At 61.5% G+C, this 56,641-nt stretch carries 55 protein-coding genes and 1 pseudogene (2 of these 56 running past the window's edge); 37 read left to right on the top strand and 19 right to left on the bottom strand.

From position 1 onward, the window contains the following. Positions 1–246: the final stretch of a hypothetical protein gene (locus NA645_RS01665; RefSeq protein ID WP_256047206.1), read on the top strand. It extends 288 nt beyond the left edge of the window; only the last 246 of its 534 coding nucleotides appear in the window; the start codon falls outside the window, past its left edge; its stop codon occupies positions 244–246. Positions 247–252: 6 nt separating this feature from the next. Here NA645_RS01665 and NA645_RS01670 read toward each other — a convergent pair whose 3' ends face one another. Further along, complete coding sequence (locus NA645_RS01670; RefSeq protein ID WP_197445621.1) at positions 253–444, bottom strand: hypothetical protein; 192 nt, start codon at positions 442–444, stop codon at positions 253–255. A gap of 209 nt (positions 445–653) precedes the next feature. On the opposite strand from NA645_RS01670, the gene NA645_RS01675 reads away from it, so the two are divergent. Then, positions 654–1,529: a DUF6279 family lipoprotein gene (locus NA645_RS01675; RefSeq protein WP_256047207.1), complete on the top strand. Its 876-nt coding sequence runs from the start codon at positions 654–656 to the stop codon at positions 1,527–1,529. 12 nt (positions 1,530–1,541) lie between these two features. Here NA645_RS01675 and NA645_RS01680 read toward each other — a convergent pair whose 3' ends face one another. From NA645_RS01680 to NA645_RS01695, 4 genes are all read right to left on the bottom strand, one after another. Beyond that, entirely contained in the window at positions 1,542–2,513 is a 972-nt protein-coding gene (locus NA645_RS01680; RefSeq protein WP_256047208.1) for an SDR family oxidoreductase, read from the bottom strand. An 83-nt stretch (positions 2,514–2,596) separates the two neighbouring features. Continuing rightward, positions 2,597–3,421, bottom strand: a complete 825-nt coding sequence (locus tag NA645_RS01685; protein WP_256047209.1) for an aldo/keto reductase — start codon at positions 3,419–3,421, stop codon at positions 2,597–2,599. Then, positions 3,421–3,882, bottom strand: coding sequence for a VOC family protein (locus NA645_RS01690; protein WP_256047210.1), 462 nt, complete (start codon positions 3,880–3,882; stop codon positions 3,421–3,423). Before NA645_RS01690 ends, NA645_RS01685 begins: the two co-directional genes overlap by 1 nt. A 91-nt stretch (positions 3,883–3,973) precedes the next feature. After that, the gene (locus NA645_RS01695) at positions 3,974–4,609 is read right to left on the bottom strand and encodes a LysE family translocator (protein WP_256047211.1); all 636 of its coding nucleotides are present in this window, start codon (positions 4,607–4,609) and stop codon (positions 3,974–3,976) included. A 240-nt stretch (positions 4,610–4,849) separates the two neighbouring features. Between NA645_RS01695 and NA645_RS01700 the strand changes: the two genes are divergently transcribed. The 7 genes from NA645_RS01700 (at position 4,850) to NA645_RS01730 (ending at position 10,604) form a co-directional block, all read left to right on the top strand. Further along, a complete protein-coding gene (locus NA645_RS01700) occupies positions 4,850–5,500 on the top strand; it encodes a helix-turn-helix transcriptional regulator (protein WP_197445615.1) in 651 nt (216 codons plus the stop codon). Next, complete coding sequence (gene csgE, locus NA645_RS01705) at positions 5,497–5,880, top strand: curli production assembly/transport protein CsgE (RefSeq protein ID WP_197445614.1); 384 nt, start codon at positions 5,497–5,499, stop codon at positions 5,878–5,880. Before NA645_RS01700 ends, csgE begins: the two co-directional genes overlap by 4 nt. Continuing rightward, entirely contained in the window at positions 5,877–6,290 is a 414-nt protein-coding gene (locus NA645_RS01710; protein WP_197445613.1) for a curli assembly protein CsgF, read from the top strand. The genes csgE and NA645_RS01710 overlap by 4 nt, the downstream gene beginning before the upstream one ends. Before the next feature lie 18 nt (positions 6,291–6,308). Continuing rightward, positions 6,309–7,145, top strand: coding sequence for a CsgG/HfaB family protein (locus tag NA645_RS01715; protein WP_256047212.1), 837 nt, complete (start codon positions 6,309–6,311; stop codon positions 7,143–7,145). A 279-nt stretch (positions 7,146–7,424) separates the two neighbouring features. Continuing rightward, the gene (locus tag NA645_RS01720) at positions 7,425–7,901 is read left to right on the top strand and encodes a curli production assembly protein CsgB (protein WP_256047213.1); all 477 of its coding nucleotides are present in this window, start codon (positions 7,425–7,427) and stop codon (positions 7,899–7,901) included. Between the two features lie 66 nt (positions 7,902–7,967). Next, complete coding sequence (locus tag NA645_RS20105; RefSeq protein ID WP_272891924.1) at positions 7,968–9,242, top strand: hypothetical protein; 1,275 nt, start codon at positions 7,968–7,970, stop codon at positions 9,240–9,242. A 555-nt stretch (positions 9,243–9,797) separates the two neighbouring features. Continuing rightward, complete coding sequence (locus NA645_RS01730) at positions 9,798–10,604, top strand: outer membrane protein OmpK (RefSeq protein WP_256047215.1); 807 nt, start codon at positions 9,798–9,800, stop codon at positions 10,602–10,604. Positions 10,605–10,669: 65 nt separating this feature from the next. On the opposite strand, the gene NA645_RS20140 is transcribed toward NA645_RS01730, so the two are convergent. Beyond that, positions 10,670–13,030 (bottom strand): hybrid sensor histidine kinase/response regulator, encoded by a 2,361-nt coding sequence (locus NA645_RS20140; protein WP_256047216.1) that lies wholly within the window; start codon positions 13,028–13,030, stop codon positions 10,670–10,672. Between the two features lie 167 nt (positions 13,031–13,197). Further along, on the bottom strand, positions 13,198–14,142 hold the full coding sequence (locus NA645_RS01740) for a class I SAM-dependent methyltransferase (protein WP_256047217.1): 945 nt from the start codon (positions 14,140–14,142) through the stop codon (positions 13,198–13,200). 211 nt (positions 14,143–14,353) lie between these two features. Between NA645_RS01740 and NA645_RS01745 the strand changes: the two are divergent. From NA645_RS01745 to NA645_RS01770, 6 genes and pseudogenes are all read left to right on the top strand, one after another. Then, positions 14,354–16,104, top strand: a pseudogene (locus tag NA645_RS01745) (methyl-accepting chemotaxis protein). 332 nt (positions 16,105–16,436) lie between these two features. Next, complete coding sequence (locus NA645_RS01750; protein ID WP_256047218.1) at positions 16,437–17,960, top strand: ATPase domain-containing protein; 1,524 nt, start codon at positions 16,437–16,439, stop codon at positions 17,958–17,960. Positions 17,961–18,042: 82 nt separating this feature from the next. Beyond that, positions 18,043–19,644 carry a response regulator gene (locus tag NA645_RS01755; RefSeq protein WP_423836554.1) on the top strand — a complete coding sequence of 534 codons (1,602 nt, stop codon included), beginning with the start codon at positions 18,043–18,045 and terminating at the stop codon, positions 19,642–19,644. A gap of 137 nt (positions 19,645–19,781) precedes the next feature. Then, the gene (locus NA645_RS01760; protein ID WP_423836549.1) at positions 19,782–21,314 is read left to right on the top strand and encodes a sialate O-acetylesterase; all 1,533 of its coding nucleotides are present in this window, start codon (positions 19,782–19,784) and stop codon (positions 21,312–21,314) included. Positions 21,315–21,501: 187 nt separating this feature from the next. Beyond that, positions 21,502–22,239 (top strand): SDR family oxidoreductase, encoded by a 738-nt coding sequence (locus NA645_RS01765; protein WP_256047220.1) that lies wholly within the window; start codon positions 21,502–21,504, stop codon positions 22,237–22,239. A gap of 10 nt (positions 22,240–22,249) precedes the next feature. Beyond that, complete coding sequence (locus NA645_RS01770; protein WP_256047221.1) at positions 22,250–22,711, top strand: carboxymuconolactone decarboxylase family protein; 462 nt, start codon at positions 22,250–22,252, stop codon at positions 22,709–22,711. 3 nt (positions 22,712–22,714) lie between these two features. Here the strand turns inward: NA645_RS01770 and NA645_RS01775 are convergent, their stop codons facing one another. Together NA645_RS01775 and NA645_RS01780 are read right to left on the bottom strand one after the other, a co-directional pair. Beyond that, complete coding sequence (locus NA645_RS01775) at positions 22,715–23,635, bottom strand: AraC family transcriptional regulator (RefSeq protein ID WP_256047222.1); 921 nt, start codon at positions 23,633–23,635, stop codon at positions 22,715–22,717. Between the two features lie 121 nt (positions 23,636–23,756). Further along, positions 23,757–24,209, bottom strand: a complete 453-nt coding sequence (locus tag NA645_RS01780; protein WP_131650586.1) for a PA2169 family four-helix-bundle protein — start codon at positions 24,207–24,209, stop codon at positions 23,757–23,759. A gap of 273 nt (positions 24,210–24,482) precedes the next feature. Between NA645_RS01780 and NA645_RS01785 the strand changes: the two genes are divergently transcribed. Genes NA645_RS01785 through NA645_RS01795 form a run of 3 tightly spaced genes read left to right on the top strand, consistent with a single transcriptional unit; the run spans position 24,483 to position 28,629 of the window. Beyond that, positions 24,483–26,060 (top strand): MFS transporter, encoded by a 1,578-nt coding sequence (locus NA645_RS01785; RefSeq protein ID WP_256047223.1) that lies wholly within the window; start codon positions 24,483–24,485, stop codon positions 26,058–26,060. Continuing rightward, positions 26,057–27,241 carry an HlyD family secretion protein gene (locus tag NA645_RS01790; protein ID WP_423836550.1) on the top strand — a complete coding sequence of 395 codons (1,185 nt, stop codon included), beginning with the start codon at positions 26,057–26,059 and terminating at the stop codon, positions 27,239–27,241. The genes NA645_RS01785 and NA645_RS01790 overlap by 4 nt, the downstream gene beginning before the upstream one ends. Next, a complete protein-coding gene (locus NA645_RS01795) occupies positions 27,238–28,629 on the top strand; it encodes an efflux transporter outer membrane subunit (protein ID WP_256047224.1) in 1,392 nt (463 codons plus the stop codon). The genes NA645_RS01790 and NA645_RS01795 overlap by 4 nt, the downstream gene beginning before the upstream one ends. A gap of 4 nt (positions 28,630–28,633) precedes the next feature. On the opposite strand, the gene NA645_RS01800 is transcribed toward NA645_RS01795, so the two are convergent. From NA645_RS01800 to NA645_RS01820, 5 genes are all read right to left on the bottom strand, one after another. Beyond that, the gene (locus tag NA645_RS01800) at positions 28,634–30,025 is read right to left on the bottom strand and encodes a PepSY-associated TM helix domain-containing protein (RefSeq protein ID WP_256047225.1); all 1,392 of its coding nucleotides are present in this window, start codon (positions 30,023–30,025) and stop codon (positions 28,634–28,636) included. A 98-nt stretch (positions 30,026–30,123) separates the two neighbouring features. After that, positions 30,124–30,531, bottom strand: a complete 408-nt coding sequence (locus tag NA645_RS01805) for a DUF2946 domain-containing protein (RefSeq protein WP_256047226.1) — start codon at positions 30,529–30,531, stop codon at positions 30,124–30,126. 206 nt (positions 30,532–30,737) lie between these two features. Next, a complete protein-coding gene (locus tag NA645_RS01810; RefSeq protein ID WP_256047280.1) occupies positions 30,738–31,937 on the bottom strand; it encodes a sensor domain-containing phosphodiesterase in 1,200 nt (399 codons plus the stop codon). A 141-nt stretch (positions 31,938–32,078) separates the two neighbouring features. Then, positions 32,079–32,912 (bottom strand): exodeoxyribonuclease III, encoded by an 834-nt coding sequence (xth, locus tag NA645_RS01815; protein ID WP_256047227.1) that lies wholly within the window; start codon positions 32,910–32,912, stop codon positions 32,079–32,081. A 259-nt stretch (positions 32,913–33,171) separates the two neighbouring features. Further along, entirely contained in the window at positions 33,172–34,080 is a 909-nt protein-coding gene (locus tag NA645_RS01820) for a LysR substrate-binding domain-containing protein (RefSeq protein ID WP_256047228.1), read from the bottom strand. Between the two features lie 115 nt (positions 34,081–34,195). On the opposite strand from NA645_RS01820, the gene gcl reads away from it, so the two are divergent. From gcl to NA645_RS01850, 6 genes are all read left to right on the top strand, one after another. Beyond that, positions 34,196–35,977, top strand: coding sequence for a glyoxylate carboligase (gcl, locus tag NA645_RS01825; protein ID WP_256047229.1), 1,782 nt, complete (start codon positions 34,196–34,198; stop codon positions 35,975–35,977). A 163-nt stretch (positions 35,978–36,140) separates the two neighbouring features. Next, entirely contained in the window at positions 36,141–36,923 is a 783-nt protein-coding gene (gene hyi, locus NA645_RS01830) for a hydroxypyruvate isomerase (RefSeq protein ID WP_256047230.1), read from the top strand. Positions 36,924–36,960: 37 nt separating this feature from the next. Beyond that, positions 36,961–37,851, top strand: coding sequence for a 2-hydroxy-3-oxopropionate reductase (locus NA645_RS01835; protein WP_256047231.1), 891 nt, complete (start codon positions 36,961–36,963; stop codon positions 37,849–37,851). A 325-nt stretch (positions 37,852–38,176) separates the two neighbouring features. Further along, entirely contained in the window at positions 38,177–39,448 is a 1,272-nt protein-coding gene (locus NA645_RS01840; protein ID WP_256047232.1) for a glycerate kinase type-2 family protein, read from the top strand. A gap of 52 nt (positions 39,449–39,500) precedes the next feature. Further along, positions 39,501–40,916: a pyruvate kinase gene (gene pyk / locus NA645_RS01845; RefSeq protein WP_256047233.1), complete on the top strand. Its 1,416-nt coding sequence runs from the start codon at positions 39,501–39,503 to the stop codon at positions 40,914–40,916. 225 nt (positions 40,917–41,141) lie between these two features. Beyond that, positions 41,142–42,026, top strand: a complete 885-nt coding sequence (locus NA645_RS01850) for an urea transporter (RefSeq protein ID WP_256047234.1) — start codon at positions 41,142–41,144, stop codon at positions 42,024–42,026. Here NA645_RS01850 and NA645_RS01855 read toward each other — a convergent pair. After that, positions 42,023–42,247, bottom strand: coding sequence for a DUF2188 domain-containing protein (locus NA645_RS01855; protein WP_256047235.1), 225 nt, complete (start codon positions 42,245–42,247; stop codon positions 42,023–42,025). The two genes, NA645_RS01850 and NA645_RS01855, sit on opposite strands and share 4 nt — an antisense overlap. A 279-nt stretch (positions 42,248–42,526) precedes the next feature. Between NA645_RS01855 and hmpA the strand changes: the two genes are divergently transcribed. The 5 genes from hmpA to pncB all read left to right on the top strand — a co-directional run bounded on the left by hmpA (position 42,527) and on the right by pncB (position 46,284). Further along, a complete protein-coding gene (gene hmpA / locus NA645_RS01860; RefSeq protein WP_256047236.1) occupies positions 42,527–43,705 on the top strand; it encodes an NO-inducible flavohemoprotein in 1,179 nt (392 codons plus the stop codon). A 64-nt stretch (positions 43,706–43,769) separates the two neighbouring features. Then, positions 43,770–44,003 (top strand): hypothetical protein, encoded by a 234-nt coding sequence (locus tag NA645_RS01865; protein WP_272891925.1) that lies wholly within the window; start codon positions 43,770–43,772, stop codon positions 44,001–44,003. Between the two features lie 197 nt (positions 44,004–44,200). Next, the gene (locus tag NA645_RS01870) at positions 44,201–44,377 is read left to right on the top strand and encodes a general stress protein (protein WP_019342274.1); all 177 of its coding nucleotides are present in this window, start codon (positions 44,201–44,203) and stop codon (positions 44,375–44,377) included. Between the two features lie 160 nt (positions 44,378–44,537). Further along, the gene (locus tag NA645_RS01875) at positions 44,538–44,717 is read left to right on the top strand and encodes a hypothetical protein (protein WP_256047237.1); all 180 of its coding nucleotides are present in this window, start codon (positions 44,538–44,540) and stop codon (positions 44,715–44,717) included. 361 nt (positions 44,718–45,078) lie between these two features. Next, entirely contained in the window at positions 45,079–46,284 is a 1,206-nt protein-coding gene (gene pncB / locus NA645_RS01880) for a nicotinate phosphoribosyltransferase (RefSeq protein ID WP_256047238.1), read from the top strand. 145 nt (positions 46,285–46,429) lie between these two features. Here pncB and NA645_RS01885 read toward each other — a convergent pair whose 3' ends face one another. Continuing rightward, complete coding sequence (locus tag NA645_RS01885) at positions 46,430–47,356, bottom strand: ATPase (protein WP_256047239.1); 927 nt, start codon at positions 47,354–47,356, stop codon at positions 46,430–46,432. 375 nt (positions 47,357–47,731) lie between these two features. Here NA645_RS01885 and NA645_RS01890 point away from each other — a divergent pair, with 375 nt between their 5' ends. Continuing rightward, a complete protein-coding gene (locus NA645_RS01890; RefSeq protein ID WP_256047240.1) occupies positions 47,732–48,013 on the top strand; it encodes a hypothetical protein in 282 nt (93 codons plus the stop codon). A gap of 4 nt (positions 48,014–48,017) precedes the next feature. On the opposite strand, the gene NA645_RS01895 is transcribed toward NA645_RS01890, so the two are convergent. Continuing rightward, a complete protein-coding gene (locus NA645_RS01895) occupies positions 48,018–48,905 on the bottom strand; it encodes a LysR family transcriptional regulator ArgP (RefSeq protein WP_256047241.1) in 888 nt (295 codons plus the stop codon). A gap of 97 nt (positions 48,906–49,002) precedes the next feature. On the opposite strand from NA645_RS01895, the gene NA645_RS01900 reads away from it, so the two are divergent. The 3 genes from NA645_RS01900 (at position 49,003) to NA645_RS01910 (ending at position 51,411) form a co-directional block, all read left to right on the top strand. Beyond that, complete coding sequence (locus NA645_RS01900; protein ID WP_256047242.1) at positions 49,003–49,605, top strand: LysE/ArgO family amino acid transporter; 603 nt, start codon at positions 49,003–49,005, stop codon at positions 49,603–49,605. A gap of 362 nt (positions 49,606–49,967) precedes the next feature. After that, the gene (locus NA645_RS01905) at positions 49,968–50,549 is read left to right on the top strand and encodes a superoxide dismutase (protein WP_037023489.1); all 582 of its coding nucleotides are present in this window, start codon (positions 49,968–49,970) and stop codon (positions 50,547–50,549) included. 178 nt (positions 50,550–50,727) lie between these two features. Beyond that, entirely contained in the window at positions 50,728–51,411 is a 684-nt protein-coding gene (locus NA645_RS01910) for an SDR family oxidoreductase (protein ID WP_256047243.1), read from the top strand. Positions 51,412–51,513: 102 nt separating this feature from the next. Here the strand turns inward: NA645_RS01910 and dcd are convergent, their stop codons facing one another. After that, entirely contained in the window at positions 51,514–52,080 is a 567-nt protein-coding gene (dcd, locus tag NA645_RS01915) for a dCTP deaminase (protein WP_256047244.1), read from the bottom strand. 316 nt (positions 52,081–52,396) lie between these two features. Between dcd and NA645_RS01920 the strand changes: the two genes are divergently transcribed. Continuing rightward, on the top strand, positions 52,397–52,606 hold the full coding sequence (locus tag NA645_RS01920; RefSeq protein WP_003282211.1) for a cold-shock protein: 210 nt from the start codon (positions 52,397–52,399) through the stop codon (positions 52,604–52,606). Between the two features lie 112 nt (positions 52,607–52,718). Here the strand turns inward: NA645_RS01920 and apbC are convergent, their stop codons facing one another. Then, entirely contained in the window at positions 52,719–53,813 is a 1,095-nt protein-coding gene (apbC, locus tag NA645_RS01925) for an iron-sulfur cluster carrier protein ApbC (RefSeq protein WP_256047245.1), read from the bottom strand. A gap of 194 nt (positions 53,814–54,007) precedes the next feature. Here apbC and metG point away from each other — a divergent pair, with 194 nt between their 5' ends. The 3 genes from metG to NA645_RS01940 form a co-directional block, all read left to right on the top strand. After that, positions 54,008–56,050, top strand: coding sequence for a methionine--tRNA ligase (gene metG, locus NA645_RS01930; RefSeq protein WP_256047246.1), 2,043 nt, complete (start codon positions 54,008–54,010; stop codon positions 56,048–56,050). A 95-nt stretch (positions 56,051–56,145) separates the two neighbouring features. Then, positions 56,146–56,355, top strand: a complete 210-nt coding sequence (locus NA645_RS01935) for a cysteine-rich CWC family protein (RefSeq protein ID WP_256047247.1) — start codon at positions 56,146–56,148, stop codon at positions 56,353–56,355. After that, positions 56,355–56,641, top strand: partial view of a pseudouridine synthase gene (locus tag NA645_RS01940; RefSeq protein ID WP_256047248.1) — the 5' portion only. 406 nt of this gene lie beyond the right edge of the window; 287 of the gene's 693 nt are visible here — the first part of the coding sequence; it begins with the start codon at positions 56,355–56,357; its stop codon lies beyond the right edge, outside the window. The genes NA645_RS01935 and NA645_RS01940 overlap by 1 nt, the downstream gene beginning before the upstream one ends.

A 56,641-nucleotide genomic window follows, 5' to 3' on the forward strand; every position in this document is an offset into this window, starting at 1 on the left:
CAGTCGCGCGCCAAGGGCCACCCGCATGCGACGGCGCTGCTCTACAAAATGCACCAAGAGCCCTATCTGCTGGACGTACGCGACACCACCAAGGCCGATGAATATCGCCAGGCCTACGCCGAGCTTGATGTCGCGCGCAGCGGCTATCCATCCTTCGATAAAGCTCTGGAGCTGGTCTCCCAGCTCGTCGAGCCGCCGCCGCCAATACCCGAGCGGGTCGATCCCTGCCCCACTAAATGCCTGTGAACTGCCTCACCGGGGTGTAGGTGTCTGCGATACCTTGGGCTCCTGCTCCCCGTCCATCACGGCTTGCGCCTCTTCACGCGTGGCATAGGGGCCGGCAATCGTCTTGCCGTCCATTTCCACCACCCAACAAGTCACCCAGGTCGGGCGCCAACCCTGCGGTACCTGGTCTCCGGTCAGCTGTTTGATCGTCGTCTGCATGCCTACCTCCACATTGATACGTTGTTGCAGGCGTGCCGGCGACACACCCTCTTCAATAAAGGGACCACAAGTTCGACCGTTCTTCTCGCCGAAACAAACCGTTGCTGTTTTGGCTCGAACTGCCGGGACGTCCTGTCGTTCTATTAATAGGCGAGAAGGCCATTTCGTCCTTATCGAGAGATGCCCATATCAAGACGACGAGGGCTCCGATGCAGATCCGTCAGACACGTGGCTGCAAGACATTGCTGTTGTTGGTGGCGCTCACGCTTATCCTCGCCGGCTGCAGCCGCATCAACCTCGCGTACCGCAACCTGGACACGCTGATCCCGTGGTGGATCGATGACTATCTGGATTTGAATCGCGATCAGCAGAAGCGCTTCCGCTCGCAGCTGCGCGACCATCTTAGCTGGCACTGCCAAACGCAATTACCGGTCTATCTCGACATCCTCGGACAGCTGCAGCACCAGGTTCGGCGGGATGAAATCAACGAGGCCACGCTGCGCAATCACTATCAACATGCGAAACAGGCGATTCAGGCAATTACCGAAGAAATCACCCCGACCACCACGCAGCTTCTGCGTGATCTTGACGATGCACAGGTCAGAACGCTCAACGAGGCGCTCGAGAAAGACCGTCGCGAGCGGGCCGAGAAATACTTGCAGCCACCCCTGGACCGCCAGATCAGAGAGCGTGCCGAACGCATGGGCGAGCGGGTCGAGCATTGGCTGGGCACGATCAACGCGGCGCAACGGCAACGCATTCTCGTCTGGGCGCATACGCTCGGAGAGCATAACCGACTGTGGCTGGACAACCGGGTGCAATGGCAACACGCCCTAAGTGCCGCGGTCGCCCAGCGTCACGAAGCGGGATTCGATGATCGCATCGCACGGCTGCTACAAGGCGGCGAAGCCTTCTGGACTGCCGAGTACCGAGCGGCTTTCGACCGCATCGAACAGGCTGCCCTGGATTTGGCCAGCGATCTCTACGCGATGTCCGATGCCGACCAGCGAGGTCATCTCGACGGCCAATTAGAGAACCTGCGCAAGGATTTGGGCTCGCTGGCCTGTTTGCCGGAGTCGCGCTGACTGCGGGCTTCCTCAGCGTTTACGACAGCACAACAACAGTCCGACTACGCCTACCGCAACCCCTCCGGCCAGCATCAAGGTGCGCTGCGGGTGGCTGTCTTTACGCCATCCGCCATCTATTCGCCGCTGACCCAGTGCCGGATGGAACAGATTGCCGGAAGAAGGCGCCACTCGATCGGCACGCCGCAGCGCGGCACCGGTCAGCAGCCCCGATAACTGATTGAAACCAGGCGTCACGAAATGCGCGAAGCGCAGCAAGGTCGCCACCATCCCAACCGAGGTGGTATGCCGAGGATGCAACGCCAGGCTGATCATCGCCTCGGCCACCTGGCGGGGATCGCACAGCGGTGGCGGCGGTTGCAGCGAACGCCCGGCATAGTTGCCACCGTCGCGGAAACCAGGGGTATCGACCACCGATGGGTATACGTCGCATACATGTATTCCCGGCCATTGTGCCAACTCACCGCGCAGCGCCTGGGAAAAGCCGCGCAGGCCGAACTTGCTGGCCGAATAGGCCACGGCGAATGGCTGCGGCACCCAACTGCCGACGGAGAGCGTATTGATCAGAATGCCGGCGTTCTGCTGTTTGAAGTAAGGCAACACCACATGCGCGCCCCGCAGATAGCCGATCAGATCGGTCTGCACGACCTGCTCGTGAGCATCCAGCGGCGTCTCGTCGAATGTGCCAACCGCCCCGACACCGGCGTTGTTGATCCAGATGTCGATACGCCCCTGGCCGAACTCGGCGGCTGCAGTGGCCAGTTGTTCCACCGAGTCGCTGATGGTCGTGTCGGTTGGCACCACGAGCGCCTCGCCGCCGAGCGCCCGGCATTCTTCAGCCGCCTCCTGCAACGCCTCCTCGTCACGTGCAGCCAACACCACACGGGCACGCCGACGTGCAAATGCTTGCGCGGTGGCGCGCCCAATACCACTGGACGCACCGGTGATAACCACCACCGCGCCTTCGAGTCTGTTTTCAGTCATGCCCGATTCTCCGGTTTGCTGTCGTTAACAGCTGACAGCCGTGGCGAGGCAAACATTCCCCACCGTCTGGAGGATCGGCGGGGTCAAACCATCTGCAGCGCCTGCCGGCGAGACGGTGGCGGAAAGGCATCGTCGAGAATGCTCAGATCCTCTGCCGTCAGCTTCAGCTCCGAGGCTGAGGCGTTGGCGCGAAGATGAGTCGGGCTGGAGGATTTCGGAATCACCAGCACGCCGGGCTGGCGCAAGGCCCAGGCCAACGCTACCTGAGCAGGCTGCGCGCCGTGTCGGCGGGCAACGTTGACCACCACCGAATGCCGCAACAACGCACCGCCCTGCCCCAACGGACAATACGCCATGACCGGCATACCCTGAGCCTGGCTCCAGGGCAGCAGGTCGAATTCGATCCCCCGTTCGCTAGGGTTGTAGAGCACCTGGTTGGCTGCACAAGCGGGCGCATTCAGCTCACGCATGTCGTCCATATCGAGATTCGACACGCCCCAGCGACGGATCTTGCCCTGCTCCCTGAGCCGCTCGAAGGCTTCGACGGTTTCCGTCAGCGGATACTGGCCGCGCCAGTGCAGCAGATACAGATCGATGCAATCGGTACCGAGCCGGCGCAGGCTGCGCTCGCAGGCCTCCGGTACGCCTTTTTGGCTGGCGTTGTGCGGATAAACCTTACTGACCAGAAAGACCCGGTCGCGGCGACCGCGTATCGCTTCACCGACAACCTCTTCCGCACCGCCTTCGCCATACATTTCCGCGGTATCGATCAGCGTCATGCCCAGCTCTATTCCGAGCTGCAGTGCTGCGACCTCGTTGTTGCGTTCGGCCGGATTCTCACCCATGTGCCAGGTGCCCTGGCCGATCACAGGGACTTCGGCTCCATCTGTCAACGTCAGGGTGCGCATCAGCCGTTCCCCCGTACGTTCTGCTCGGCGACCGGCTCGGCCCAAGGATCGTAGGTGCCGAAATTCCACAGGTGACCCTCCAGGTCGCGGCAGCTGAAGCCTCGCCCACCGTAATCCTCGTCTTTCAACTCGATGACGATCTCCGCCCCGGCAGCCTTGGCCTTGGTATAGAGCGCATCGGCGCTGTTGACGATGACATAGATGCTCTGCGTGGAAACACCGCCCACCTGGTCCGGCATCTTCACCTGGCGACCGTACTCGGAATCGCTAACCGGACCGAGCATCAGCATGCCGCTGCCGAAGTTGAGCTGGGCGTGAATGACGCCCACTTGCGCATCCTCGACCACCAGGTGCTGCTCGAAGTCGAATACTCGACACAGCCAGTCCAGCGCCGCGGGTACGTCACGGTAATGCAGACAGGGAATGAGATTGGATGTGGTGTTTTTGCTGTACAGGGACATGAAAGCTCCTTCCGATTGCCGCGGCCATCGCCGTCGTACAAGACGCACCGCATACGCATTCAGACCGATAACTGCGTCGACGTTCCCACGGTTATGCGCGTTCGGCCAACCCGAGGCGAATACCCAGGCCGATCAGCACCGACCCGAGGACACGATCGAGCCATTGGCTCAGTCGCTGATTGCCGCGTAGCGCCGAGCTGGCGCGAGCTGCCAGCAGCACGAGCATGCATTCCACGACGATCGCCACCAGAACGACCAACACACCCAGCACCAATAGCTGCAGCGCCACTGCGCCCTGGTCCGGACGCACGAACTGCGGCAGAAACGCCATGAAGAAGATCGCAGCCTTGGGGTTGAGAATGTCCACCAGAATGCCCTGGCGATAAGCCTGCCAGGCGGTAGTCCGCGGCGCCGTTCCAAGGTTGAGCTGCGTACCAGCGCCCGCAGAGCGCAACGCCTGGATGCCCAGGTACAGCAGATAGGCCGCACCGACATACTTGACCACCGTAAAGGCCAGCGCCGAAGTAGCCAGAATCGCCGAAATCCCCAGCGCCGCGGCGGCCACATGAACCAGAGCACCACTGCACACGCCGCATGCCGAGGCCACGCCGACACGCCGCCCACCGGAGAGCGTACGCGACAGCACGAACAGCAGATCGGGACCGGGCGACAGGTTCAGCGCCAGAGCAGCCGAGAAAAAGACCAACCAGAACGCCGGATCAGACATTTCGGCCCCAGTCATGAGCGAAGAAAGACACTGAATGTAGTCGAGCGAACTTCGGCTTTCCAGACTTGCATTTCGCACCCACGCAGGCAGTTCGTCGGAAAACTGGCATTCACTCACAGTTCCGACTTTTTATTGTCACCCTGCTGAACTACCTTGTTAGCGTTAATGTCAAAGCGCCACGGCCCCGGGCAGGAACGCGGGCGCAGCCCGACACAGCCATGAATAGCAAAGGAAATGCTCATGATCGATGAAGCCAGCGCGGCACTCGTCGCCCCCTCCGCTCGTCTCGTCCTGTTGTCCAACAGCGAACTGCTGGACAGCTCGTTCCACCAACATCTTCACGATAGCCCCCAGTTGCGCCTGACGCGTAGCAACGCGCTCCGCCCGGGAGTGAACGATGCAGACTTGATCCTGATCGACGTCGGCAGCTTCACCGACGAAGAATGCCTTCGCCTGCTTCGGCAGCTGCGCGATACGGTCACCGCGCTGGTCAATGCGCAGCCGGAACAGGCACGCCGACTGCTGGAGTTACACCCCTGGATCAAGGGCGTCTTCTACCCGAGCACAAGCCGCAGCAATTTCAGCCGCGGCGTCACCGTCATGCTCAACGGTGGCGACTGGCTGCCCCGCGCGCTGATGGAAAAACTGCTCGGCCGCTATCGCCAGCTGACCCATGCGTCGCGCGCAATCGATGATTTATCGGTGCGCGAAAAGCAGATCCTTGCGCTCGCCGGCAAGGGGCTTTCCAACTCGGAAATCGCCGACTGCCTGCACCTGAGCACTCACACCATCAAGAGCCATATCCATAACGCACTGGGCAAACTGGGCGCGTCCAACCGCGCGCAAGGTGCGTCATTGGTGCTGGGGCATGTGAGCGAGGCCGGCACATGAGAGCCGCGTGCCTTTGCCTGATGCTGCTGCTCGCGGCTCAGGCATATGCCGGAGAAGCAGAGCTCAAGGGCTTCATTACCAACAACACCGTTACCCGATCCGGTCAGGAGTTCTATCGCAAGTTTTGCGAACGCCTGAACGACACCAGTTCCCTGGACTTCAACCTGGCGGTCAAGGAAAGACCGTCGGCACGCTGGGGCATTCTGGTCTGGGTCGAGCAGGACAACCAGCCGCTCTACCGCCGCTTTCTGCAACCGAACGTCGGCGACATGGAGCAAACCGCTTATGACGCGGCGGATTACGTGCTGCAAGAGATAAACCGTAAGAAAGTTGAAGCAATGTTCGAAGACACCATTGATCTTGCGAAGGATGAGTTATGAACCGGCCACAACAAAAAACCACCGGCATTCTCCTGGCCGGGCTATTGCTCAGCTCCGCCGTTACGGCAACCGAACTGGTCTACACCCCAGTCAACCCGTCCTTTGGCGGCAGTCCTTTGAACGGTGCCTGGCTGTTGGGCAACGCCCAGGCCCAGAACGACACCAAAGATCCGGACGCGATCGACCGCTCCTCGCTGACCGGCACCTCAGCGCTCGACCGTTTCACCAGCCAGCTGGAGTCACGGCTGCTTGGCGATCTGCTTAATGATGCTAGAGACGGCAAGACCGGGTCGGTCACGACGGATGACTTCATCGTAAATGTCATCAACGACGACCTCGGCAACTTGGTTGTGAGCATCACCGACCGGTTGACCGGCGAAGTGTCCGAAATCGTTATCGGCGAGAACTGATCAAGGAGAGCAAAGGCCATGAGAAGCCTATTCATCGCCATCGGGATGATGGCCGTTCTGCAGGGCTGCGCAGTGCGCGAACCGATGTCCGCGGACCAGGAAACACCCACCCTTACGCCGCGCACCTCGACCTATCAGGACTTGCTGCAACTGCCCCGCCCCAAAGGCCCGCTGGTTGCCGCCGTGTACGGCTTCCGCGACCAAACGGGGCAATACAAACCGAGCCCGGCAAGCTCCTTTTCCACAGCGGTCACCCAAGGCGCGGCGAGCATGCTGGTCGATGCCATGCAGGCCAGCGGCTGGTTCATCGTGCTGGAGCGCGAGGGCCTGCAGAACGTGCTGACCGAGCGCAAGATCATTCGCGCGTCCCAGGCCAAGCCGGACGTGGCGCCGAATATACAGTCGGAACTGCCCTCGCTGCTGGCCGCCAACATCATCATGGAAGGCGCCATCGTCGCCTACGAAACCAACGTGCGCAGCGGTGGCCAGGGCGCGCGCTATCTGGGTATCGGCGTATCGCAGGAATACCGAGTCGATCAGGTCACCGTCAATCTGCGCGCCATCGACGTGCGCAGCGGCCAGGTACTCTCCAACGTGATGACGACCAAGACCATCTACTCCATCGGGCGCAGCGCCAACGTCTACAAGTTCATCGAGTTCAAGGAACTGCTCGAAGCCGAGGCCGGCTACACCACCAACGAGCCGGCGCAGCTTTGCGTGCTGTCGGCGATCGAGGCGGCCGTTGCCCACCTGATTGCCCAGGGCGTCGACCGTCGCCTCTGGCAGACCGCCGACAACTCGCCTGCGGTCGAAGCCGAATTGGCGAAATATCTCACCACGCCGACCAAGCTGTAGGTTCGTTCTGTTTCATCGGGCCTGCTCCAGGCCCGAGCAAACGCATAATGCCGTTCACTTAGAAAGCGCCGCATCCCCGTACGGGTTTGCGGCGTTTTTCTGGCCTAGCGAATCCGACGCCCCCTCGCCTCTACAGACAGGGCCATCATGCCTTGGTGTTTTGCCTAACGGCTTAAGTGAACGGCTACGAACAAACGCAGCGGTTTCACCCGTTTGATGGATTTGCCGAATCACGGTTTGGGACAGGATGACCTACCGCGATTCAACCAGGGACGACTGATGAAGCACGCGCAATGGATTGCCCGAAAAGCACTGCTGCCACTGCTCTTCGCAACGCTAGCCAGCCCCACGCTTCAGGCTGCTAGCCTTCCAATCTCGCTCGATTTGGGCGCCAGCGAATTCGCCTCAAGTCGGACTCATGCAACCGCACTGGCCCGGCCAAATGGCAGCGTCATTGCCGACAACTTCTCTCTGGTCACCCAGGCCGGAAACAGCCTGACCGGGGACATCACGCAGATCGGCAACGCACTGGAAGCCCTCATCCTCCAGAGCGGCTATGCGCACGAGGCATCCATCGAGCAGCACGGCAGCCACAACCAGGGATCAATCATTCAGTTCGGGGCCGACAATCAGGCCCGAATCGAGCAGTACGGCGCTCACAACAACGCGCTGATCGAACAGACCGGTACCGGGCATCGCAGTAGCGTTACGCAGAATGGCCAGGGTCTGAGTGTGCTGGTTCGCCAGCACCGCTAAAGCAAAGCCGCTGAAGCAAAGCACCACCAGGAAGTACCGCTGAAAACATTCCATGGAGAGACAAAAATGTTCAAGATCAAACCCCTTGTAGCTGCCATCCTGACTGTCGCCACTGCCCAGGCCTTCGCCGCTGAGCACACCTCCGAACAACGCCAGAACGGTATCGATAACATTGCCGAGGTCACGCAGAGCGCTGGCAGCTCGAACACGGCCACACAGCTGCAGAGCGGCTGGGGCAACAATGCGATGACCGAGCAGAACAGCTCGTTTTCGTCCTCGGTCCTGCAAACCCAGATCGCCAACTTCCATCAGGCGGACGTCACCCAGACGGTCGCCCTGCGCAGCACTGCGGAGCAATGGCAGAACGGCAAAGGCAACGAGGCCAGCATCAGCCAGAGCGCTACTTCGGACAGCAGCGCTGACCAGCATCAACATGGCAATGCCAATATCGCCGAAACCGAACAGGTCGCCACCTACGGCGCCAGTGCCGTTACTGAACAGCTGGGCAATCAAAACTACGCCTCCAGCTACCAGGCGCTGGCCAACGGCAGCAAGTCCGAGCTGTACCAGGACGGTAAGCTCAACGATGCAAGCATCAGCCAGTCGTTCAGCTCCAACGACCGCGCCATGATCGACCAGCAAGGCAACGAAAACGCCGCCGAAATCGTCCAGAACTGGAGTTCCGGCTCCATCGCCGAAGTCGAGCAGGTCGGCAACCTCAACAATGCATCCGTCAGCCAGACTGGCGCCAACCAAGAGGCTTACACCTACTCGGGCGGGAACGACAACAACCTGAACGTAGATCAGCAAGGCCGCTACCAGAATGCCTTCGTCTATCAGCAGGGCAACGAGAACGACGCCAACCTCGCCCAGCGCGGCAATGGCAACACCGCCACTGCCAATCAGTACGGATTCGGCAACGAGGCAGTGATCGATCAGGACGGTCGTCATCAGGTCGCCACGGTTAATCAACATGGCAGCTACAACGACGCTACGGTCGATCAGTTAGGCAATGCCAATGAGCTGAACTTCAACCAGTCCGGCATGCACAACATGCTCAGCGCCGTACAGGAAGGTGAAGGCAACCGCATCACCGGCTCCAGCAACAACGCCGGTAACGACGTCGATATCGTCCAGGACGGCGATCTCAACCTGGCCAGCATCACCCAGGACGGTGTAAACAACATGGCCATCCTGTCCCAGTACGGCGAAAGCCATCTGGCGACCGTCATTCAGAATGGCACCGGCCACGAGGCGTTGGTCGACCAGAGCGGTATGGGCAACAACGCGTTAATAAGCCAGGCTGGCCTCAACAACATGGCGATCGTTACCCAACACTGATCCCCTGCAATACCCACAACTGCCGGCCCTGCGCCGGCAGTTTCGTTTTCTGCGGCAGCGATTAGTGCTTCTGCTAGAGACTGTTCCCGTTTTGCTGCGCTCTCGACGGAACCCACGCTTTCGGCTCTTCGGGTGAACGCATCACCGTAGGGCCGAACTTGTTCGGCCTTCACAAACCTCTGGCCGAATAAATTCGGCCCTACGGACTTGAGCGTCCAAAACAATCTTTTTAGCCCAGCCGTTTAGGCTGAAACGGGACCAAACACCTAGCCGCAGCAGTGTGCGCTCCACCAAATCAATCTTCTCTTGGGCACTTCGTCTGCGGCCGAATCGCAGCGAACAGCTAAACGCTTCGAGCTTGCGTGTATCTGCCACCGTCTTAAAACCACCGCACGGGACAGCGTTGCGCCTCCACAAAACAATGAAATAAAACGATTTCTGTGGTATTTCCGCTGCGCTTGATCGACTGGCGCGGTACTGCTTCGAGCACAACGCCCGCCCGTTTGGACAACGCTCAAAATAAAGCAGCCGCAACTGCAACAAGGGAGCACATCGATGAAATGCAGCCTCAGCACCGCCGTCTTCGCGGCGGGATTGACTTTCGCCAGCCAGGCCATGGCCGACCCAATGCTTTGGCAGAACAACAGCCTGACCTACCTCTACGGCAAAAATTTCGCCGTCGACTCAGGCGAGGACGGGCGTGAGGCCGATATCCAGCAGACCATTACCTTCGAACACGCCAGTGGCTGGACCTGGGGCGACATGTTCCTGTTCGTCGATCACAAGTGGTTCAACGGTCACTCGGGCAACGACGGACGCACGTATTACGGCGAATTCAGCCCGCGTCTGTCACTGGGCAAGATCACCGGGCGAGACCTATCGTTTGGGCCGGTCACCGACGTCCTGCTTTCGGCGACCTACGAGCGAGGCGAAGGACGCAATCGCAACTACCTGCTCGGCCCGGCCATCGACCTGGCCGTACCGGGCTTCGATCGCTTGTCGATCAACACCTACTACCGCAAGCCGGACGGCATCACCGGTCAGGCCAGCGGCCAATGGCAGATCACGCCGACCTGGGCCATGACGTTCCCGCTGGGCAAATCCGACATCCTCTTCGATGGCTATATCGATTGGGTGGTCAACGATGCCGGCTCCAAATCCAGCAACGATTTCGTCGCCAAGAACCTGCACATCAACCCGCAGATCAAGTACGACCTGGGCAAGGCGCTGGACTACACCCCGGGCAAGCTCTACGTCGGTATCGAGTACGACTACTGGTCGGACAAATATGGCGTGCAGGACAGCGCTGCGTTCAACACCGACAACAACGTCACCAACTTCATCGTCAAGGCCCACTACTGACCTCACTGGTCCTTCAGGTGTCGCCGCGAGCCAAACCGCCGAAAACGGCTGGCTCGGAGGCGGCATCAGTTTCGGCCACGCAGCTCTTCGATGCGCTCTGCCAACGCATCGATCGTGAAGGGTTTGGTCAACAGGCCCATGCCTGGCTCGAGTTGGCCCTTGCCCATCACCGCACTTTCCGCGTATCCGGTGATAAACAGCACGTTCAGTGCGGGGTCGGTCTGGCGAGCAGCATCGGCCAACTGACGGCCATTCATACCGCCCGTCAGCCCGACGTCCGTGACAAGCAGCGCAACCGGCTCATCGCTCTGGAGAATGCTCAGCGCGCTCTTGCCATCGATGGCATGCAGCACCCGATAGCCCAGCTCCTCGAGAACCTCCACCACCAGCAGGCGCACCGCCGGCTCATCATCGACGACCAGGATCGTCTCGCCTGCCCCACCGCTTACCTGAAATGCCGCCCTGGGGTCGATTACCGTATCGCTCCGCTGCACATTAGCGACCACGTGCGGCAGATACAGGCAGATCGTGGTGCCATTATCCGGCTCGGACTGGATCTTCACCTGCCCGCCCGATTGTCGGGTAAAGCCGTACACCATCGATAATCCCAGACCGGTTCCCATGCCCAAGGGTTTGGTGGTGAAAAACGGATCGAATGCCTGCGCTGCGATTTCCTTGGACATGCCGACGCCGGTATCCGCGACGCATATGCGCACGTACTGCCCAGCCGGCACATCGAGCTCCAACGCCTCGCTGTCTTTCAGCCAGGTATTGCTGACGCCGATCGACAGCGTCCCGCCGTCAGGCATCGCATCACGCGCATTGATGGCAAGATTGAGCAAGGCGTTTTCCAACTGATTACGGTCCACCAGCGTTGGCGAAAGACCCTCAGCGCACTGCGTTTCAAGCAAGATCGAAGGCCCGACCGTGCGGCTGAGCAGTTCGCGCAAGTCGCTGACCAGTTCGCAGACGTCGGTACCCATCGGGTTGAGCGTCTGGCGGCGAGAAAATGCCAGCAATCGGTGTGTCAGCGCCGCCGCTCGGCGGGTCGCGTTCTGGGCGACTGTCACGTACTGAGCGATCGATTCGACACGGCCCTGCTCGATGCGCTTTTCGAGCAGTTCAAGGCTGCCGCCGATGCTGGTCAGCAGGTTGTTGAAGTCATGCGCCAGGCCCCCGGTCAATTGGCCGACGGCTTCCATCTTCTGGCTTTGGCGCAGTTGCGCCTCTGCCTGAGCGAGCGCCTGTGCCTGTTCCTTTTCGGCGGTGATGTCACGCCCCACGGCATTTATCACACCATCCGCCGGCCGGGCCGACCAGGTGAGCCAGCGATAGCTGCCATCGGTGCAGCGGTAGCGATTCTCGTAATGCAGAAAAGAACGCCCCTCCGACAACTGTCGAACGGTCGCGCTTGTGTCCGCCTGGTCGTCCGCATGGATGAAGTCGAGAATATTGGCGCCCAGCAGTTGCTCTTCCGACCAGCCCAGCAGTTGTTCCCAGGCCGGATTGACCGCAACGATGCTGCCATCGATACGGCAGCGAAGCATCACGTCGCTGGACAACTCCCAGAGCTGGTCGCGGTCCTTGGTACGGGTTGCGACATCCTCGCGCAGCGAGACGGTCAGGGCTTGCAGGGCCTGCTCCGCGTTGCGACGTGCGGAGATGTCGTTGAACAAAATCGCGACACGCTGTTCGGACGGCTCGCCGATCGGCATAGCCTGCACCTCGAACCAACGCTGCAACGCTTCGGCATTGTTCTCGAAACGCACCGGGCGGCGGCTCAGCGCCACCTCGCCGTAAATATCGAACCAGTGCTGCTCGTGAGCAGGCGCTAGGTCGCGCATCCATTTGCCGACCGCATCGACCAGCCCGGTCTGGCGCTCGAAGGCCGGATTGGTTTCGACGAAGCTATAGTCGATCGGCTTGCCCTGCGCATCGAATTTCATCTCGATGATGCAGAAGCCCGCATCGATCGCCTCGAACAGCAGTCGATAACGGTCGTCGCTCTCGGCCAGCCGGCGCGCGGCCTCGTCTTCCGCCGTGCGGTCACGCAGGATCTTCAGGAAACCGAAATGGCCCTCCTCGCCAAGCAGTGGCGTGAGCGTGCCCGCCCCGCGTAAGCGTGATCCATCAGCACGGATATACCAGCGTTCATGGCTGGTGCTGCCATCCTTCAGCGCGCGTTGCATCTGCTCGCGCAGCAGTTCCGCATTGCGCTCACCGCCGCTGAATAGATGATCGAACGGCTGTCCGCACATCTGTTGCGCTGTCCAACCTAAGACACGTTCGGCACCCACGCTCCACGCCGTGATGATGCCTTCGCGATCGGTGGTGAGCATGGCGCAATCGCTGGCGGCATCGAAGATTGCCTGCACTTGCCGTTCTGGTTCAGGAATGGCGTTGTCTCCTGTAGCTGGTCGAGTCACAGATCCTCGAGACCCCGCGACGGTTGGTGTGGAGTTCGGCTGGCCTTGCCAAGATGCAAGGCGCCAAGATTAGCTGCTGGCAATTTGCCGGTGAAGCTTCAGCAAAAAAGGATAGCAGCCATACCTAGAGACTTTGATGTAACGACTCCATGCCACGCCAGGCGACGCTAACCCGGCGTGCGGCTGAAGACCAGCGCCTTCAGCCCGCTGTCGGGGCTGACATCCGGGAATTCCGGCGGGTTCGGCAAACGCTGCTGAAACACCAAGTCCGGCGCCTCGGCCGCAACGCCTTCGATGATGAATTCGGGGCCCACGTCGGGATCGTTGATGCAGGCCAGCACCGTGCCGGTGGAGGTCAGCAGCTCCGGCAAGCGCCGAAGGATCTTCCGGTAATCCTTGTCGAGCGCAAAGCTACCTTTCTGGAACGATGGCGGATCGACGATTACCAGATCGTAAGGGCCGCTTTTCTTCACCTTGCCCCACGACTTGAACAGCTCGTGGCCGAGAAAGCTGACCTTGCTCAGGTCATGCTCGTTGAGCCGATGATTGTCGCGCCCGCGACTGAGGGCTGCGCGCGCCATGTCGAGGTTGACCACATGCTCGGCGCCGCCCGCGATGGCCGCTACTGAAAAACCACAGGTGTAAGCGAAGAGGTTCAGTACCCGCTTGCCCTGCGCCTGCTCCTGCACCCAGCGGCGACCGTAGCGCATGTCCAGAAACAGCCCATTGTTCTGCTTGATGCCGAGATCGAGCTTGTAGCGCAGCCCGTTCTCGCTGATCAGCCATTCGCTGACCGGCTCGCCCAGCAGCCGCTCCATGTGGCTGTCGGGCAGATAGCGGTGATGCAACAACAAGCTATGCGCCCCGCTCGCCTGCCATTCCGTGCTTTGGGTAAGTGCCGACAAACCGAGCCTTAACGCATCCAGCTCGGCGTCCGCCGGTGCGCGGAACAACGAAACCAGCACGATGCCCTGCAGCCAATCGACGGTCACATGCTCAAGCCCCTCCCAGCAGCGTCCGCGCCCATGAAACAGACGGCGGGTCTCATCGGGCAACTGCGCCAAGGCAATGGTCAGGTGGTTCTGCAAAGTGACAAGAGCGTCGGCGTGCATGAAGGTCATCGTTAGTTAGAGAAAGCGCGCGATTTTAAACAGGATTCGAGGCGCTTGCGGACCTGCCGCCCATGCAGCCATCCCGAAGCTCGCGTCCCTGGCTCGCCAAACGTACCGAGTCGACCAATAGTCCTACAGCTTCAGGAGGGTGCGCCGATAACGCAAACGTATGGGCGTTCTTCCGCCGTAGCCCCTTGTAACGAGCACAACCATGACCTTCTTGAAAACGATCCAGGCACGCTACTTCACCACTTTTGCGGCCTTCATCCTCGTCGCCATTGGCCTGACTCTGTTAGGCATCAACCAATTCGTCGCGCCCCAGTTGAAAGCCACCGAAGTCCAGTTAGTGGAAGAAAAAGTCGACGAAATCGCCCAGGCAATTCGGCTCAATTTGGCGCGGATCGAAAGCCAATCCCGCGCTATTACCCAAACCGTCGCGCTGCTCGACAGCGACCAGATCGATGCCGTACTGCCTGGCCTGATTGACCAGTACGGCGATCAGAAGGTGTTCGGCGGCGGCATCTGGCCGCTGCCCAACGCACGGACGCCCGGCGTGGCGAAACACAGCACCTTCTATCACCGTGACGCCAGCGGTCAGCTGAAGAAATCCAGGGCCAGATCATGATCGTCGAAGCGGACGGCAAGATTCTTAGCAATCTGCCCGCCCTGAGCGAACAGATCGTCCTGAAAAACGTCTCCGAGCTGGCGTCACACACGCCGTTCGTGGCGCAGATCAAGGCCGCGCTGGACCGTGGCGACCAGCGCAGTTTCACCGAGTTCGAAGGCCAGAATGGCGAGCAGACCTCGTTCTTCCTCAAGCCCATCGAGGGCACGCCCTGGCTGCTCGCTACCGCGCTGCCCAGCCACCTGCTGACCGAGAAGACCCGCTCGGTGCTCGGCACCTTGGGCTGGCTGCAATTGCCGTTGGTGGGTTTCCTTTTGCTGCTGATGGTCGTCGCGTTGCGCAACCTGATGCGCCGGCTGCATCTGCTGTCAGCCAACATCCAGTCCCTGTCGTCCGGTGATGCGGATCTGACCCGTCGCATCGAGATCAAAGGCGACGATGAAGTCGACCGCATCGGTGTCGCAGTGAACCGCTTCATCGCCTATCTGCAGGAAATGATCGCCGACCTGGCCACCTCGTCCCGCCAGATTTCGGTCGAACTCGAACAACTCAAGCAGCAATCCGATCACACCAACGGCATTCTGGCTCGCCATGCCAGCGAAACGGATCAGGCGGTGACGGCCATCACCGAAATGAGCTCCACGGCCGACTCCGTCGCACAGAGCGCCAACGAAACCGCGAGCTTCACCCAGGCCGCCAACGACCACGCCGCGCATTCGCGTCGCACCGTCGACGAAGCGGCGCAAAGCGTGCTGGCGCTGGTCAATGAAGTCGACTCGGCTACCGCGCGCGTCCAGGCGATGCAGCAGGACGCCCGCCGCATCAACGATGTATTGGGCGTGATCGGTGAAATCGCCGGGCAGACCAACCTCCTGGCGCTGAACGCCGCCATCGAGGCCGCCCGTGCGGGTGAACAAGGGCGCGGATTCGCCGTGGTCGCCGACGAAGTGCGCGCGCTCGCCGGGCGGACGCAGCAGAGCACGTCGGAAATCAACGAGATGCTCGCGGCCTTGCAAAGCGCTGTCGATGCTGCGGTAGACGCGATGGAGAAAACCAAAGGCAGCTGTCAGGCCACCGCCGAGCGCACCACCCGCGTCAATAGCGGGCTCGATGAAATGGCCGATTCGGTCAACCGCATCCACGACCTCAGCGCGCAGATCGCCGCGGCCGCTGAAGAGCAAAGTGCAGTCAGCGGTGAGATCAACCAGAACATGGTCGCGGTGCGGGATATGGTCGACGAGCTGGTGGAATCCGGCGTGACCGTCGGCAAGAGCACCCAGGGTCTGTCTGCCTCCAACGATCGCCTGATCGCCATGGTGAGCCGCTTCAAGCTCTGAGCAGAAAACCAGCGTGTACCAACCGGCAGCAGGCTCCCTATTGCGGGGGTCTGTTGGCCTGAACGCGCAGCTCGCCGGGCGCCCCAGCGACAGCGGCCATGCGGAACGGCAATGCAAAAGCCGAGTCGGATGAAGTGACTGCGCCTCTCGGGCGTCGCCGGTCGAATGGCTGCGCCTCGGCCCTGCAGCGGCATTCGAGGGGTTTTCAGCCCGGCCAGCCATTACGGCTTCTTTCCGGGCGTGTTCCGCCCCGCAACCAATCATTTGTTGTGTCGGAGCAGCGGAACAAGGAACGCGGCGACTCCTGTGGAGCCCGCGTAAGGAGTATGGAAATGACCGATTCCCCTGATCGCCCCTTCAGCCCAGACGATGAGTTTTCTTGTATATCCACGGGCAGCGAAGGCCTGGATGACATCCTCGGCGGCGGCCTGGACCCTAACCGGATGTATCTCTACGAGGGCAGCCCCGGCTCCGGCAAGACCACCCTCGCCTTACAATTCCTGCTCGAAGGCGTACGCCAGGACGAGCGCGTCCTGTACGTCACGCTGTCGGAAACGGAACAAGAGTTGAAGCTGGTCGCCAAGCGCCACGGCTGGACGCTCGAAGGCATCGACGTTCTGGAGCTGGTAACGCCCGAGGACAGCCTGGACCCCGATCTAGAGCTGACGGTCCTGCATCCGGCCGAGATGGAGCTGAGCGAGACCACCAAGCAAGTATTCAATCGTGTCAGCGAAACCAACCCGAGTCGGGTGGTGTTCGACAGTCTTTCGGAAATGCGCTTGCTCGCTCAAAGCCCGCTGCGCTATCGGCGACAAGTGCTGGCACTCAAGCATTTCTTCACCACCCGACATTGCACGGTAATTCTGCTCGACGACCAGACCTCCGAAAGCGGCGATTTACAGCTGCATTCGATATCCCATGGGGTAGTGATGCTCGAGCAGTTGGCCATTGATTACGGCGCCGAACGCAGGCGGCTGCGTGTCATCAAGATGCGCGGCATCCAGTTTCGTGGCGGCTACCATGACTTCACCATCAAAAAAGGTGGATTGGCGATCTATCCGAGGCTGATTGCCGCTGAGCATCACACGCACTTCATAGGGGAACTGACATCCAGCGGTAATGAGGCCCTGGACAAAATGCTCGGTGGTGGCTTGGAGCGCGGAACCAACGCGCTGCTGATTGGCGCCGCCGGCGTTGGCAAATCATCGCTGGCGCTGGGTTACGCCGTAGCGGCGTGTCGACGCGGTGAACAGGTGGCGTTCTTCGTTTTCGATGAAGGAATTGGAACCCTGATGGCTCGCGGCCGCGCTTTGGGGCTGGACCTAGAACCCTGGATCGAAAAAGGACTGCTGCACCTGCAACAGATTGATCCTGCCGAACTTTCACCCGGCGAATTTACCGCTGCGGTGCGTGACAGCGTTGAGGTACAGGGCGCGCAGCTGGTGGTGCTGGATAGCCTTAACGGTTATCTCAACGCGATGCCAGACGGCCGCTTCCTGATTTTGCAGATGCACGAGTTACTCAGCTATCTGGGCCAGAAAGGCGTGATGAGCGTGATGGTTCTGGCCCAGCATGGTTTGGTCGGACCGATGGATACGCCGGTCGATATCAGCTATCTGAGTGATGCGGTTATCATGCTGCGCTATTTCGAGCATGCCGGCGTCGTTCGCCGGGCGTTGTCGGTGGTCAAGAAACGTAGCGGCCGCCACGAAAACACCATCCGGGAGTTCCGCCTTGGGGCTTCCGGCATCAAGGTCGGGCCGCCGCTTTCGCAGTTCAGCGGTATCTTCTCGGGCACGCCGGCCTACACCGGCGATGCCGCTCCCCTCATGAAAGACGAGCATGACGACGCCTGAGCCAGCAATCCCGACAGTAGCCGTCTACGCCCCCATTGGCCGGGACGGTCCCGCCTCGGCCGAGCTGCTGCGCCGCAGCGGCATGAACGCTATCGTCTGTCACAGCGTCGATGAGGTACTAGACCTGGCCGGAACAGGCGCCGACGCGGCCTTCATCGCCGAAGAAGGCCTTTTCGGTCAGGACCTCGACGCGCTGTCGGCCTGGGTCGATCAGCAGCCGACGTGGTCCGATTTCCCTTTCGTGGTGCTGACCAGCAAGCATCAGCAACCCTCGGTCGCGGCCTGGCGCCAACGCATGGTCGCAGCGTTGCGTAACGTCTCGCTGCTCGAACGTCCGGTACAGAGCATTACGCTCACCAGCGCGCTGCAGACCGTATTGCGCGGGCGGCATCGCCAGTACGAGGTGCGAGCGCTGATCGAGGCGCGTGAACAGGCATCCCTCGAACTGGAGGCGCTAGTAGTAGAGCGCACTGGTGAACTGGAAAAAGCCAACCTCGAGTTGCGCACGCAGATCGCCGAGCGCGCCCATATCGAAGAAAGCCTGCGCCAAACGCAGAAAATCGAGGCTATCGGCCAGCTCACCGGAGGCATCGCTCACGACTTCAACAATTTATTGATGGTCATCTCCGGCGGCCTGGACATGCTCGATCGACGAGCGGATCCAGAACGCCGCCAACGCCTGATGGATGGCATGCGCCAGGCCGCTCAGCGCGGCTCAGCCCTGACGCGCCAATTGCTGGCCTTTTCGCGCCGCCAGTCACTGGCACCCGAACCAGTGGATCTGGCCCAGCGCATCAGCCAGATGCGCGAGCTGCTGGACCGCAGTCTGCGGGGCGATATTCACGTCAAAGTGGAGTTCGCACCGGATCTATGGCCGATCGAAGTCGATTCCGGCGAACTGGAGCTGGTGATACTGAATCTCGCGGTCAACGCTCGCGACGCCATGCCCGACGGCGGTTCGATCCTGCTGCAGGCGTCCAACGCACCGAATGAAGTAGTGCTTGGCCGGCAGGGTGACTTCGTTCGTCTGGCGGTGATCGATTCGGGCACCGGCATTCCCGCCGACGTTCGCGGCCGGGTATTCGATCCCTTCTTCACCACCAAGGAGATCGGCAAGGGCTCCGGCCTCGGCCTGGCCCAGGTGTATGGCTTCGCCCTCCAGTCCGGCGGTACGGTCTGGATCGATACGGAATGTGGACGAGGCACCAGCGTGATCATGATGCTGCCGCGCTCTGAACATCTGCCGAACCAGGTGCACATCGAGAGCGTGCGCGTTGATGAAACGCCCGAGACGTTCGCAGGTCGCGTTCTACTGGTCGACGACGATGAAGAAGTCGCCGCGCTGGTGGGCGAAATGCTTGAGCATCTCGGCTATCGGGTGACACATTCCGCCAGCGCTGCCGCTGCCCTCGGGACACTGGCGAACGGACGCCAGGTAGACATCGTTTTTTCCGATGTGATGATGCCCGGCGGCATGAACGGCGTAGAGCTGGCGCGAGAAATTCGCACGCGCCAACTCGGCATTCCCGTGCTGCTCACCAGCGGCTATGCCGAGGCGGCAAAAAACTCGGCGGAAGCCGAAGGCGTGCATGTACTGGCCAAGCCCTACCGCCTCGAAGAGCTGGACCTGGCATTGAAACGTGCCATGGAAAGCGCCGAACTCACGAGCCTATCCGTACTTTGATCCTCCGTCGTTGACCGACGCGACTCGTCCCGCTCACGAACTAACCATAGCCAAGACCGTCGAAACGCGAGTTCCGAGCCGCTGCGGTTCGCCCCGGCTTTTGCTAATCGTCTGCATCAAACCAGAAGGAATCGACCATGCGCATCCCTCGGGACGACCTCAGTCCGCTTGCCCGCTCCGCAACCACCAAGCGAAATGCCGCGGCGTTGATGGGCGTATTGCTGATGAGCTGCTCGCTACCCTTGCTGGCTGACGAGCAGTCTCTGATCGACCGCGATGCGCAGAACAAGCGCCTCACCGAACAGTTGATGGCCAAGCCCAATCACCTCTCCCCCGCCCCGAGCGCGAAGTACAACCACATCATCACCTACGGTCAGTCGCTGGCTTCTGCCGCCGAAGGCTGGCCAGCACTGTCGAGACAGCCGGGCTACGACAATCTTATGCTGGGCGATTCAACACGTTCGGCAACTTTCAGTGGCGATCGCTTCGTACCGGTCGGGGAAGCGGCGTTCAAGCCGCTCAAGGCGGTGGTGCAATTCAAGCGGGACCCCAAAATCATTCTCGACAACGACGCGGTAGCGAAGCTGGAAAAGCACGCCCAGGAAGAAGGCGAGTCCGTGGAAGTCGGCGCGCTGAACATGGCGCGCCGGCTGTATCTGGAAAAGCACCGCGTCGAGGCCGACCCCGAGCACCTTTTCGTCGCCAGCAACGCCGCCACGTCGGGACGTTCCATTGCGCAACTGTCCAAGGTTGGTGGCACCAACGAGTACCAACGGGTGTTGCAAGCCGTCGATCAGGCCAAGCAACTGGCGGATGGGGAAGGAGCGAGCTACAGCCTCAGCGCCTTGTTCTGGTTACAGGGCGAGTACGATTACGCCGAGGTTCAGGGTGGGATCAACGACAAGGAAAACTACAAGACAATGCTGCGCCAGCTGCGCGATGACCTCTACGCCGACACCGCGCAGGCCATCGGGCAGCAACGTATGCCTGCCTTCATTAGCTACCAGACCGACGCCAAAACCTCGGTCGTGGACGGCACCCTCGACATCGGCATGGCCCAATGGGAACTGGCGCAGGAAGAGCCCAACTGGTATCTGGCCGGCCCGGTTTACCCCTACGTGGACAAGGGCACGCATCTGTCAGCCAACGGTTATCGCTGGTTCGGCCAGATGCTTGGCAAGGTTTACCACCAGGTCGCGGTCGAGCGCCGCAATTGGGTGCCTTTGTCGCCGCTTGGCGCCACGGTCGAGGGACGTGAGATCCTCATCGATTTTCACGTACCGCATCCTCCGCTGACCTTCGAGGAACCCTACCTTGGCCATCAGGCGCGAATGATCGACGGCCGGGGTTTCACCATGAGCGACGAGCAAGGTGAGGTGCCGATCGAAAGAGTCGAGATCGCCGCCGGTACGATTGTGCGCCTGATTGCCGGACGCGACCTGAGCGGTACGCCGCGCATTCGTTACGCCAGCCGCGCGGTCGGCGGCGCTGGCGAACTGCGTGACAGCGATCCCACCCTGGCTGACGCCCACTACGAGTACCTGCCGGACGAAGGCATGTGGCCGGAAGCCAATATCGACACGCTGGTGGATGAACCCTACCCGCTGCATAACTGGAGCATCGCGTTCGAGATCGAGGCCAAGACCGACGAAGCCGCTCGAACGCGCTGACCGTCCAGCACGACACTGGTCTCCGGCGCGCGACGCCTGCGCCCGGAGCACCGGCACGAGGATACGGACCGCCAGAATCAGGCAAGCACCCGGCAGAATCCGCCTAACACCCGCCATGCGTACTCACTAGCATTCATCTCACAGCACAGCAGTGCTGCATCCATGAATGCAATCGGAGGGTCTGCGCATGTCGAACATCAACGGAAAAGTCATCGCCATCACCGGTGCCAGCAGCGGCATCGGTGAAGCGACGGCGCGCCTGCTGGCCAGCCAGGGCGCGCGAGTGGTTCTTGGCGCACGACGGCTGGAACGCCTCGAAGCGCTGGCCGCCTCGATCAACGATAACGGCGGCAGCGCGGTGGTCCGGGCGCTGGACGTTACGAGCCGCGCCGAGATGCAGGGCTTCATCGACTTCGCCGAGCAGCAGTTCGGGCGCGTCGACGTCATCGTCAACAACGCCGGCGTGATGCCGCTTTCGAAGCTGGAGGCGCTGAAGGTCGACGAATGGGACCGAATGATCGACGTGAACATCCGCGGCGTGCTGCACGGCATCGCCGCCGGACTGCCGCTGATGCAACGTCAGCGCAGCGGGCAGTTCATCAACATCGCCTCCATTGGCGCCTACGCGGTGAGCCCGACCGCTGCGGTGTATTGCGCGACCAAATATGCAGTACGCGCCATCAGCGAAGGGCTGCGCCAGGAGGTCGGTGGCGACATCCGCGTCACGTTGATATCCCCCGGCGTGACCGAATCCGAACTCGCCGAGAGCATTTCTGACGCAGACGCTCGGTCGGCCATGCGCGACTTCCGCCAGATCGCCATTCCCGCCGAGGCCATTGCTCGCGCGATTGCCTATGCCATCGATCAGCCAGCCGATGTAGACGTCAGCGAGCTGATCGTCCGCCCGACCGCCAGCCCCTACTGAGGAGACACCCATGAATGGCAATGCAAGCAGAACCCTGATTGCAGCTGGACTGGCATTGCTCACTGGCTTATCGGCTGCCGCCTCCTGCGCAGCCGACGAGGACGAGCAGCACGAGCGAGGCATGAAGGTAATGGAGCGGCTTTCCGGTGGTGCCGGGCAACCGGTGCTCGAAGCCCTACAGCGGGACTATCCCTTTCTCGCCGAGGGCGTTACCGCCTACGCGCTCGGTGATGTCTGGGCTCGCCCAGGCCTGGACGATCGCACCCGCCAATTGGCGACAGTCGCTGCGTTCGCCGCGCAAGGCAACCTGCCGTACCTGAAGGTCCATGCCGGCTATGCGCTGCGGCTCGGGGTCACGCGCGATGAGCTGAAGGAAGTGATCTACCTGACCACCGTTACCGCTGGCTTTCCGCGCGCCATCGATGCGGCGCAAGCGCTGCGGGAAGTGCCGGACCCGGCAGCGACGCGTTGAGGCTCAGGCGATGCTGCGTAGCCGCGCCATGTCCTTGACCGGGGAGGCACCGAACAGCCGGCTGTATTCGCGACTGAATTGCGAGGGGCTTTCGTAGCCGACCCGGTAACCCGCGACCGACACCTCCATCCCTTCGGCCATCAACAACCTCCGAGCCTCCTGCAACCTGAGCTGTTTCTGGTATTGCAACGGGCTCATAGCGGTCAGCGCCTTGAACCGGTGATGCAGGCTGGAGCTGCTGAGATTGACCCGCCGCGCCAAATCCTCGATGCGCAGCGGCGCGACATAGTTCTGGTTGAGCCACTCGATGGCGCGGGTTACCCGATGCGACTGGCTACCCTGCAACGCGACCTCCTGCAAATGCTGGCCCTGCGGCCCGCAGAGCAGGCGATAGAAGATTTCGCGCAGCGCCAGCGGTGCCAGTACCGGAATGTCCTTTGGCTTATCCAACAAGCGCACCAGACGCAGGGTCGCGTCGAGCAACGGCGCGTCGATACGGTCCAGATACAGGCCGCGCCCTGGTGCCTCGTCCACTTCAGCGAGCTGGCCGGATTCACTGATCAACCCGGCGATCACCGACGGATCGATGTCGAGCCTGATGCACAAGTAGGGCTCTTGCGGCGAGGCGCGCACTACGCAACCTCCCACCGGGAGCGTGACCGAGACCACCAGGTAATGCAGCGGGTCATAGCAGTACAGCTCGTCGGCCAAGCGCACTTCCTTGCCACCCTGCACGATGATGCAAAGTGCCGGCTTGTGCACACCCCAGACCGGCTCGCCCGGCTCTGCGCAGCGAATCAAGTGCAGGGGATCGATGGCGGTCGGGTGCACGCCATCACCGTCGACGAAACGTTCGACTAGCTGCGCCAGCTCGGCGCGCTGCGCGCGGGTTTCATCGTCTGACGGAGCGATGAATGAATTCATGGGCAGGCTCCTGGATACGAAGGGAATCAGCGTAGCTGTTGTTGACCCGCTATGCCGCCTGCCGCCAATTATCTTCCAAAAAAAGCCGGCGTTAGCCGGCAATTTTCGAAGCAATGCACGATCAGCTACGGGCGCGTTCTGCGTCACGCAGCGCCTTGACCTGATCGTGGTTGCGTTGCACGCCCTGGAACTGGCGCTGAACCACCACGCGAATATCGGCTGGCAGGTCCTTTTCGAGCGCCTTGCGATAGCTCTTTAGGGCCACGTCTTCGCCACGCTCGCATTCGTTGAGAATCGCTTCGTCGCTTTTACCCGTGACCATTGATTTAAGGTCGACCCAGCGACGGTGCATGTCTCCCGCAACGCTGGTGGAAGTCTCCGGATCACCGCCCAGGGTACGCACCAGTTGCTGCAGTTCGGCGGCGGCCGTGGCGCAGTCCTGTGCACGCTGGGTCATGGTGGTCTTCAGCTGGGGATTCTTAAGATCTTCGGCGCATTCGCGGAAGCCTTTCTCGCCGTCCTTGCTGGTTTCGATGAGGTCGTTGAGTACGGAAATGGTGTCTTTGGTATCCATTGAACAATCCTCCTGGGGCTTGCTAAAACGGCCGGAAACAACACGGCCAACCTGTTAAGTCGACTGCCCCGCTTCGTCAAAGGTTCAGCCGATCTGCCGAGTGATCTGCCATCGACGCACTTCGACCAACCGTTTCGCGCTGGCAATTGTCCCAAGAATGTCTGCCGTCTCGGCAGACACGCACATAACGCTGAGACCTCGCCGCCGAGCCTGCGAACCATGCCGGAATACCTCGCCCCCGTTCCTCGCTGGGAACCGCACGAACGCCCATCCATGCCCGGTTCGCCGGCAATCCTGCTGCATCCGATGCCGATGCGCATCGCCTATGCCTGTGTTGCCGTGCTGGTCGGGCTAACCGGCGGCTTGGGCAACGCACTGTTCATTGCCAACCTGCCGAGCATTCAGGGCGACCTTGGCCTGACGCCGTCACAAGCCGCCTGGTTGCCGGCGGCCTACTTCATGGTCAACGTCTCGGCCAATTTGTTGATGATCAAATTCCGCCAGCAGTACGGCTTGCGTCGCTTCGCCGAGATCGGGCTGACGTTGTATGCGCTGCTGAGCATCGCTCACGTTTTCGTCGAAGGGCTGGAAATGGCAGTGTTCGTTCGCGCTGCCAGTGGCCTGGCGGCAGCCACTACCTCTTCCCTGGGGCTGTTCTACATGTTGCAGGCGTTTCGCAAGGCGGATCTGCCCAAGGGGGTGATTCTCGGTTTCGGCATATCTCAGCTGGGCACACCTCTCGCCTGGCTGATGTCGCCGGCACTCTTGGATCTGGGTGAATGGCACCGTCTCTACGTGTTCGAAAGCGGGCTTGCGCTTTGTTCGCTGGCGGCGGTGGTGGTGCTCAAGCTGCCCTTGGGCGAGCGCATCAAGGTCTTCGAGCCGCTGGACTTCCTTACCTTTGCCCTACTCGCCCCGGCGCTGGCGTTGATCGCCGCGGTGCTGGCCCAGGGCCGAATACTTTGGTGGACCGAGGAGCCCTGGCTCGGCTACGCACTGATCGCCGCACTGTTGCTGATGTGCACGGCGTTCATGATCGAACACCACAGACGTAATCCCCTGCTGCACACCCGCTGGCTCGGCACCGCTGAAATGCTGCGCTTCGCCTTCGGTGCCTTGGCGCTGCGTCTGTTGTTGTCAGAGCAGACCTACGGCGCGGTCGGCCTGCTGCAGACTTTGGGCATGGGCACCGAACAGCTACAGCCACTGTATGCAGTGATTCTGCTTGGGCTAAGCATGGGCATCGCTGGCAGCGCGATGACCTTCAGCCCCACCACGGCGTTGCCGCAGATTTTGCTGTCGATCGTGTTGATCGCGGTCGCCAGCTTCCTCGACCTCGACGCCACCAACCTCACCCGCCCGCACGACATGTTCCTCAGTCAGGGCCTGCTGGCCTTCGCCAGTGGCATGTTCCTCGGCCCGCTGTTGATCACCGGCATCGGCAAAGCGCTGCGTAATGGTCCAAATTATCTGGTCAGCTTCATCGTGCTGTTCACCATGACCCAAAGCCTCGGCGGGCTGGCAGCGCCAGCGTTGTTCGGCACCTATCAGGTGGTTCGCGAAAAGTACCACTCCAGCCATCTGACCGAGCAGGTGGTGCCGAGCGATCCGCGTATCGCGCAGCGACTGCAAGCCCAGAGCCAGGCGCTGGCGCCGCGCCAGAGCGACCCTCAATTGCGCCAGGCACAGAGCGCGGCGCAGCTGAGCCAAGCGACCACGCGTGAAGCCAACGTGTTGGCCTTCAATGATGTATTCCGGCTGATCGGCATGCTCGCCATCGGCGTGTTCGGCTGGACGCTCTATCACACATTGCGCCTCGCGCGGCAGAACAGGAACGCCCCGCCTCCATGAGTGAAACCAAACGACCCGACGAAGAAGAAGCCTTGCAGACGGCTCAACCACCGCAGCCCTCAGCCGCGATGACGGACGCCGGGCCGGCACCGGACGATCCGCCGAAGACGATCAAACCGAGCCGCCGCTCGGTCATTCTGATGACGCTTGTCGCGCTGGCCGGCGTCCTGGCGATCCTCTATGCCTGGCAGCTGTGGCCGTTCACCGACCGTGTCGCGGTCACCGAAAACGCCTATGTGCGCGGGCAGATCACCGTGCTCGCACCGCAGGTCAACGGCTACGTTACCGAGGTGCTGGTACAGGATTTCGAGCAAGTCGCGCGCGGCCAGCCGCTGGTGCGCATCGATGATCGACAGTATCGCCAACTGGTCGAGCAGCGCCGTGCCGAGCTGGCCGCGCAGCGTTTCGGGCTAGAAAACCTCGAACAGACCCTGGCTTCCAATCGCGCCACGCTGGCGTCACGCCGCGCCGAGCTGTCGGCCGCCGAAGCGGAGCTGCAACGCGCCCTGGCCGATGAAAAACGCGTCAACGAGCTGGCCGAACGCGGCTCGGTCTCGATTCGTGAGCGCGACCAGATCCGCGCCAGCGCCCGCGCAGCGGCGGCAAACGTGAAGCAGGCCCAGGCCGCCATCGCTATTGCCGAGCAGACGTTGAAGGCCAGCGAAGTCTCACGCGGCAGACTTCAGGCGCAAGTGGAGATTGCCGAAGCGGCATTGAAGCGGGCGCAGATTGACCTGGACAATACGGTCATCGAAGCGCCACGCGACGGCCAGGTCAGCGAAGTCACGGTGCGCCAGGGCCAGTACGTCGCGGCCGGCTCGCAGCTGCTCTATCTAGTGCCGGAGCAGCTTTGGGTGATCGCCAATTACAAGGAAACCCAGACCTTCGCCATGCGCCCAGGCCAGCCGGTGTCCATTGAGGTCGACGCACTGGACGGTGCTCGCCTGAGCGGACGTGTACAGCGTTTGGCACCGGCCACCGGCTCGGAATTCAGCGTGCTACGTCCGGATAATGCGACCGGTAATTTCACCAAGGTGGTGCAGCGGATACCGGTGCGCATTTCCATTGATCCGAACCAGCCGTTGAGCCAACGCCTGCGACCGGGGCTGTCGGTTGTCACTCATGTGGATACCAGCCGCGACGCCACAACCGCCGAAACGGCAGCGGATGACAGGCGATGAATCGTCAGTTTCGCGTTCCGGGATTGCTGTCGGGCCTGTTGCTGATCACACTGGCAGGCTGCATGCCACCGCGCCAGCCGCTGCCGCCCGAAGCTGCATTTACCCCGCCCACGCAATGGCGCGACGAGGCGGCGCGCACAGCCGAAATCTCCGCGAACTGGTGGCGGGCGTTTGGTGATCCGCAGCTGACGACACTGGTCGAAGCGGCACTGGCACATAACACCGACGTGCTGATCGCCGCGTCGCGGGTCGAACAGGCACGCGAGCAGATCCGTCTGTCCCACGCCTCGCTGCTGCCCAATCTCGACGCGGTGCTGGGTGCGCAACGCACGCGCGAGCTCAGCGTACTCGGCATCGCCCATACCACGGCGGTACAGCCCTCGCTGCAGGTGTCTTACGAGCTGGATATCTGGGGCCGGCTGCGGCGTCTGCGCGAAGCCGCGGAGCTGCAATATCAGGCCAGCGAGGCCGAACGCGACGCGGTGCGCCTGGCCGTCGCCAGCACCACGGCACGCGCCTATGTCTCGCTGCTGTCGCTGGATCGGCAGCTGTACGTGACCCGCGAAACCATCGAGTCGCGCCTGCAGGCGCTGCGTGTCGCCGAGGACCGCGCCAGCCTCGGCTACACCTCGCAACTTGAACTGACGCAGGCGCAGTCCGAATACGAAGCCGCAGCGCAGCTGCTGCCCCAGCTGGAACAGGCGATTCGCGAGCAGGAAAACGCGCTGCGTATGCTCACCGGAGCACTATCGGGCACGGTGCAGCGCGGCGCCGGGTTGCTCGCGCTCGAATCGCCAAGCGTGCCCGCCGTGTTGCCATCGGAACTGCTGCGGCGGCGGCCGGATATCCATCAGGCCGAACTGCTGCTGGCGGCCAGCGACCTTAACCTCCAAGCCCAGCGCGACCGCTTTTTGCCACAGGTGCAGGTGTCAGCCAGCCTCGGCCAGCTGTTCGTCAATTCACTCGATTACGACCCGGTCCGCGTCTGGGATATCGGTGCGAGCGTGCTGGCACCGATCTTCGACGCCGGGCGCCTGGAAGCGGGCGTGAACATCGCAGTCGCGCAACGCAATGAAGCGGCCTTCGCCTATCGCGCGATTGCGCTGGAGGCATTCGCGGAGGTCGAAAACAGCCTTTCGGCGGTGGGCAATCTGCGGCAGCAGATCGAGCGCGTCGAGGCTCGCCGCGCAGTTCTTGAGCGCTCGCTGACCTTCGCTGAGGATCGGTACCGCGCAGGCTATTCGTCCTATCTGGAAACCCTCGACGCCCAGCGCAACCTGTTCAACACCGAGCTGACCGCCGTGCAACTGCGCGAAAGCCAGCTCAATGCGCTGATCAGCCTTTATCAGGTACTCGGCGGTGGTTGGCAGGCCACCGCCGAGCGTTGAAGGCTCAGCCCGGCTGACGCAGAGTCTTGCGATCCGTGTGCTGGGCTCCGCCGAGTGCCCATTCGGCAACGAGGAATACCAGCAGACTGCCGCCGAGCACCGGCAGGCAGTAACCAAACAGCGCCGCGAGTGCTACCGTCAGCGCTCGAGCTGCCAGCGACAGATCGCGCAGCGCGGTGAGCACACCGGCGCTGCGCACCGGCGAGCGGCGGCGCCACCACATCAGGTAACCCCAGATCACCAGCGTCGCCAGACCGAGCGCGGTGACGGCAAGCAACAGTTGATTGGCTAGGCCGAACAGCGAGCCCATATGCGCATCGATACCCCAGCGCGTCAGCTTGGCCGCCAGCGGGAAGGTGGCGAAATCGATGCGATCAGTGACCGTCAGCAAGCGCGGATCGATGGCCACCGCGTCGACCTGGGTCGGCCAGCTGCGGTCGATCTCGGTCACCGTCCAAGCGCGATCAGGGCCTGCCGCCGGGACGATTTCCAGCTTGCCAGCGTCGATACCGGCGCGGCGCGCAGCAGCCAACACAGCATCGAATAAGGCAGGATCACCCGGCTCAGCTGCAGCCATCTGCATTCCGACGTGATGGGCATGTTCACCCGCCGGTGCCACCGGCTCGCCGGTCAGCGCCGTGGACACGCTCGGCGTGGACATCCCCAGCGCCGCCCGCGCGACGCCGATGTTGTCCCCCGCCCAGCGCGACCACGTCAGACCGGTGGCGGAGAAGAACAACAAGCCCACCACCAGCCACAGCCCCAGCGTGGCATGCCAGCGCCGCAGCGGTTGCGTCCTGGCCACGCTCGCCTTGCGATTACCCTGGCGCCGGATAACCCAGAGCGCCAGTCCACCCAGCGCCGCGACCCATAACCAGGAGGCGGCCAGCTCGCTATAGATCCGGCCCGGCTCGCCCAGTAACAGGCTGCGGTGAAACTGATCGAGCCATGTGCGCAGCGGCAGTATTCCGGTGGTACCGTAAACCAGCAGATCGCCGCGGATCTCAGCCGTTACCGGGTCGATGAACACGGCGCGGCTCTCCGACGGTCCCAGCTCCGGCGCGCTGAACATTACGCGTGTGGTGGTGCCAGGTAGAGGTGCCGGACGCACCGCCGACAGCATTGCCGCATCGCCGATGTGCGCTTGTGCGATTTCGATCTGGCGTGCCAGCGGCAGCGCCGGACCGCTACTGTCGACGAACAGCTGTTCGGCATACAGCCGGTTCTCTAGCTGCGGCGTCAGCGCATAAACCAAGCCGCTCAAGGCCGCGATGAGGATGAAAGGCCCGACGAATAGGCCAACGTAGAGGTGCAGGCGGATCAGCAGCGCTAGCAAGGGTCGCTGCGTCCGGGATGCAAGAGGCGGCGCCTCAGGCTGGACATGGGAAGACGGCATGAAAGCTCACTCGAATCGAGAAATACAACCAACCCGGCGCTGCAGGATTGGCGACGCGGACGACCGCTACTAGCGGTGGCCGGATTCAGCAGAGGCAATCAGGTGAGCGGAGAAGCACGAGGGTTGAGGCTGGGCCAGCGATAACGCAGCGACAACGGCGGTGCCAGGTCGAACGGTAAGGCATTGCGCTGCACTCGCCGCGGCTCGTGCAGTTCCGTCGCGGTGGTGGGTATCGCAGCCATTGATGCCGAACCAGCGCAACAGCAAGGCATGCCGAGGTGATGCAGTGGCTTCGGTGCGGACTCACTGCCCTGCGCCGCGTGGTCAATAGCCGTCGCGTGGCCGTTATGCGCGGTGAAATGGGAAGAAACGTGCCGGCTGGCCTCGGCCATCGGGCAGTGCCCGGGCATGCCCGGCGCACCGGCCCCCATCAGTGGCATCGCGAACAGATGCAGCAGCAAGGCCAGAGCGGCTATCCAGATCGGGACGCGACGGGGACGGTGCATGAAAACTGATAGCTCCGGCAGGACGAAAACACGGCAATCTTACAGAGCAATGACTGAATGACGGCTCTGGAGGCGGTGCGTGGCGAATTGGATTGTAGATTTCCCGGTTGGTGCGCACCACGCCACGACGATAGAACTGACCCGCCCGTATCCCGAACGCGCGCACTTCTTCTGCAAGGTAACCAGACATTCAGCGGTTTGGACGCTCAGCCTGCCGCTTCGTCCAACGGCTTCGGCATTCCAAGTAGAAAGCCCTGCGCCTTGGTCACCTGCAGGCCTCGCAAGGTCGTCAGTTCTGCATCCGTCTCGACGCCCTCGGCAATGATGTTACTACCGGTCTGCTCGGCGAAGCGGATCAGCGCAGCAGCCAACGCGCAGGTATCGTTGTCGCTATCGACATTGCTGATCAGGCTGCGGTCGAGCTTGATGACATCAGGCTTGAGCTTGAGGATGTGGCGAAAGCTGGCATAGCCGGCGCCCGCATCGTCGACAGCGAGCCGCAGCCCACCTTGACGTAGCGGTTCGAGAATGGCGGCGACCAGCGCGTAGTCGACGATGGATTTGTGCTCCGTCACTTCGAGCATCAAGCGATGCAACGGCTGGTTGGCGAGCAACGCCACCACCGTGCCATTTAGCAGTGCGTCGGGGCAGACATTAAGGGACAGGTATTGGTCTTCGGGAATCAACGGTAGTGCCTCGAGCGCCGTTTCGAGAAGCATGGTTTCCAGTTCCGCGCGCAACCCGACCTCGCCCGCCTCGTCTATCCAGACATCCGGCGAGCGATATGGCTCTGGGCGAAACCGCGCCAGCGCTTCGTAGCCGATGATGCTGTTGTGCACCAGATGGAAGATCGGCTGGTAGACCATCCAGCAATCACGCTGGGCGATGACCGCCTTGATGCGCTCGAGTTTTTCATTGCGCTGTTGTTCGCTGAGCGCGTGCCGCTCGAGTACCCTTCCGGCAAAACGGGCGAACAGGCGTAACGTTTCCAGATCGGCCTCGTTCAGGGTTTCGTCGGGTTGCGTACTGAAACAGCAGAAGGTCCCGTAAAGCGAACCATCACTGAAGCGAATCGGTACGCTCATGTGTGCACCGACGGGCAACGCCCGGGTCGCCGGGAGTGCCAGCGCTTCCTGTAATTCGCCAGCGTTGCGGATGAGTTCCGGTAAACGTCCATCGACGATGCGCTGGCAGTAGCTTTCCTCTAGCAGTCTACCGTCGCCAACGGCCAGCGACATCGAGCGGTATTGCCCTTCGATATAACGAAATACGCGCCTTCCGTCCCGAAACTCGCCGATGAACGCCACCTCCATTCGTAAATGGTGACGAACCAGCTCCAGCGCTTCGGTAAGCATCTCGCCAATGGATAACCTTCCACGCTCAAACCCGTCGACCATCAACGACATTTCGCTGCCGGTAACCCCATCAGAATCGCGGTTCAACATAACCATTCCTCGCCATCTTCCATCGGAAGAATCCAGGCGCCTTGGCGGCTTCAGAGAAATACGCAGCAGAGCCTTGTTTTGAGCCTAGTGCCCATTCTTGAGCTACCCCGCTTTCGTCGACGACCGGCGCTTGGTCGGCTTTTTTGGCGACACGTCGGAGGCCAGTTCGACCCAAGTTGGTGCATGATCGCTGGCGTGTTCCTGGTCGCGAACCCAGCGGTCCACGCCGGCATCTTTCAGACGCGGCGCCAGGTCTTTGCTGAGCAGCAGGTGATCGATACGCAGGCCGGAATCCTTTTGCCAGTGCTGGCGGAAGTAGTCCCAGAAGGTGTAGATGCGCTCGTTGGGGTATTGGGCGCGCAAGGCGTCGGTCCAGCCTTGGCTTAGAAGACGTTGATAGCACTCGCGGCTTTCCGGCTGCAGCAACGCATCCTTGGTCCACGAGCGCGGGTTGTAGATGTCCTCGTCGGTAGGCACCACGTTGTAATCGCCGGCCAGCACCACCGGATGTCCGCTGTTCAGCAGCCCTTCGGCATGCTGAATCAGGCGCTCGAACCAGGCCAGCTTGTACTCGAACTTCGGCCCCGGCTGCGGGTTGCCGTTGGGCAGGTAGAGGCAGGCAACGATGATGCCGTGGGCTGCGGCTTCAAGATAACGGCTGTGACTGTCGTCGGGATCACCCGGCAGACCGCGACGAATCTCCAATGGGTCGTCGCCGCGCGACAGGATCGCTACGCCATTCCAGGACTTCTGCCCATGCCAGATCGCGCCGTAGCCGGCGGCACGGATGTCGTCGATAGGGAAGTCGGCGTCCTGCGCCTTCAGCTCCTGCAGGCAAACCACGTCGGGCTGCTCACGCTCCAACCATTCGAGCAGATTGGTGCGGCGCGCGCGGATGCCGTTGATGTTGAAGGTGGCGATTTTCAGGGAGTCCACAGGCTGCCTCGAACCGATAGATGACCCTTGTTGTGACTCGCGGTGGCGGTGCGAGGTTCGCGTCAGCTGGCCTTGCGTGGAACTCTGCAGGACGACACGCCTTTTCGGCGATAACGGTGGGCTGAAGCCCACCCTACTTCGTGGTTCGGATCAGGCGTAGGGTGGGCCGGGCGGCGCTCCGCTTCAGCCCGCCAAAAGCGCCCTGGAAGATGAGGACGGACGGAATGTGCTCCGATCCACCCCAACAGCGAGGCCCGGCTCAGCGGGTTTCCCAATAGCCCGGTGCGTTGTAGATCGCCTTCAAATAATCGATGAAGAAGCGCACCTTGGCCGGCAGGTAGCGCTGCTGCGGGTAGACCGCCTGGATGTCGTAAGCCGATAGTGCGTATTCGTCGAGCACCGTCACCAGCTCGCCGCGTTTGAGTTCGGCCTGGATTTCCCAGGTCGAGCGCCAGCCGATGCCCAGGCCCTGCTTGACCCAGTCGAACAGCAGCTCGCCATCGTTGCAGTCGAGGTTGCCGTCCACCCGCACCGCCACCTGCTTGCCGTCGCGCAGGAAGGTCCAGCCGCGCTGTTGCCCACCCTGTAGGTTGAAGGCCAGGCAGTTATGCCGCGTCAGGTCTTCCAGCTCGCGCGGCACGCCCTGACGCTCGAAATAATCCGGCGCGCCACAGACCACCCGGCGATTGGGGAACAGCTTGACCGCCACGTAGTTGGGGTCGGTGACCTCGCCGATGCGGATGCCCATGTCGTAACCATGGCGCACCAGGTCGACCACGCTGTCGGTGAAGTTGAACGACAGCTGCAGATCCGGAAAGCGCGCCTGGAAGGCCGGCGCATGCGGGCCGATATGCCGGCGACCGAATGCCGCCGGCGCCGAGATCACCAGATGGCCGCGCACCGAGGTGCGGTCCTTGGCAATGCTGGCATCGGCCTCGTCGAAATCCTTGAGCAATCCGCGCGCGCGCTCCAGGTACTGCTCGCCCAGGTCGGTCAGCGCCAGCCCACGTGTGGAGCGGTGCATCAGCTTGACGCCCAGGTGCCGCTCCAACGCATCGAGGCGGCGGCCCATCACCACGGGCGTCACTCCTTCCTTCAATGCGGCGGCGGCGAAGCTGCCGGCTTCGGCGACCAGCACGAAGCTATGTACGGCTGTGTAACGATCCATTCGATACTCCTGATATCGACAGAACTGAAGTTTCGACCAATTCCGCCTTTCGTTCCAGCCCTGCATCCTTGGGTCACGTATAAAAACTATCGAGTAAACGTAGGAGGAATGATCCATGGCCCGAATGAGAGCAATCGATGCCGCAGTAGCGGTGTTGCGCAAGGAAGGCATCGACACCGCCTTCGGCATCCCCGGTGCCGCGATCAACCCGTTGTATTCCGCCCTGCGTGCCGACGGCAGCATCCGCCATATCCTGGCGCGCCACGTCGAAGGCGCCTCGCACATGGCCGAGGGCTACACCCGCACCAAGGCCGGCAATATCGGCGTGTGCATCGGTACGTCCGGCCCGGCCGGCACCGACATGATCACCGGTCTGTACTCGGCCTGGGCCGACTCCATCCCGATTCTCTGCATCACCGGCCAGGCGCCGCGTGCACGTCTTTATAAAGAAGACTTCCAGGCCGTGGATATCGAATCCATTGCCAAGCCGGTCACCAAGTGGGCCGTCACCGTACGCGAGCCGGCACTGGTGCCACGCGTGTTCCAGCAGGCTTTCCACGTAATGCGCTCGGGCCGTCCCGGTCCTGTGCTGATCGATCTGCCGTTCGACGTGCAGATGGCCGAGATCGAATTCGACGTCGACACCTACGAGCCGCTTTCTGTTTACAAGCCTGCGGCCACCCGCAAGCAAGTCGAGAAAGCCATCGACATGCTCTGCGCTGCTGAGCGCCCGCTGATCGTCGCCGGTGGTGGCATCTACAACGCCGGCGCCGAAGAGTTGCTGGTCGAGTTCGCCGAAACCGTAGGCGTGCCGGTGATCCCGACCCTGATGGGCTGGGGTTCGATTCCTGATGACCATCCGCTGATGGCCGGCATGTGCGGTCTGCAGACCAGCCATCGCTACGGCAACGCCAACATGCTGGCCTCGGATTTCGTGCTCGGTATCGGCAACCGCTGGGCCAACCGTCACACCGGTTCGGTCGAGGTCTACACCAAGGATCGTAAGTTCGTACACGTGGATATCGAGCCGACCCAGATCGGCCGGGTGTTCTCGCCGGACTTCGGCATCACCTCCGATGCCGGCGCTGCGCTGAAGCTGTTCGTCGAAGTGGCCAAGGAGCGCAAGGCCGCCGGCAAGCTGCCGAATCGCAACGCCTGGGCTGCCGATTGCCAGGAGCGCAAACGTACCCTGCTGCGCAAGACGCACTTCGATTCGGTACCGATGAAGCCGCAGCGTGTGTACCAGTGCATGAACAACGCGTTCGGCAAGGACGCCTGCTACGTCAGCACCATCGGTCTGTCGCAGATCGCCGCCGCGCAGTTCCTGCACGTCTACAAGCCGCGCCACTGGATCAACTGCGGCCAGGCCGGCCCGCTCGGCTGGACCATTCCGGCGGCACTGGGTGTGGTTGCAGCGGACCCGACGCGCAAGGTCGTGGCGCTGTCAGGCGACTATGACTTCCAGTTCATGATTGAGGAGCTGGCCGTGGGTGCGCAGTTCAAGCTGCCCTACATCCACATCCTGGTGAACAACGCTTACCTGGGTCTGATTCGCCAGGCGCAGCGCGGCTTCGAGATGGACTACTGCGTACAGCTGGGCTTCGAGAACATCAACGCCGACCAGAGCGGTATGGAAGGTTACGGCGTCGACCACGTCGCGGTGGTCGAGGGTCTGGGCTGCAAGGCGATCCGCGTGTTCAAGCAGGAAGACCTGCAACCGGCCATCGAGCAGGCCCAGGCCTGGATGGCCGAGCATCAGGTACCGGTCGTGATTGAGGTGATCCTGGAGCGAGTGACCAACATCGCCATGGGCACCGAGATCGACGCCATCAACGAGTTCGAGGAGTTGGCCAACGGTCGCGAGGATGCGCCGACCGCGGTCGCGCTGCTGGATTGAGGCAGCCGTAACCAAACGCGTGGACGACGCTTCGCGGTCGTCCACCCTACGAAAGTGAACGTAGGGTGGATATCGCGAAGCATCCACCACAACGCAACACCTCGGGTGGTATCGCACCACCACATGCAACACCCAACTGTCCCTACAGACGCAGGAGTTACCCATGCCACGTTTTGCCGCCAACCTGTCCATGCTCTTCACCGAGCTGGACTTCATGGACCGATTCGCCGCCGCAGCCAAGGCCGGCTTCAGCGGTGTCGAGTACCTGTTCCCCTACGACTTCCCCGCCGAGGAGATCAAGGCTCAGCTGGACGCCAACGGCCTGACCCAGGTGCTGTTCAACCTGCCGGCCGGTGACTGGGCGGGCGGCGACCGTGGCATCGCCTGCGATCCGGAGCGGGTCGAGGAATTTCGCGCCGGGGTCGACAAGGCCATCGCCTACGCCAAGGTGCTGGGCAATACCCAGGTCAACTGCCTGGCCGGCATCGCCCCCAAGGGCGCGGACATCGGCAAGCTGGAGATGACCCTTATCGAGAACCTGCGCTACGCGGCGAAGAAGCTCGAAGAGGCCGGCATCCGCCTGGTCATGGAAATGATCAACACCCGCGACATCCCGCGCTTCTTCCTGAACAACACCTCTCAGGCGCTGGAGATTCGCGACAAGGTCGGCAGCAGCAACCTGTTCCTGCAGTACGACATCTACCACATGCAGATCATGGAGGGTGACCTGGCCCGCACCATGGAAAACAACCTGGCGGTGATCAACCACGTGCAGCTGGCCGACAATCCTGGCCGCAACGAGCCGGGCACGGGTGAGATCAACTACCGCTTCCTGTTCGAGCATCTGGACCGCATCGGCTACCAGGGCTGGATCGGCTGTGAATACAAGCCGGCCACTACCACCGAAGCCGGCCTCGGCTGGATGAAAGCGCATAACGCTATCTGAACTGACGCGACCCAGACGAATAAAGAGGAGAACACTCATGGCTAAAATCGGATTTATCGGCACCGGCATCATGGGCCTGCCCATGGCTCAGAACCTGCAGAAAGCCGGCCACAGCATTTTCGTTTCCACTCATCACGATCCCGCTCCGGCCGTGCTGGTCGAGGGCGGTGCCGTGGCCCTGGCCAACCCGAAGGAAGTGGCTCAGGAAGCCGAGTTCATCATCGTCATGGTGCCGGACACCCCGCATGTAGAAGACGTGCTGTTCCGTGAGAACGGCATCGCCGAAGGCGTCGGCCCGAACAAGGTCGTGATCGACATGAGTTCGATCTCGCCCAGCGCCACCAAGCAGTTCGCCGAGAAGATCAAGGCCACTGGCGCCGCCTATCTGGACGCTCCGGTTTCCGGCGGCGAAGTGGGTGCCAAGGCCGGCACCCTGTCGATCATGGTCGGCGGCTGCCCCAATGCATTCGAGCGCGCCCTGCCGCTGCTCCAGGCCATGGGCAAGAACATCACCCGCGTCGGCGGCAACGGAGATGGTCAGACTGCCAAAGTGGCCAACCAGATCATCGTGGCATTGAACATCCAGGCCGTAGCCGAAGCCCTGCTGTTCGCCGCCAAGAACGGTGCCGATCCGGCCAAGGTGCGTGAAGCACTGATGGGTGGCTTCGCTGGCTCGAAGATCCTCGAAGTGCACGGCGAGCGCATGATCAAGGGCACCTTCGATCCGGGCTTCCGCATCAACCTGCACCAGAAGGACCTTAACCTGGCACTGGCCGGCGCTCGCGAACTGGGCCTGAACCTGCCTAACACCGCCAATGCGCAACAAGTGTTCAGCACCTGCGCCTCCCTCGGTGGCAGCGGCTGGGACCACTCGGCGTTGATCAAGGGTCTGGAGCACATGTCCAACTTCTCGATCCGCAAGGATTGAAACAGCTCCGAGCCCGCTGAGTCGAGCTAGCGCGCCCACCTTCAGGACAGACAGAACCCAGGTGGTGGGTTACCGCAAAGCTCGACGCCAGCGGTGCTTCGAGAGTTGAACACGGGTGTGCAAGGCCGGAATCACAGCGTCCCCCACGACCAGGCCCTTGCGCAACCAGCGTTCAGCCGCCGTTTCCGGACGGCACCCCTTTCGACCCGCTCGGCAGAAGGAGTCACGGCCCGATTGCCGGGTGGGTCGATTCCAAACCTTAGGGCTTGCATTGACGAGCCCTAAGGTCTGGAATCGGCCCCAGACCTCATACAAGGAACCGCACATGACCCTCGATCCCCAAGCCCTGTTGCGCGAGCTGTTTGCCGCCGCCATCGATGCCGCCCATCCACGCCAGGTGCTGGCCGACCATCTACCCGCCGACCGCAGCGGACGGGCCATCGTCATCGGCGCGGGCAAGGCCGCCGCCGCCATGGCCGAAGCCATCGAAGCAGCCTGGGAAGGTGAGATTTCCGGCTTGGTGGTCACGCGTTACGGTCACGGTGCCGATTGCCGCAAGATCGAAGTGGTGGAAGCCGCGCATCCGGTGCCGGACGACGCTGGCGAGCGCGTCGCCCGCCGCGTACTGGAAATGGTCAGCAACCTTGAGGAAAGCGATCGGGTGATTTTCCTGCTTTCCGGTGGTGGCTCATCCCTGCTGGCGCTGCCGGCCGAGGGCATCAGCCTGGCCGACAAGCAGGCGATCAACAAGGCGCTGCTGCGTTCCGGCGCGCACATCGGCGAGATGAACTGCGTACGCAAGCACCTTTCGGCAATCAAGGGCGGACGACTGGCCAAGGCCTGCTGGCCAGCCAGCGTCTACACCTACGCGATTTCCGACGTACCCGGCGATGAAGCCACGGTGATCGCCTCCGGGCCAACGGTAGCCGACCCGACCACCAGCGCCGAAGCCCTGGAAATCCTTGCCCGCTACAACATCGAGATTCCGGCCAACGTGCGCCAGTGGCTGGAAGATCCGCGCTCGGAAACCGTGAAGGCGGACGACCCCTGCCTGTCGCGCAGCCATTTCCAGCTGATCGCCAAACCGCAGCAGTCGCTCGATGCGGCAGCCGAGAAAGCACGGGCTGCCGGGATCACGCCGTTGATCCTCGGTGACCTGGAAGGCGAATCGCGGGAAGTGGCCAAGGTCCATGCCGGCATCGCCCGTCAGGTGGTACTGCACGGCCAACCGATTGCCGCACCCTGCGTGATTCTCTCCGGCGGCGAAACCACGGTGACGATCCGTGGCGAAGGCCGCGGCGGACGCAACGCCGAGTTTCTGCTGAGCCTGACCGAGAATCTCAAGGGCCTGCCCGGCGTCTATGCGCTGGCCGGCGATACCGATGGCATCGACGGCTCGGAAGACAATGCCGGCGCGCTGATGACCCCGGACAGCTTCGCCCGCGCCGAAGCGCTGGGCCTGAGCGCGGCTGACGAGCTGGCGAACAACAATGGCTACGGTTACTTCCAAGCGCTCGATGCCTTGCTGATGACCGGCCCGACGCGCACCAACGTCAACGATTTCCGCGCAATTCTGGTTTTGCCACCATCCGCCTGAAGACGGAGCCAGCGCGCGTTTCTTATAACGATAACTGCCAGTGGAACCTGCCATGACGCCCGACAAGAAAGTCAAGATTCTCGCCACCCTCGGCCCGGTCACACGCAGCATCGATGACGTGCGCGCGCTGGTGGAAGCCGGGGTCAACCTGTTCCGCCTCAACTTCAGCCACGGCGAGCATGCCGACCATGCCGAGCGTTTCGGCTGGATTCGCGAGGTCGAGCGCCAGCTGAACCAGCCGATCGGCATCCTCATGGATCTGCAGGGGCCAAAGCTGCGCGTCGGGCGTTTCGCAGAGGGCAAGGTGCAGCTGGTGCGCGGGCAGACCCTGCGTCTGGATCTCGACCCGACACCTGGCGACGCCAGCCGGGTCAACCTGCCGCACCCGGAAATCATCGATGCCCTGCAGCCGGGCATGAGCCTGCTGGTCGATGACGGGCGTCTCAGCCTGACGGTGATCGCCAAGCATGCAGACGCCATCGAGACGCGCGTGGTGGCCGGCGGCGAGCTGTCCGACCGCAAGGGCGTCAACGTGCCCGAAGCGGTGCTGGAACTCAGTCCGCTGACCGAGAAAGACCGCCGCGACCTGAGCTTCGGCCTGGAATTGGGCGTCGACTGGGTAGCGCTGTCCTTCGTCCAACGTCCGCAGGACATTCACGAAGCGCGCGAACTGATTGGCGACCGCGCCTTCTTGATGGCCAAGATCGAGAAACCATCCGCGGTGCAGCACCTGCGCGAAATTGCCCGCCTATGCGACGCGATCATGGTCGCGCGTGGCGATCTGGGCGTGGAAGTACCGGCCGAAAGCGTGCCCCGCATCCAGAAGAACATCGTCCGCACCTGCCGCCAGCTCGGCCGGCCGGTGGTGGTGGCGACGCAGATGCTCGAATCCATGCGCTTCTCCCCTGCCCCGACCCGCGCCGAAGTCACTGACGTGGCCAACGCCGTGGCCGAAGGCGCCGACGCGGTGATGCTCTCAGCGGAAACCGCCTCGGGCGACTATCCGCTGGAAGCCGTGAGCATGATGAGCAAGATCATCCGCCAGGTGGAAAGTGGTCCGGACTTCCAGGCCCAGCTCGACGTCAACCGCCCGAGTGCCGAAGCGACGCTGCCCGATGCCATCAGCTGCGCAATCCGCCGGATCAGTGGCATCCTGCCGATCGCGGTGCTGGTCAACTACACCGAGTCCGGACGCTCCAGCCTGCGCGCCTCGCGCGAGCGGCCCAGCACGCCAATCCTCAGCCTGACTCCGAACGTCACTACCGCGCGCAAGCTGACAGTGGCCTGGGGCGTCTACTCGGTGATTGATGCGCCGATGCAGGACATGGAGCATGTCTGCCTCAACGCACTCGAACTGGCCCGTGCCCAGGGCATGGCCGGCACCGGTGATACGGTGCTGATTACCGCCGGGGTGCCGCTCGGCCAGCCGGGGACGACCAACTCGCTGCGGATCGAGATGCTCAACTGAGGTCAGGTACATATAGGGTGCGCTCCGCACACCAAGCGAGTCGAGGCTAGCGACGAATTGTGTCTGCACACGCGGCGTTTAACTGAGTCCGTTCCGGTGTGCGGAGCGCGCCATACAGGCCTTGTGGCTGTGATCCATGACGGCGAGCTTCGGCTCGTCGTTCTTCGTTTGTCTGAGCGATTCATCCCTGCAACGTAGCCCACTTACCTCCTGCCATAACATTAGATGCCCACTCTTCGCCCGTCGCGTTGCACCCTTGCCGTTCTGAACGGCTTCAGTCAGATATTTCTGCAGGCACATTCCGGCTGCGGTCTCCTGATCCTGCTGGCCATCGCCTTTCATGCGCCCGCGTTGCTGGCCGGAGCAGTGGTCGGCGCGCTGGTGGGTACGTTCAGCGCCGTCGCACTGGGTTATCGCCAATCCGATATCGATATCGGGCTCTACGGCTACAACGCGGCGCTGCTGGGCTTGCTGTTCGTGCTGCTGCTGGGGCTATCGGTGCTTACGCTTGGGCTGATTGCGCTCGGGGCCGTAATCGCCAATCTACTGCAGGTGCGCCTGATAGCTGCCATGCGCGAACGCAATTGGTTGCCCGGCTTCACGCTGCCCTTTGTGCTTTTCGGCTGGCTTGCCCTGGGCCTGGCGGGGGCACTCGATCTGGTCACTCAGGCGCGGCTCGACGCACCGCTGATACTGGATGGCCCGGCGTTGCTCTTCGCGGTCACCTCCGGTATCGGACAGGTAATCTTCCTCGGCCAACCGCTGGCCGGGTTATTGTTGCTGGTGGCCGTATGGCTGGCCGATCGCAGAGCCGCGGCCTGGATGCTATGCGGCTCGATCGGCGGCCTTGCCCTGGTACTGACGGCTGGCGGTTCGGAGCAGGAGGCCCTGGCCGGGCTGGCCGGCTACAACCCGGCCCTCGCCGCGCTGGCGGTCAGCCAGGTCCATCGCTCTTGGGTGGCGCCATTGCTGGCGATCATCGCGGCAGTACTGCTCAGGGCGGGATTCGACCGGCTGGGTCTGCCGCCACTGACCATGCCATTCATCATGGCTTGCTGGCTGGTCGCGCTGGGACAGCGTTGGCGATCCAGGCGAAGTGAACGCGTTTAGCCCTTGGTCGCACGCGGATCCTGATCGCGTGGGTAGGTCCGCTCTTCTTCGATCTGCCCGTCGAGGGTGTGAATCTTCACCGACGCGGTACGAAGCTTCATGTAGTCCCGCGTCTCGTTGACGATGTCCTCCTTGGTCGCCGCCTCCAGCAGTGCCCGCTTGTCCCCTTCCTCGCGCAGCACCCAGCGATCGCCGTCGTGCGTGATGTGGTAGTTCTCCATAGTTGCCTCCATAAGCTGCTCGATAGTCGAAGCTTGGAACGCTGGCGCGCGCAGCGGTTCGATACGTTCCCGGCGAATACGCAGGGTAACCATGACCCTACAAGGTTATTAAAACCGCATCTATCAGGGTCGTATTCACCAAGGGCCGTTGCGGCGCCCTTGATTCCGGTCAATTCCAGCCTGGAACGAATATCGCAAGGGTCACTTCGACCCGTCCGGCTGCTGCGCATCGCTTGCGACCACAAGAGAGACGGGCCCTCCCTATTACTGGAGTTTTCCATGCTTTGTGCCGAACAGCGTGCCCTGATCAAAGCCACCGTCCCGTTGCTGGAGACCGGTGGAGAAGCCCTGACCAATCACTTCTACAAGCTGATGCTGGCCGAACACCCCGAAGTGCGTCCCCTGTTCAATCAGGCGCACCAAGCCAGCGGCGATCAGCCGCGAGCGCTGGCCAACGGCGTGCTGATGTATGCCAAACATATCGATCGGTTGGATCAGCTCGGCGGTCTGGTATCTCAGGTAGTGAACAAGCACGTGGCCTTGCAAGTACTGCCGGAGCACTACCCCATTGTGGGCTCCTGCCTGCTACGAGCGATTCGCGAAGTGCTGGGCGAAGAGATTGCGACCGATGAGGTCATCGATGCCTGGGCCGCCGCTTATGGACAGCTCGCCGATATCCTCATCGACACTGAAGAACAGATGTACAGCGTGACGGCAGAGGCGCCCGGCGGCTGGCGTGGCGCGCGCGCGTTCCGGATTGCTCGCAAAGTAGTCGAGAGCAGCGAGATCACCTCGTTCTATTTGGAGCCCGGAGACGGCGGCGCGGTCGTTGCACACCAGCCTGGCCAGTACATCGGTCTGCGCCTGCTGGTAGATGGCGAGGAGATACGCCGCAACTATTCGCTCTCCGCTGCCAGCAACGGTCGTGACTACCGCATCAGCGTCAAACGCGAGCCTAACGGCGTCGCCTCCAACGCGCTGCACCGCATGGAGGAAGGCCAAAGCCTCGATTTGTTCGCCCCTGCTGGCGATTTCACCCTACAGCACAGCGACAAACCACTGGTGCTCATCAGCGGCGGTGTCGGGATCACGGCAACCCTGGCGATGCTCGAGGAAGCGGTCAAGACGGCTCGACCGATACATTTCATCCACTGCGCCCGCAATGCCGACACCCATGCGTTCCGCCGGACCATCGACACGCTGGTCGAGCGGCACGGCCAGCTCAAGCGTTTCTATTGCTACGACGAGCATCAGGGCGACGACAGCCAACCAGATGCCGTCGGCCTAATAACCGAGGAGCGGCTGGATGCCTGGCTGCCTGCCGATCGCGATCTGGATGCCTATTTCCTGGGCCCTAAACCCTTCATGGCGGCGATTCGCCGGCAGCTGCGAGCGCTTGGCGTACCGGAACAGCAAGCCCGCTACGAGTTTTTCGGGCCGGCTTCAGCGCTAGAGTGATTCAACCCGAACGGGCCACTTACCACCGGCCCGTCATCCACACCATCGTCACGAGGTAATTACGATGATCCTGCAACCGTTCGACCCGCACCGTCTGCTCAGCATCGCCAATCTGTCCATGGCGATCGGCCTGGTTCTGCTTTTGTTCGGCGTTGCAGGTGCCTACGTCTTCGATCGGCATCTGGCTCTGGGCGCGGTGGTCGGCTGCCATGCGCTGGTGATTCTGGGCCCCACCGCGCTCAAGATCGGCTATGTGATGCGGTTACTGGCACAGCGTCAATTAACGCTGGCCGCTTAATAAGTTTTATAAAAACTTCGATGTTGCCGTTTCGCTGTGCAACCATAACGCCATTAATAAAGAGCAGTTAGTAACCATTCGTCTGCCGCTTGTTCTTTTCTGGAAACTCCTGAGACGCAACCAAGCTCTGTATCCATGAAGGCTGGTGAAGTAGTACAGCCCCGCAGAAAGTCTCTATCCATCGAGGAGAAAAAGACATGGCAAACAAAAATCCTGGCAACTTTGCCAACGACCGCGAAAAGGCGTCTGAAGCTGGTAAGAAGGGCGGCCATAACAGCGGCGGCAACTTCGCCAACGACCGGGAAAAGGCCTCTGAAGCAGGCCGCAAAGGTGGTCAGAACAGCCACGGCGGTGGACGCAACAGCAACAGCTGATGCGCCTCGTTACAAAAAGGGCAAAGGGTAAAACCTTTGCCCTTTTTGTTTATCGGGGTTAATAAATCGTTATTAGCATCACGACAATATATCGACGCAACGGTTAACGCCCAATATGAACTATTAATTAATAATCAAAGAACTGAAAAAGGCGCGGGACATGAGCCAAACAACCAACGAAACGCCGCCGCTCAATACAGGCGATGAAGCCGTTCCGGGCACACCGGGTACTGGTGAAAATATCTGCCCTGTATGTAACGGCAGTGGACGCAACGAGTCCGGAGAATGCCAGAACTGTGGCGGCACGGGTAAGGTGATCGAAGGTATCGGCGGGGCCTGATATTAGGGTCTGTTGCCGTTTCGTCGCGAGCCGCGTCGCTGCGCCAAATATCGCCAGGCCGGGCGGCGTTCCGCAAGGCGCGGGACGCAGGTACTGTTGTTCCCTTGCCAAGTCCCGCAACGCCGCATGGCGACATTTGCCGCGCACCCCTTCGGGCCGGGCCTGTTTTTGCGCAAGGCGGCGTTTCTCATCGTTTATTTGGAATGACCAAACTTCACTCCTCTGCGATCCCCATGGATGGGTTGAATGCCGCAGGCCCGCCGGGAGCGGGCGCGGCCTTGCCTCGCGCAAAAACAAGCTCCGGCGCGGTCGCGAACGAAACGACAACAGACCCTAGCCTTCCCAGCAATCAGGAGCAGCCATGAGCGCCAGCATTTTCTCCGACCAAATCATTCAGAGCCTGCTGGATACCGACTATTACAAGCTGACAATGATGCAGGCGGTGCTGCATCACTACCCCAACGCCGAGGTCGAATGGGCCTTCCGCAGCCGATCAAAGGAAGATCTGGCGCCGTACCTGAACGACATTCGTCAGCAGATCGAGGCGCTCGCTGAACTCAAAATCAGCCAGGACGAACTCGCCTTTCTCGATCGCATCCCCTACATGCAGCCGGATTTCATCCGTTTCCTCGGGTTGTTCCGCTTCGACCTGCGCTACGTGCGCGCCGAACTCGAAGCAGGCGAACTGGTGATCTACCTACGCGGGCCCTGGCTCCATGTGATTCTGTTCGAAGTGCCGCTGCTGGCGATCATCAGTGAGGTGCGCAATCGAGCCCGCTACCCGAACGTAACGCTCGAACAGGCTAGCGACAGACTCGACGAAAAACTCCAGTGGCTGCGCGACGAAGCCACTGATGAAGAGCTGGCGGGGTTCAATCTCGCCGACTTCGGCACCCGCCGACGCTTCTCTTTTGCCGTGCAGGCGTTGATCGTCGAACGCTTGAAGCACCGGTTTCCCGGAAACTTCGTCGGCACCAGCAATGTTCATCTCGCCCGTACGCTCGATCTGAGGCCCATGGGCACCATGGCGCATGAATGGATCATGGCGCACCAGCAGTTGGGGCCCAGACTCATAGACAGCCAGAGCGCCGCCCTGGATTGCTGGGCCCGTGAATACCGCGGCGCGCTGGGCATCGCCATTACCGACTGCATCACCATGGATGCCTTCACGGCCGATTTCGATCTGTACCTGGCGAAACTCTTCGATGGCCTGCGCCACGACTCGGGCGATCCCATCGAATGGGCGGAAAAGGCCATCGCCCACTATCGCCAGCTCGGTATCGACCCGATGACGCGGCAACTGGTGTTCTCCGATGGTCTCGACTTCCCCAAGGCGCTTGGCATCTACCGCGCGTTGGCGGGACGCAGCAACACCAGCTTCGGTATCGGCACGCAGTTGACCTGTGACATACCAGGCGTTCAGCCGACCAACATGGTGATCAAGATGACCAGCTGCAACGGCCAACCGGTGGCCAAGATCTCCGACTCGCCAGGCAAAACCATGTGTCGCGACGAGGCTTTCGTCGCCTATCTCAAACATGTTTTCGGCGTGAACGACGACCGTTGAATTCCGGTACAGCGCGCCCGGCCAAGGCCGGGCGCGGAGGTCTCACCATTACACTGGGGCGCAGCTTGGCCGGTAGCGTTCTATCTATGAACGGCTTGGTACTGCCGCTCAAAGCAAATCCCCCCCCGTTGCCCCTCTGCCAGCTTCAACGACCGCTGATTTGCCCCTGCAAATTGGCAATCTGCGATTGCAGGGTGCTGATATTGCGTGTCATCTGCGCGCGGAAGGCGTCGAATTCGGACGTATTGACGCCAGGCGTGGCAGCGGGCCGGTTATCCAGCTCACTGCGCAGAATCAACATATCCTGCTCCAGCCGACTGACCGCCTGGCTGCCGTCGCCTCGCTGTTTTAGCGCGGCGATGTCCTTGCTCAAGCCGTCAAGCCGGGCAGACAAGTTACTCAGCCCATCGATCTGCGCCGACAGCTTGTTAAGCTCAGCCACCGAGCCCTGCAGACTCGCTAGCGAAGACTTGAGCCCCGCCTGTTCACCGGCCACGCCTTTGACGGTCTCGGTGAGCGTTGCGGTAGCGGACTGATGATCCCGCAGGTCGGTGGCGACGCGCCCGACACGTATCCCCTGCTCATCCAGGCGTTGGTCTTGATTGCCCTGTTTGCCGGTCAGACTCTGCAGTTGGGTCGTGATCGCGCGTTGCTGCTCAGCCAGATCCAGCGTTTGCTTTTCCAGTTGCTTGATACGCAACTTCAACGCTTCGCCTTCGGTCGTCACGTTGGACTCGGTGGCAACCATCTTTCCGGAAATATCCTGCAGCCGGCCGGCGGCGTCCTCGCTGATGCGCGCAAAGCTTTCCTGCGTGGCAACCAGTTGCACCTCCAGCCGGGAAATCTGCTGCATGCTCCACCAGCCCAGTGCCGCCAACAGGGCGAAAAGCGCCACGATCATGATCCACAGCGGCGCCGTGCTGGCAGCACGGCGCTTATGCCGCACATCGTCGGTACGGCCACTCGCAGGCCGGATGACCGGATCGAGTTCAGGCGCAGGATAGGGGTCGCGGTCACGGCCGGCGGTGAGGCTGGGTACGTGGTCCAATTCGTCGTGAGCATCGTTGCGCATGGGATACCTTTGGTAGCGCGAAGCGAGAAACAGCGCGCAGTATAACGATTCAGTGAAGCCACTTCAGCGGTGTGAATGTGGCAATCAGTGCACCTCGATCACGCGTTTGGCGCGGCCGCGGCTCAAGATCGTGCAGTCCAGCCGCAACAATGCGGTGCGATAACGGAACTGCTTAGTTGCTCCTGAAACAAGGCGAAACCGCCAAACCCAGACGCGACGGGACTGACAAGGAAATTCCACCGATGAAAGCGCCGCTAAAGCTGAACTTGGTACGCCCATTGCTTCGTCAGTCTTGCCATCGGATAGCGCTTTCCGACATGGATGTCGGGCCCTGAAATTCGAGTTCGGCGGGCAGCATCAGAAGGACGAATCGCCATGGAGTTCAACAAGGCTTTCCTGGATTGCATGCAGCACCTGCGCCGTCGCCTGCGCGACGAGCAGCAGCTGGATATCCGCCTGAGCCAGCCCGATGCCATTCAAGCTATGTTGACGGCCTGCCTCCGCTCGACAGATGAAATGACGCGCGAGCTCGGCAGACAATTGGCCACCTTCACTGACACACATACGCCCGTTACAGCTAAACCGGTCTCAATCGGCGATGGCGGCAAGCGTGAGCCTTCGGTACGCATCTATCGCGGGCAGCGGGTTCTCGGCTGAGCACTCAGTCCACCAGCCATTGCCTCGCCGAGTGCGTCAGCTGCCGGGTAAGTTCAGCAAGCAACTCACCGCCGTTGCGCCAGTGATGCCAGTAAAGCGGAACGTCGATCGGCTTACCACGAAACACATCCACCAGAGCGCCGCTGGCAAGCTCGGCACGTACCTGGAGTTCAGGCACCAGGCCCCAGCCCAAGTCACTTTCCAACAAGCGAACGAATCCCTCCGATGACGGGCAAAGGTGGTGGCTGAAGGCGCCGCTCAAACCCAGCGAGGCCAGATAGCGATGCTGCAACTGATCATCCGGCCCGAAGACAATGGCCGGGGCCCGCAACAAGGCTTCCGCCGGTGCGTTGCCAGGGAGGTGACGCGCAATGAATGCTGGGCTGGCAAGGGCGCGATAGCGCATGGCACCGAGAAACTGACTGCGAGCTCCGGCCAAGGGGCGCTCCACAGCGCAAACACAGGCAGCCACTTCCCCGGCTCGCATACGCTTGAGACCTACCGCCTGATCTTCCAACACATGATCGAGCACAACCCCGTGCTCGGTGCAGAACGGGGCCACCGCTTCCGCCCACCAAGTCGCGAGGCTATCGGAATTCAAGGCGATGCGCAGCCGCTCGGGCAGGCGATTTTCGTCCAGCTCCGGTACCTGACCCTGTAAATCTCGCTCCAACAAACGCACCTGTTGCACATGGTTGAGCAGGCGTCGGCCCACCTCGGTCGGCTGCGGCGGCGTGGCGCGCAGCAGTACCGGCTGGCCCAGCCGAGCCTCCAGCAATTTGATGCGCTGGGAAATCGCCGATTGAGACAGCCCCAGTGCCTGCGCGGCCCGATCGAAACCGGCCTGCTCGACCACCGCAGCCAGAGCCGCCAACAGTTTGTAGTCGAACATCAGATTTCCTTATATGGCATCAGCATATTTCGTTTTCCTTATACGTAAGAGCCACCGAGACTGCGAGCCGTCTTTCAATGGAAACAGGCAGCAAGACATGTGGCAGAGCTATTTCAACGGGTTATTGGTCACGGCGGGCTTGATCATCGCCATCGGCGCGCAAAACGCGTTCGTCCTGGCCCAAAGTCTGCGACGCGAACACCATCTACCGGTCGCCGCGCTGTGCATTCTCTGCGACATCCTGCTGGTCAGCGTCGGGGTCTTCGGCCTCGCTGCGGTGCTTGCGGAGAACCCGCTGCTGCTACAAATCACCCGTTGGGGTGGCGTAACGTTCTTACTGTTTTATGGCGTCATCGCCCTGCGCCGTGCGGCACGACCGCAAGCCTTGCTTGAAGATACCCAGCGCGCCCCGCGCTCCCTGCGCAGCGTGCTGCTGGCCGCGTTGGCAGTCACCTTGCTCAACCCGCACGTCTACCTCGATACGGTATTACTGATTGGCTCCCTCGGCGCCCAGCAACCCGAGCCCGGCGCCTATACGCTTGGGGCTGCGAGCGCATCGACCCTGTGGTTCCTGATTCTCGCGCTCGGCGGAGCCTGGCTGGCACCCTGGCTGGCGCGGCCGCTGACCTGGCGCCTGATCGATCTGGGTGTGGCAGCAATGATGTTCGCCATCGCAGCACAACTGGTTGTCCTCGCCTGAGGAACACCGGCCCCGATCGAGTGTCCACGCAGAGGGCTTTTCAGCACCACCATTCCCAGTGCTGACCTTCCACTGGGTCGCTCTGGCTTCGGTTTTCCACACAGTTGGCGCGTGGTTTTGCCACAGGGTGGGTGCTATGATCCCTGGTTCGCGGGCATGGAGCGGAATGTTTCAGCCCGCCATCACGGCCGCCCGTGAACGGCCAAAGAATGCGCACGCATGTAGCGAGCGAAGGGCAAGACAGGCGTAAACGGACGAGCATCAGTGCAGTAGTTTCCCCGTTCCGCGAGGCGCTGATCATCAGCGCAGACTGCCTCCTTCCGAGCCGCATCTATTCTCGACACCTGAGCAGGAGATACACCATGGCTTTCGAATTGCCGCCGCTTCCGTTTGAAAAGAATGCCCTCGAGCCGCACATTTCCGCCGAGACTTTCGAATACCACCACGGCAAGCATCACCAGGCCTACGTCACCAACCTGAACAACCTGATCCCGGGCACCGAGTTCGAAGGCAAGGATCTGGAAACCATCATCAAGACCTCCTCCGGCGGCATCTTCAACAATGCCGCTCAGGTCTGGAACCACACCTTCTTCTGGAACTGCATGGCACCGAACGCCGGTGGCCAGCCGACCGGCGCCCTGGCTGATGCCATCAACGCCGCTTTCGGCGACTTCGACAAGTTCAAGGAAGAGTTCACCAAGACCGCCATCGGCACCTTCGGCTCCGGCTGGGCCTGGCTGGTGAAGAAGTCCGACGGCAGCGTCGGCCTGGCGAGCACCATCGGTGCCGGCAACCCGATGACCGCTGGTGACAAGCCGCTGCTGACCTGCGACGTCTGGGAACACGCCTACTACATCGACTACCGCAATGCTCGTCCGAAATTCGTCGAAGCATTCTGGAACGTGGTGAACTGGGACTTCGTCGCGAAGAACTTCGCTGGCTGAGACACCCTGCTAGCAACACGGGACGGCTCACCCGCCCCGTGACGCTCGCAACCGAAGTGCCCGCATCCCGGTGATGCGGGCATTTTCGTTTCAGGCACCCGCGCAGCTGCCGAGCCCAGGCAAGTGCCTAGACGGTATCGACTATGCTTGTCAGCCCGTCTCTCTCGGAGCTTATCCAATGTCCAACACAGTGTTGATCATCGGCGCATCACGCGGTCTCGGCCTGGGTCTGGCCAAACAGTTCGCCAGCGAAGGATGGCAAGTGATCGCGACCATTCGTGATCCCGAGCGCGCGAATGAGCTGGAGGCCGTCGCGAATATTCGTATCGAAGTGCTGGATATAGATGATGTCGCCGGCCTCGACAGGCTCATCCAGCGGCTGTCGGGCATTACGCTGGATGTCCTCTACATCAACGCCGGTATTTCCGGCTCTCGTACGCTCTCGGCCGATACAGCGACACATGAGCAAGTCGGTCAGCTGTTCACGACCAACGCAATCGCGCCGGTACGACTGGCAAAGCGCATGCTGCCGCTGGTCGATCCGAGCAACGGCGTCATTACCTTCATGAGCTCGATCATGGGCAGCGTCGAGACCGGGCCCGGTATGGGCATGCCGCTTTATGGCGCGAGCAAGGCGGCACTCAACCATCTGACCCGGACTTTCGTGGCCGAACTCGGAGAACAGACGGGCCTTACGGTGCTGTCGATGCATCCCGGGTGGGTCAAGACAGATATGGGCGGAGCGGAGGCACCGTTGGATGTCGAAACCAGTTGCCGCGGCATGGTCGAGCAGGTCAAGCGCGCTGCCGGCCAGGGCGGTCATCGCTTCATCGATTATCAGGGCGAGACATTGCCCTGGTGAAGCAATGAACCGTACCGTTCAGGCGCCGGAAACGACGATGCGAGTGGCAACGTGAGTCATCACTCGCATCGAGGCTCTACCAGCAATCCAGGATTTTGAAGCTTACGCCTTTGGCAGCGTTACTCCGCGCTGGCCCTGATACTTACCGCCGCGATCACGGTAAGACGTCTCGCACTCTTCATCCGATTCAAGGAAGAGCATCTGCGCGACACCCTCGTTGGCGTAGATCTTCGCCGGCAGCGTAGTGGTGTTGGAGAATTCCAGCGTCACGTGCCCTTCCCACTCCGGCTCAAGCGGCGTCACGTTGACAATGATGCCGCAGCGGGCATAGGTGCTCTTGCCTAGGCAAATAGTCAGCACGTTACGTGGAATGCGGAAGTACTCGACGGTACGGGCCAAGGCAAAGGAATTCGGCGGAATGATGCAGACGTCGCTCTGGATATCGACGAAGCTCTTCTCGTCGAAATTCTTCGGATCGACGGTTGCTGAGTTGATGTTGGTGAAAACCTTGAATTCATCGGCGCAGCGCACGTCGTAGCCGTAACTGGACACGCCGTAAGAAATCAGTCTTTCGTTGCCCTCGGTGCGCACCTGGCGCTCGACGTAGGGCTCGATCATGCCGTGCTCCTGGGCCATCCGGCGAATCCACTTGTCCGATTTGATGCTCATGGCTGGCGTCCTGATATGGCTGGTGGGCGTTAGATAAGGTGCGCATCTTACCGAGGCCATGAAGCCGGTTCAAAGGCCGTGACCCAAGACCTTGCGTCGCATCTCTGACGCTTTGGCCGGAAACTGAAAATAATGCTCGCATTGCGACAGAAATGGAGTATCTTTCCTTGGCTGCTGCTGCATGTGTCACCGTGAATCGCTACATGTTTAGATTTCGATCCGATCATTGCTACGACTCCTAACTCCTTGCACACAGTCACCGTTCGGGGTATTTGCCCGTTCAAATCATCTCTACATTGTTCAAGGAGACATTCAAATGTCCAATCGCCAAACCGGTACCGTTAAGTGGTTCAACGATGAAAAAGGCTTCGGCTTCATCACTCCGCAATCCGGTGACGACCTCTTCGTACACTTCCGCGCCATCCAGGGCGACGGTTTCAAGAGCCTGAAAGAAGGCCAGCAAGTTTCCTTCGTCGCTACTCGCGGCCAGAAGGGCATGCAAGCTGAGGAAGTTCAGGTTATCTAACCTGAAGCTTCTTTAAGAAAAGCCCCGCTTCGGCGGGGCTTTTTTGTGCCTGAGATTTGCCAGTCAGCACAGCTCGGCAGAGGCGACGCCAAGCGCCGCCTTACCCTCTCGGTCAGTCGTCGGTCACCATGATGTTCGGCATGGACTGGGCGATGATCTGCCCACTCTGCGAGATTCGCGCACCGACTGTTCGCGCCACTTGTTGATAAATCATGGCGATCTGGCTTTCCGGATCAGCAATGGCCGTCGGCTTGCCAGCGTCAGCCTGGCTGCGGATAGCCATGGACAGCGGCAGCGAAGCCAGCAGGTCGACGTTGTATTCACCCGCCAGCTTCTCGCCGCCCCCTTCACCGAACAAATGCTCGGCGTGGCCGCAATTTGAGCAGATGTGAATGGCCATGTTCTCCACCACACCCAGCACCGGGATGTTCACCTTGCGGAACATCTCAACGCCTTTCTTGGCGTCCAGTAGCGCCAGATCCTGCGGCGTGGTGACGATCACCGAACCGGTCACCGGGACCTTCTGCGCTAAGGTCAGCTGGATGTCACCGGTACCCGGCGGCATGTCCACCACCAGATAGTCGAGATCGTTCCAGGCGGTCTGAGTGATCAATTGCAACAAGGCCCCGGAAACCATCGGGCCGCGCCAGACCATCGGCGTCTTGTCGTCAGCCAGAAACGCCATGGACATCAGCTGTACGCCATGCGCCTCCAGCGGCACGAACCACTTCTGATCACGAATCTGCGGCTTGGTCCCCTCGGGAATGCCAAACATGATGCCCTGGCTCGGCCCGTAGATATCGGCGTCCAGCACACCAACACGCGCGCCTTCGCGGGCCAGCGCCAGCGCCAGATTGGCCGCAGTGGTGGACTTGCCGACACCGCCCTTGCCGGAAGCCACCGCGATGATGTTCTTCACATTGGACAGGGCCGGCACCTGGTCCTGCGCCTTGTGCGGCTTGATTACGCAGTCGACCTGGACGTCAGCACGCGTCACGCCTTCGAGCTGCTCGATAGCCATCGCGAGCATTTGCGCCCAACCGCTGCGAAACAGCCCGGCGGCGTAGCCCAGCTCGATCTGTACGCTGACGCGGTCGCCCTGAATCTCGATGGAACGTACACAACCGGCGCTCACTGGGTCCTGGTTCAAGTTCGGGTCGGTGTACTGGCGCAGTACGGCTTCGACAGCTTCGCGTGTGACGGTCATGACTACTCCCAAGAAAACCTAGTAAAACAGACGGGCATCTTACCCCGTGGTGCCGTATGGACTCATCAACCGCGTCAACATGGCGCGGCACTTGGCATCTGACCGACATCAGCCGCGCCAGTGCGGGTGAAAAAAAAACGTCGCACCTTTATAGTGACCAGCTCACTTCGCAACCCCGACTGCAGATTTCCCCCATGTCCGAAGCCCGTCAGATCCTCGTTACCAGTGCCCTGCCCTACGCCAACGGTTCGATCCACCTTGGCCACATGCTCGAGTACATCCAGACGGACATGTGGGTGCGCTTTCAGAAGCTGCGCGGCAACCAGTGCATTTATGTATGTGCCGACGACGCCCATGGCTCGGCCATCATGTTGCGCGCCGAAAAGGAAGGCATCACGCCCGAGCAACTGATCGCCAACGTGCAGGCCGAACACAGCGCCGATTTCGCGGACTTCCTGGTTAATTTCGACAACTTCTACTCGACCCACTCGGAAGAGAACCGCGAGTTGTCCGAGATGATCTACACCCGCTTGCGCGACGCCGGCCACATCGCAACCCGCTCGGTGACCCAGTACTTCGATCCCGAGAAAGGCATGTTCCTCGCCGACCGCTTCATCAAGGGCACCTGCCCGAAGTGTGCGGCCGAAGACCAGTACGGCGACAACTGCGAAAAGTGCGGCGCCACCTACGAGCCCACCGAACTGAAGAACCCACGCTCGGCCATCTCCGGCGCCACTCCGGTGCTGCGCGACTCCAAGCACTTCTTCTTCAAGCTGCCCGATTTCGAAGCGATGCTCAAAGAGTGGACTCGCAGCGGCAGCCTGCAGGACTCGGTCGCCAACAAGATCGCCGAATGGCTCGATGGCGGCCTGCACGAGTGGGACATCTCCCGCGATGCGCCCTACTTCGGCTTCGAGATTCCCGACGAGCCCGGCAAGTATTTCTACGTCTGGCTGGATGCGCCCATCGGCTACATGGCGAGCTTCAAGAACCTCTGCGCGCGCCGTCCGGAACTGGATTTCGATGCGTTCTGGAAGAAAGACTCCACCACCGAGCTCTATCACTTCATCGGCAAGGACATCATCAACTTCCACACCCTGTTCTGGCCCGCCATGCTCGAAGGCGCCGGCCTGCGCAAGCCCACCGCCGTTGCGGTGCATGGCTACCTGACGGTGAACGGGCAGAAAATGTCCAAGTCGCGCGGCACCTTTATCAAGGCGCGCACCTACCTCCAACACCTGAACCCGGAATACCTGCGCTATTACTACGCGGCCAAACTAGGTCGCGGCGTGGATGACCTGGACCTGAACCTCGAAGACTTTGTGCAAAAGGTCAACTCCGACCTCGTCGGCAAAGTCGTCAACATCGCCAGCCGTTGCGCCGGGTTCATCCACAAGGGCAACGGCGGCCTCATGGTCGAGCGCAACGCCGCACCGGAACTCACCGACGCCTTCCAGACCGCCGCACCGTCCATTGCCGACGCTTATGAAAGTCGCGACTTCGCTCGCGCCATGCGCGAAATCATGGCGCTGGCCGATCGCGCCAATGCCTGGATTGCCGACAAGGCACCCTGGGCACTGAACAAGCAGGAAGGCATGCAGGATGAAGTCCAAGCGATCTGCGCCACCGGCATCAACCTGTTCCGCCAACTGGTGATTTTCCTCAAGCCGGTGCTGCCGAACCTGGCCGCCGACGCCGAGCGCTTCCTGAATGTCGAGCCGCTAGGCTGGACCGACCTGCAAACGCTGCTGACCAATCATCAGCTGAACGCCTTTACCCCGCTACTGACCCGTATCGAGCCTGCCAAAATCGAAGCCATGATCGAATCCTCCAAGGAAGACCTCGCCTCCACCGAAACCGCCGCCCAGCCGAGCGGCAATGGAGAGCTGACCAAAGAGCCTATCGCCGCCGAAATCGCCTTCGACGCCTTTGCAGCGGTCGACCTGCGCATCGCGCTGATCGAGAAGTGCGAATTCGTGGAAGGCGCCGACAAGCTGCTGCGCCTGACGCTCGACATTGGCGATGCCAAGCGCAACGTGTTCTCCGGCATCAAGAGCGCCTACCCGGACCCAAGCAAACTGGAAGGCCGCCTAACGCTGTACGTTGCCAACCTCGCCGCACGCAAGATGAAGTTCGGCGTCTCCGAAGGCATGGTGCTGGCCGCCGGCCCTGGCGGTGAAGAAATCTACCTGCTCAGCCCCGACAGCGGCGCCAAGCCAGGTCAACGCGTCAAGTAACGACCTGTATGAAGAGCCCGGTGCAATGCCGGGCTTTCTATTTAACGGCCCCATCGCACCACTGCATCAAGCGCTGCCACTGCCCGGAGGCGGTTATGACTGATTCGCCTGATATCCATAAATGCCCGATCTGCGGCGAGCTCAACCAGTGCGGCTTGGCCAACCCAGCCACTGCCACACGGCCTTGCTGGTGCTTCACCGCCGAAATAGCACCTGAAGCCCGCGATCAGATCCCGGACGATGCGCTTAATAAAGCTTGCATCTGCCCCCGCTGCGCCCGCGGCGAGTTGCCTGCAAACCCGTAATGCGCCTCGACCGCTTCCTTGCCAACCTGCCCCACTGCAGCCATCGCCAGGCGCGCCTGCTGCTGGCCTCGGGCCGTGCCTCGGTCAATGGAGAGACGGTCTGCGACGGCACACATGACGTTCGCGTCTTCGACCGTATCGAGCTGGATGGCGAGGTACTGCAAGCAGGCAAGCCCGCACGCTTCTTCATGCTCAACAAACCGGCCGGCTGCGTCAGCGCCACTGCCGATCAGCAACACCCCACGGTGCTCGACCTGCTCGACGAACCGGACAAGGAAGAGCTGCA

Origin of the sequence: Stutzerimonas stutzeri, from assembly GCF_024448955.1 — a bacterium.
Classification (GTDB): domain Bacteria; phylum Pseudomonadota; class Gammaproteobacteria; order Pseudomonadales; family Pseudomonadaceae; genus Stutzerimonas; species Stutzerimonas stutzeri_AQ.

Bases quoted from the DNA above. Each gene is read 5' to 3' on its own strand.
- NA645_RS01670 (WP_197445621.1), bottom strand. From the start codon at position 444: ATGCAGACGACGATCAAACAGCTGACCGGAGACCAGGTACCGCAGGGT.
- NA645_RS01675 (WP_256047207.1), top strand. From the start codon at position 654: ATGCAGATCCGTCAGACACGTGGCTGCAAGACATTGCTGTTGTTGGTG.
- NA645_RS01680 (WP_256047208.1), bottom strand. From the start codon at position 2,513: ATGACTGAAAACAGACTCGAAGGCGCGGTGGTGGTTATCACCGGTGCG.
- NA645_RS01685 (WP_256047209.1), bottom strand. From the start codon at position 3,421: ATGCGCACCCTGACGTTGACAGATGGAGCCGAAGTCCCTGTGATCGGC.
- NA645_RS01690 (WP_256047210.1), bottom strand. From the start codon at position 3,882: ATGTCCCTGTACAGCAAAAACACCACATCCAATCTCATTCCCTGTCTG.
- NA645_RS01695 (WP_256047211.1), bottom strand. From the start codon at position 4,609: ATGTCTGATCCGGCGTTCTGGTTGGTCTTTTTCTCGGCTGCTCTGGCG.
- NA645_RS01700 (WP_197445615.1), top strand. From the start codon at position 4,850: ATGATCGATGAAGCCAGCGCGGCACTCGTCGCCCCCTCCGCTCGTCTC.
- csgE (WP_197445614.1), top strand. From the start codon at position 5,497: ATGAGAGCCGCGTGCCTTTGCCTGATGCTGCTGCTCGCGGCTCAGGCA.
- NA645_RS01710 (WP_197445613.1), top strand. From the start codon at position 5,877: ATGAACCGGCCACAACAAAAAACCACCGGCATTCTCCTGGCCGGGCTA.
- NA645_RS01715 (WP_256047212.1), top strand. From the start codon at position 6,309: ATGAGAAGCCTATTCATCGCCATCGGGATGATGGCCGTTCTGCAGGGC.
- NA645_RS01720 (WP_256047213.1), top strand. From the start codon at position 7,425: ATGAAGCACGCGCAATGGATTGCCCGAAAAGCACTGCTGCCACTGCTC.
- NA645_RS20105 (WP_272891924.1), top strand. From the start codon at position 7,968: ATGTTCAAGATCAAACCCCTTGTAGCTGCCATCCTGACTGTCGCCACT.
- NA645_RS01730 (WP_256047215.1), top strand. From the start codon at position 9,798: ATGAAATGCAGCCTCAGCACCGCCGTCTTCGCGGCGGGATTGACTTTC.
- NA645_RS01740 (WP_256047217.1), bottom strand. From the start codon at position 14,142: ATGCACGCCGACGCTCTTGTCACTTTGCAGAACCACCTGACCATTGCC.
- NA645_RS01750 (WP_256047218.1), top strand. From the start codon at position 16,437: ATGACCGATTCCCCTGATCGCCCCTTCAGCCCAGACGATGAGTTTTCT.
- NA645_RS01755 (WP_423836554.1), top strand. From the start codon at position 18,043: ATGAACGCTATCGTCTGTCACAGCGTCGATGAGGTACTAGACCTGGCC.
- NA645_RS01760 (WP_423836549.1), top strand. From the start codon at position 19,782: ATGCGCATCCCTCGGGACGACCTCAGTCCGCTTGCCCGCTCCGCAACC.
- NA645_RS01765 (WP_256047220.1), top strand. From the start codon at position 21,502: ATGTCGAACATCAACGGAAAAGTCATCGCCATCACCGGTGCCAGCAGC.
- NA645_RS01770 (WP_256047221.1), top strand. From the start codon at position 22,250: ATGAATGGCAATGCAAGCAGAACCCTGATTGCAGCTGGACTGGCATTG.
- NA645_RS01775 (WP_256047222.1), bottom strand. From the start codon at position 23,635: ATGAATTCATTCATCGCTCCGTCAGACGATGAAACCCGCGCGCAGCGC.
- NA645_RS01780 (WP_131650586.1), bottom strand. From the start codon at position 24,209: ATGGATACCAAAGACACCATTTCCGTACTCAACGACCTCATCGAAACC.
- NA645_RS01785 (WP_256047223.1), top strand. From the start codon at position 24,483: ATGCCCGGTTCGCCGGCAATCCTGCTGCATCCGATGCCGATGCGCATC.
- NA645_RS01790 (WP_423836550.1), top strand. From the start codon at position 26,057: ATGAGTGAAACCAAACGACCCGACGAAGAAGAAGCCTTGCAGACGGCT.
- NA645_RS01795 (WP_256047224.1), top strand. From the start codon at position 27,238: ATGAATCGTCAGTTTCGCGTTCCGGGATTGCTGTCGGGCCTGTTGCTG.
- NA645_RS01800 (WP_256047225.1), bottom strand. From the start codon at position 30,025: ATGCCGTCTTCCCATGTCCAGCCTGAGGCGCCGCCTCTTGCATCCCGG.
- NA645_RS01805 (WP_256047226.1), bottom strand. From the start codon at position 30,531: ATGCACCGTCCCCGTCGCGTCCCGATCTGGATAGCCGCTCTGGCCTTG.
- NA645_RS01810 (WP_256047280.1), bottom strand. From the start codon at position 31,937: ATGTCGTTGATGGTCGACGGGTTTGAGCGTGGAAGGTTATCCATTGGC.
- NA645_RS01820 (WP_256047228.1), bottom strand. From the start codon at position 34,080: ATGGATCGTTACACAGCCGTACATAGCTTCGTGCTGGTCGCCGAAGCC.
- gcl (WP_256047229.1), top strand. From the start codon at position 34,196: ATGGCCCGAATGAGAGCAATCGATGCCGCAGTAGCGGTGTTGCGCAAG.
- hyi (WP_256047230.1), top strand. From the start codon at position 36,141: ATGCCACGTTTTGCCGCCAACCTGTCCATGCTCTTCACCGAGCTGGAC.
- NA645_RS01835 (WP_256047231.1), top strand. From the start codon at position 36,961: ATGGCTAAAATCGGATTTATCGGCACCGGCATCATGGGCCTGCCCATG.
- NA645_RS01840 (WP_256047232.1), top strand. From the start codon at position 38,177: ATGACCCTCGATCCCCAAGCCCTGTTGCGCGAGCTGTTTGCCGCCGCC.
- pyk (WP_256047233.1), top strand. From the start codon at position 39,501: ATGACGCCCGACAAGAAAGTCAAGATTCTCGCCACCCTCGGCCCGGTC.
- NA645_RS01850 (WP_256047234.1), top strand. From the start codon at position 41,142: ATGCCCACTCTTCGCCCGTCGCGTTGCACCCTTGCCGTTCTGAACGGC.
- NA645_RS01855 (WP_256047235.1), bottom strand. From the start codon at position 42,247: ATGGAGAACTACCACATCACGCACGACGGCGATCGCTGGGTGCTGCGC.
- hmpA (WP_256047236.1), top strand. From the start codon at position 42,527: ATGCTTTGTGCCGAACAGCGTGCCCTGATCAAAGCCACCGTCCCGTTG.
- NA645_RS01865 (WP_272891925.1), top strand. From the start codon at position 43,770: ATGATCCTGCAACCGTTCGACCCGCACCGTCTGCTCAGCATCGCCAAT.
- NA645_RS01870 (WP_019342274.1), top strand. From the start codon at position 44,201: ATGGCAAACAAAAATCCTGGCAACTTTGCCAACGACCGCGAAAAGGCG.
- NA645_RS01875 (WP_256047237.1), top strand. From the start codon at position 44,538: ATGAGCCAAACAACCAACGAAACGCCGCCGCTCAATACAGGCGATGAA.
- pncB (WP_256047238.1), top strand. From the start codon at position 45,079: ATGAGCGCCAGCATTTTCTCCGACCAAATCATTCAGAGCCTGCTGGAT.
- NA645_RS01885 (WP_256047239.1), bottom strand. From the start codon at position 47,356: ATGCGCAACGATGCTCACGACGAATTGGACCACGTACCCAGCCTCACC.
- NA645_RS01890 (WP_256047240.1), top strand. From the start codon at position 47,732: ATGGAGTTCAACAAGGCTTTCCTGGATTGCATGCAGCACCTGCGCCGT.
- NA645_RS01895 (WP_256047241.1), bottom strand. From the start codon at position 48,905: ATGTTCGACTACAAACTGTTGGCGGCTCTGGCTGCGGTGGTCGAGCAG.
- NA645_RS01900 (WP_256047242.1), top strand. From the start codon at position 49,003: ATGTGGCAGAGCTATTTCAACGGGTTATTGGTCACGGCGGGCTTGATC.
- NA645_RS01905 (WP_037023489.1), top strand. From the start codon at position 49,968: ATGGCTTTCGAATTGCCGCCGCTTCCGTTTGAAAAGAATGCCCTCGAG.
- NA645_RS01910 (WP_256047243.1), top strand. From the start codon at position 50,728: ATGTCCAACACAGTGTTGATCATCGGCGCATCACGCGGTCTCGGCCTG.
- dcd (WP_256047244.1), bottom strand. From the start codon at position 52,080: ATGAGCATCAAATCGGACAAGTGGATTCGCCGGATGGCCCAGGAGCAC.
- NA645_RS01920 (WP_003282211.1), top strand. From the start codon at position 52,397: ATGTCCAATCGCCAAACCGGTACCGTTAAGTGGTTCAACGATGAAAAA.
- apbC (WP_256047245.1), bottom strand. From the start codon at position 53,813: ATGACCGTCACACGCGAAGCTGTCGAAGCCGTACTGCGCCAGTACACC.
- metG (WP_256047246.1), top strand. From the start codon at position 54,008: ATGTCCGAAGCCCGTCAGATCCTCGTTACCAGTGCCCTGCCCTACGCC.
- NA645_RS01935 (WP_256047247.1), top strand. From the start codon at position 56,146: ATGACTGATTCGCCTGATATCCATAAATGCCCGATCTGCGGCGAGCTC.